Annotated in this window: 53 protein-coding genes, 1 tRNA gene and 3 pseudogenes (1 of these 57 running past the window's edge); 24 read left to right on the forward strand and 33 right to left on the reverse strand. The window is 72.4% G+C overall.

All coding sequences use genetic code 11. The features are described from left to right. The 3 genes from ACFWWU_RS33915 to ACFWWU_RS33925 all read left to right on the forward strand — a co-directional run. Positions 1-124, forward strand: the final stretch of a protein-coding gene (locus ACFWWU_RS33915) for a cysteine hydrolase family protein (RefSeq protein ID WP_384151869.1). The gene continues 431 nt to the left of window position 1, outside the view; 124 of the gene's 555 nt are visible here — the last part of the coding sequence; its start codon lies off the left edge, out of view; the stop codon is at positions 122-124. Positions 125-371: 247 nt separating this feature from the next. Continuing rightward, positions 372-1,550, forward strand: a complete 1,179-nt coding sequence (locus tag ACFWWU_RS33920; protein ID WP_384151872.1) for a PP2C family protein-serine/threonine phosphatase — start codon at positions 372-374, stop codon at positions 1,548-1,550. 219 nt (positions 1,551-1,769) lie between these two features. After that, complete coding sequence (locus ACFWWU_RS33925; protein ID WP_384151875.1) at positions 1,770-2,243, forward strand: hemerythrin domain-containing protein; 474 nt, start codon at positions 1,770-1,772, stop codon at positions 2,241-2,243. A gap of 312 nt (positions 2,244-2,555) precedes the next feature. Here ACFWWU_RS33925 and ACFWWU_RS33930 read toward each other — a convergent pair whose 3' ends face one another. Next, a complete protein-coding gene (locus ACFWWU_RS33930; RefSeq protein ID WP_384151878.1) occupies positions 2,556-4,100 on the reverse strand; it encodes an FAD-dependent oxidoreductase in 1,545 nt (514 codons plus the stop codon). A 294-nt stretch (positions 4,101-4,394) separates the two neighbouring features. Between ACFWWU_RS33930 and ACFWWU_RS33935 the strand changes: the two genes are divergently transcribed. Further along, positions 4,395-6,638: a catalase gene (locus ACFWWU_RS33935; RefSeq protein ID WP_384151881.1), complete on the forward strand. Its 2,244-nt coding sequence runs from the start codon at positions 4,395-4,397 to the stop codon at positions 6,636-6,638. 144 nt (positions 6,639-6,782) lie between these two features. Here ACFWWU_RS33935 and ACFWWU_RS33940 read toward each other — a convergent pair whose 3' ends face one another. The 9 genes and pseudogenes from ACFWWU_RS33940 to ACFWWU_RS33980 all read right to left on the reverse strand — a co-directional run bounded on the left by ACFWWU_RS33940 (position 6,783) and on the right by ACFWWU_RS33980 (position 15,051). Beyond that, positions 6,783-7,586 carry an ATP-binding cassette domain-containing protein gene (locus ACFWWU_RS33940; RefSeq protein ID WP_384151884.1) on the reverse strand — a complete coding sequence of 268 codons (804 nt, stop codon included), beginning with the start codon at positions 7,584-7,586 and terminating at the stop codon, positions 6,783-6,785. Continuing rightward, positions 7,583-8,608, reverse strand: coding sequence for an ABC transporter ATP-binding protein (locus ACFWWU_RS33945; protein WP_384151887.1), 1,026 nt, complete (start codon positions 8,606-8,608; stop codon positions 7,583-7,585). Before ACFWWU_RS33945 ends, ACFWWU_RS33940 begins: the two co-directional genes overlap by 4 nt. Next, complete coding sequence (locus ACFWWU_RS33950) at positions 8,605-10,335, reverse strand: ABC transporter permease subunit (RefSeq protein ID WP_384151890.1); 1,731 nt, start codon at positions 10,333-10,335, stop codon at positions 8,605-8,607. The genes ACFWWU_RS33945 and ACFWWU_RS33950 overlap by 4 nt, the downstream gene beginning before the upstream one ends. A 10-nt stretch (positions 10,336-10,345) precedes the next feature. Continuing rightward, positions 10,346-11,797, reverse strand: coding sequence for an ABC transporter substrate-binding protein (locus tag ACFWWU_RS33955; protein WP_384152028.1), 1,452 nt, complete (start codon positions 11,795-11,797; stop codon positions 10,346-10,348). A 204-nt stretch (positions 11,798-12,001) separates the two neighbouring features. Next, positions 12,002-12,673: an HAD family hydrolase gene (locus ACFWWU_RS33960; RefSeq protein WP_384151893.1), complete on the reverse strand. Its 672-nt coding sequence runs from the start codon at positions 12,671-12,673 to the stop codon at positions 12,002-12,004. A gap of 211 nt (positions 12,674-12,884) precedes the next feature. Next, a pseudogene (locus ACFWWU_RS33965) lies at positions 12,885-13,079 on the reverse strand (LLM class flavin-dependent oxidoreductase); the annotation flags it as partial. A gap of 462 nt (positions 13,080-13,541) precedes the next feature. Continuing rightward, positions 13,542-14,003: pseudogene (locus tag ACFWWU_RS33970) on the reverse strand (SRPBCC family protein); the annotation flags it as partial. Between the two features lie 129 nt (positions 14,004-14,132). After that, positions 14,133-14,585 (reverse strand): hypothetical protein, encoded by a 453-nt coding sequence (locus ACFWWU_RS33975; RefSeq protein WP_384151896.1) that lies wholly within the window; start codon positions 14,583-14,585, stop codon positions 14,133-14,135. A gap of 58 nt (positions 14,586-14,643) precedes the next feature. Further along, positions 14,644-15,051, reverse strand: a complete 408-nt coding sequence (locus ACFWWU_RS33980) for an STAS domain-containing protein (protein ID WP_384151899.1) — start codon at positions 15,049-15,051, stop codon at positions 14,644-14,646. Between the two features lie 352 nt (positions 15,052-15,403). Between ACFWWU_RS33980 and ACFWWU_RS33985 the strand changes: the two genes are divergently transcribed. Both ACFWWU_RS33985 and ACFWWU_RS33990 read left to right on the forward strand, forming a co-directional pair. Then, entirely contained in the window at positions 15,404-15,559 is a 156-nt protein-coding gene (locus ACFWWU_RS33985) for a hydrophobic protein (RefSeq protein WP_073815304.1), read from the forward strand. Between the two features lie 215 nt (positions 15,560-15,774). Then, entirely contained in the window at positions 15,775-18,033 is a 2,259-nt protein-coding gene (locus ACFWWU_RS33990) for a SpoIIE family protein phosphatase (RefSeq protein ID WP_384151903.1), read from the forward strand. Positions 18,034-18,059: 26 nt separating this feature from the next. Here the strand turns inward: ACFWWU_RS33990 and ACFWWU_RS33995 are convergent, their stop codons facing one another. From ACFWWU_RS33995 to ACFWWU_RS34020, 6 genes are all read right to left on the reverse strand, one after another. Beyond that, positions 18,060-21,032, reverse strand: coding sequence for a HAMP domain-containing protein (locus ACFWWU_RS33995; RefSeq protein ID WP_384151906.1), 2,973 nt, complete (start codon positions 21,030-21,032; stop codon positions 18,060-18,062). Positions 21,033-21,138: 106 nt separating this feature from the next. Continuing rightward, a complete protein-coding gene (locus tag ACFWWU_RS34000; RefSeq protein ID WP_384151909.1) occupies positions 21,139-21,567 on the reverse strand; it encodes an ATP-binding protein in 429 nt (142 codons plus the stop codon). Positions 21,568-21,589: 22 nt separating this feature from the next. Continuing rightward, a complete protein-coding gene (locus ACFWWU_RS34005; protein WP_384151912.1) occupies positions 21,590-22,024 on the reverse strand; it encodes an STAS domain-containing protein in 435 nt (144 codons plus the stop codon). Positions 22,025-22,141: 117 nt separating this feature from the next. Next, positions 22,142-22,885 (reverse strand): nucleotidyltransferase family protein, encoded by a 744-nt coding sequence (locus tag ACFWWU_RS34010; protein ID WP_384151915.1) that lies wholly within the window; start codon positions 22,883-22,885, stop codon positions 22,142-22,144. 251 nt (positions 22,886-23,136) lie between these two features. Continuing rightward, positions 23,137-24,255: a YbdK family carboxylate-amine ligase gene (locus tag ACFWWU_RS34015; RefSeq protein ID WP_384151918.1), complete on the reverse strand. Its 1,119-nt coding sequence runs from the start codon at positions 24,253-24,255 to the stop codon at positions 23,137-23,139. A 265-nt stretch (positions 24,256-24,520) separates the two neighbouring features. Continuing rightward, positions 24,521-24,796, reverse strand: coding sequence for a MarR family transcriptional regulator (locus ACFWWU_RS34020; protein ID WP_384151921.1), 276 nt, complete (start codon positions 24,794-24,796; stop codon positions 24,521-24,523). Positions 24,797-25,043: 247 nt separating this feature from the next. On the opposite strand from ACFWWU_RS34020, the gene ACFWWU_RS34025 reads away from it, so the two are divergent. The 4 genes from ACFWWU_RS34025 (at position 25,044) to ACFWWU_RS34040 (ending at position 27,017) form a co-directional block, all read left to right on the forward strand. Beyond that, positions 25,044-25,355 carry an STAS domain-containing protein gene (locus ACFWWU_RS34025; protein WP_384151924.1) on the forward strand — a complete coding sequence of 104 codons (312 nt, stop codon included), beginning with the start codon at positions 25,044-25,046 and terminating at the stop codon, positions 25,353-25,355. Positions 25,356-25,670: 315 nt separating this feature from the next. Then, on the forward strand, positions 25,671-25,922 hold the full coding sequence (locus tag ACFWWU_RS34030; protein ID WP_384151927.1) for a hypothetical protein: 252 nt from the start codon (positions 25,671-25,673) through the stop codon (positions 25,920-25,922). Then, positions 25,919-26,704 carry a metallophosphoesterase gene (locus tag ACFWWU_RS34035; RefSeq protein WP_384151930.1) on the forward strand — a complete coding sequence of 262 codons (786 nt, stop codon included), beginning with the start codon at positions 25,919-25,921 and terminating at the stop codon, positions 26,702-26,704. Before ACFWWU_RS34030 ends, ACFWWU_RS34035 begins: the two co-directional genes overlap by 4 nt. A 112-nt stretch (positions 26,705-26,816) precedes the next feature. Further along, on the forward strand, positions 26,817-27,017 hold the full coding sequence (locus ACFWWU_RS34040; protein ID WP_384151933.1) for a DUF5988 family protein: 201 nt from the start codon (positions 26,817-26,819) through the stop codon (positions 27,015-27,017). Between the two features lie 223 nt (positions 27,018-27,240). On the opposite strand, the gene ACFWWU_RS34045 is transcribed toward ACFWWU_RS34040, so the two are convergent. From ACFWWU_RS34045 to ACFWWU_RS34060, 4 genes are all read right to left on the reverse strand, one after another. After that, positions 27,241-27,927: a 2OG-Fe(II) oxygenase gene (locus tag ACFWWU_RS34045; protein WP_384151936.1), complete on the reverse strand. Its 687-nt coding sequence runs from the start codon at positions 27,925-27,927 to the stop codon at positions 27,241-27,243. Continuing rightward, positions 27,924-28,244, reverse strand: a complete 321-nt coding sequence (locus ACFWWU_RS34050; protein WP_384151939.1) for a tail fiber domain-containing protein — start codon at positions 28,242-28,244, stop codon at positions 27,924-27,926. The genes ACFWWU_RS34045 and ACFWWU_RS34050 overlap by 4 nt, the downstream gene beginning before the upstream one ends. A 65-nt stretch (positions 28,245-28,309) precedes the next feature. Next, entirely contained in the window at positions 28,310-28,849 is a 540-nt protein-coding gene (locus tag ACFWWU_RS34055; RefSeq protein WP_384151942.1) for a hypothetical protein, read from the reverse strand. 459 nt (positions 28,850-29,308) lie between these two features. Then, complete coding sequence (locus tag ACFWWU_RS34060) at positions 29,309-30,280, reverse strand: acetylxylan esterase (protein WP_384151945.1); 972 nt, start codon at positions 30,278-30,280, stop codon at positions 29,309-29,311. A 247-nt stretch (positions 30,281-30,527) separates the two neighbouring features. Here ACFWWU_RS34060 and ACFWWU_RS34065 point away from each other — a divergent pair, with 247 nt between their 5' ends. Continuing rightward, entirely contained in the window at positions 30,528-30,941 is a 414-nt protein-coding gene (locus ACFWWU_RS34065) for a hypothetical protein (RefSeq protein WP_384151948.1), read from the forward strand. A gap of 271 nt (positions 30,942-31,212) precedes the next feature. Here ACFWWU_RS34065 and ACFWWU_RS34070 read toward each other — a convergent pair whose 3' ends face one another. Beyond that, complete coding sequence (locus ACFWWU_RS34070) at positions 31,213-32,274, reverse strand: Lrp/AsnC family transcriptional regulator (protein WP_384151951.1); 1,062 nt, start codon at positions 32,272-32,274, stop codon at positions 31,213-31,215. 104 nt (positions 32,275-32,378) lie between these two features. Here ACFWWU_RS34070 and ACFWWU_RS34075 point away from each other — a divergent pair, with 104 nt between their 5' ends. Next, positions 32,379-33,581, forward strand: coding sequence for a M20 family metallopeptidase (locus ACFWWU_RS34075; RefSeq protein ID WP_384151954.1), 1,203 nt, complete (start codon positions 32,379-32,381; stop codon positions 33,579-33,581). Beyond that, complete coding sequence (locus tag ACFWWU_RS34080; RefSeq protein ID WP_384151957.1) at positions 33,578-35,056, forward strand: MFS transporter; 1,479 nt, start codon at positions 33,578-33,580, stop codon at positions 35,054-35,056. Before ACFWWU_RS34075 ends, ACFWWU_RS34080 begins: the two co-directional genes overlap by 4 nt. Before the next feature lie 383 nt (positions 35,057-35,439). Here the strand turns inward: ACFWWU_RS34080 and ACFWWU_RS34085 are convergent, their stop codons facing one another. From ACFWWU_RS34085 to ACFWWU_RS34100, 4 genes are all read right to left on the reverse strand, one after another. After that, positions 35,440-36,519, reverse strand: a complete 1,080-nt coding sequence (locus tag ACFWWU_RS34085) for a TerC family protein (protein ID WP_384151959.1) — start codon at positions 36,517-36,519, stop codon at positions 35,440-35,442. A 289-nt stretch (positions 36,520-36,808) separates the two neighbouring features. Next, complete coding sequence (locus tag ACFWWU_RS34090) at positions 36,809-38,275, reverse strand: SulP family inorganic anion transporter (RefSeq protein ID WP_384151962.1); 1,467 nt, start codon at positions 38,273-38,275, stop codon at positions 36,809-36,811. Positions 38,276-38,283: 8 nt separating this feature from the next. Continuing rightward, a complete protein-coding gene (locus ACFWWU_RS34095; protein ID WP_384151965.1) occupies positions 38,284-38,865 on the reverse strand; it encodes a carbonic anhydrase in 582 nt (193 codons plus the stop codon). A gap of 80 nt (positions 38,866-38,945) precedes the next feature. Next, the gene (locus ACFWWU_RS34100) at positions 38,946-39,332 is read right to left on the reverse strand and encodes a hypothetical protein (protein WP_384151968.1); all 387 of its coding nucleotides are present in this window, start codon (positions 39,330-39,332) and stop codon (positions 38,946-38,948) included. 512 nt (positions 39,333-39,844) lie between these two features. Between ACFWWU_RS34100 and ACFWWU_RS34105 the strand changes: the two genes are divergently transcribed. From ACFWWU_RS34105 to ACFWWU_RS34115, 3 genes are all read left to right on the forward strand, one after another. Next, positions 39,845-40,405, forward strand: a complete 561-nt coding sequence (locus ACFWWU_RS34105) for a SixA phosphatase family protein (RefSeq protein WP_384151971.1) — start codon at positions 39,845-39,847, stop codon at positions 40,403-40,405. Positions 40,406-40,504: 99 nt separating this feature from the next. Then, complete coding sequence (locus ACFWWU_RS34110) at positions 40,505-41,518, forward strand: glutathione S-transferase family protein (protein ID WP_384151974.1); 1,014 nt, start codon at positions 40,505-40,507, stop codon at positions 41,516-41,518. Between the two features lie 358 nt (positions 41,519-41,876). After that, positions 41,877-42,137, forward strand: a complete 261-nt coding sequence (locus ACFWWU_RS34115; RefSeq protein WP_384151977.1) for a GlsB/YeaQ/YmgE family stress response membrane protein — start codon at positions 41,877-41,879, stop codon at positions 42,135-42,137. A gap of 93 nt (positions 42,138-42,230) precedes the next feature. Here ACFWWU_RS34115 and gvpJ read toward each other — a convergent pair. After that, positions 42,231-42,626, reverse strand: a pseudogene (gvpJ, locus tag ACFWWU_RS34120) (gas vesicle protein GvpJ); the annotation flags it as partial. 250 nt (positions 42,627-42,876) lie between these two features. Between gvpJ and ACFWWU_RS34125 the strand changes: the two are divergent. Next, positions 42,877-43,101: a DUF6479 family protein gene (locus ACFWWU_RS34125; protein ID WP_384151980.1), complete on the forward strand. Its 225-nt coding sequence runs from the start codon at positions 42,877-42,879 to the stop codon at positions 43,099-43,101. A gap of 41 nt (positions 43,102-43,142) precedes the next feature. After that, a complete protein-coding gene (locus tag ACFWWU_RS34130; protein WP_384151983.1) occupies positions 43,143-43,424 on the forward strand; it encodes a hypothetical protein in 282 nt (93 codons plus the stop codon). Positions 43,425-43,695: 271 nt separating this feature from the next. Here the strand turns inward: ACFWWU_RS34130 and ACFWWU_RS34135 are convergent, their stop codons facing one another. The 4 genes from ACFWWU_RS34135 to ACFWWU_RS34150 form a co-directional block, all read right to left on the reverse strand. Next, positions 43,696-43,821 (reverse strand): hypothetical protein, encoded by a 126-nt coding sequence (locus ACFWWU_RS34135; RefSeq protein ID WP_384151986.1) that lies wholly within the window; start codon positions 43,819-43,821, stop codon positions 43,696-43,698. A gap of 108 nt (positions 43,822-43,929) precedes the next feature. Further along, the gene (locus tag ACFWWU_RS34140) at positions 43,930-44,142 is read right to left on the reverse strand and encodes a hypothetical protein (protein WP_384151989.1); all 213 of its coding nucleotides are present in this window, start codon (positions 44,140-44,142) and stop codon (positions 43,930-43,932) included. Further along, entirely contained in the window at positions 44,139-44,573 is a 435-nt protein-coding gene (locus ACFWWU_RS34145) for a hypothetical protein (protein ID WP_384151992.1), read from the reverse strand. Before ACFWWU_RS34145 ends, ACFWWU_RS34140 begins: the two co-directional genes overlap by 4 nt. A 22-nt stretch (positions 44,574-44,595) precedes the next feature. Next, positions 44,596-45,060 (reverse strand): ATP-binding protein, encoded by a 465-nt coding sequence (locus ACFWWU_RS34150; RefSeq protein ID WP_384151995.1) that lies wholly within the window; start codon positions 45,058-45,060, stop codon positions 44,596-44,598. Positions 45,061-45,368: 308 nt separating this feature from the next. On the opposite strand from ACFWWU_RS34150, the gene ACFWWU_RS34155 reads away from it, so the two are divergent. Together ACFWWU_RS34155 and ACFWWU_RS34160 are read left to right on the forward strand one after the other, a co-directional pair. Next, positions 45,369-45,923 (forward strand): hypothetical protein, encoded by a 555-nt coding sequence (locus ACFWWU_RS34155; RefSeq protein WP_384151998.1) that lies wholly within the window; start codon positions 45,369-45,371, stop codon positions 45,921-45,923. A gap of 628 nt (positions 45,924-46,551) precedes the next feature. After that, on the forward strand, positions 46,552-46,983 hold the full coding sequence (locus tag ACFWWU_RS34160) for a hypothetical protein (protein ID WP_384152001.1): 432 nt from the start codon (positions 46,552-46,554) through the stop codon (positions 46,981-46,983). Between the two features lie 247 nt (positions 46,984-47,230). Here the strand turns inward: ACFWWU_RS34160 and ACFWWU_RS34165 are convergent, their stop codons facing one another. Then, positions 47,231-47,374, reverse strand: a complete 144-nt coding sequence (locus ACFWWU_RS34165) for a hypothetical protein (protein ID WP_384152004.1) — start codon at positions 47,372-47,374, stop codon at positions 47,231-47,233. A 548-nt stretch (positions 47,375-47,922) separates the two neighbouring features. Between ACFWWU_RS34165 and ACFWWU_RS34170 the strand changes: the two genes are divergently transcribed. From ACFWWU_RS34170 to ACFWWU_RS34180, 3 genes are all read left to right on the forward strand, one after another. After that, positions 47,923-48,147, forward strand: a complete 225-nt coding sequence (locus tag ACFWWU_RS34170) for a DUF6458 family protein (protein WP_384152007.1) — start codon at positions 47,923-47,925, stop codon at positions 48,145-48,147. 62 nt (positions 48,148-48,209) lie between these two features. Then, positions 48,210-48,584 (forward strand): PRC-barrel domain containing protein, encoded by a 375-nt coding sequence (locus ACFWWU_RS34175; protein ID WP_384152010.1) that lies wholly within the window; start codon positions 48,210-48,212, stop codon positions 48,582-48,584. Positions 48,585-48,670: 86 nt separating this feature from the next. Continuing rightward, positions 48,671-49,123 (forward strand): SRPBCC family protein, encoded by a 453-nt coding sequence (locus ACFWWU_RS34180; protein ID WP_384152013.1) that lies wholly within the window; start codon positions 48,671-48,673, stop codon positions 49,121-49,123. 22 nt (positions 49,124-49,145) lie between these two features. Here the strand turns inward: ACFWWU_RS34180 and ACFWWU_RS34185 are convergent. Beyond that, positions 49,146-49,222: transfer RNA gene (locus tag ACFWWU_RS34185), tRNA-Trp, on the reverse strand. Positions 49,223-49,673: 451 nt separating this feature from the next. Continuing rightward, positions 49,674-49,958 carry a cupin domain-containing protein gene (locus tag ACFWWU_RS34190; protein WP_384152016.1) on the reverse strand — a complete coding sequence of 95 codons (285 nt, stop codon included), beginning with the start codon at positions 49,956-49,958 and terminating at the stop codon, positions 49,674-49,676. Positions 49,959-51,228: 1,270 nt separating this feature from the next. Here ACFWWU_RS34190 and ACFWWU_RS34195 point away from each other — a divergent pair. Further along, positions 51,229-51,804: a DUF6328 family protein gene (locus ACFWWU_RS34195; protein ID WP_384152019.1), complete on the forward strand. Its 576-nt coding sequence runs from the start codon at positions 51,229-51,231 to the stop codon at positions 51,802-51,804. Positions 51,805-52,050: the final 246 nt, after the last annotated feature.

A 52,050-nucleotide genomic window follows, 5' to 3' on the forward strand; every position in this document is an offset into this window, starting at 1 on the left:
CGACGCCGTCGCTCACATCGACGCCGACCTGGCGGCGGCGGCCTTGCGGATGATGCGTGTCAACATGTCCGCGACCATCTGCCGGGCGGACGAGATCGCCTTCGACGCACGACGGCCGGAGTGAAGCGGGGACGGACCGTGCTTCTCCCGGTTCGTGCCGCCTGGCCGACGCACAGGGCCGACGCACAGGGCCGCCGTGCGGCCGCCGTGTCCGGCCGCCGTTCGACCGACGCGGCCGACGCCCCGACGGGGACCCGCACGGCGTGTGTACGCGACAGCGAACCACGAGTGTGTACCGTCCCAGTCGAGCGGGCCTCGTGCCGTGCCACCGCTGCCGTGGCCCTGGCGGCCCGTGTTCTCGGGAGGCTGATGTGACGGGCGAGCGGATCGGACTGGCCGAGGTCCTGGCGGCGGCGGAGGACGCCGCGCCGGTGGACTCCCTCGATGTCGTGGCACGCGATCTGCGTCACCGGTTCGGTGCCCGGTACGTGTCGTTCCTGTTCGTGGACGTCGTCGGCCGGCGTCTGCTGCGCGTCCACGACACCGCGGCCACGCATCAGGAGGATCGTGCCGCGCAGGTACCGCTATCCGGCACCGGGGTCTACGACGAGGCCCTGCGCGGTCAGCGGCTCGTGTTCGTCCCGGACAGCGGGCAGGGGCAGCGGGTGCTTGCCCCGGTGACCAACCGTGGCGACATCATCGGAGTCCTGGAACTGTTCCTCGATCATGCCCCCCTGGATGTACTGGAGCAGGTCGAGGCGGCCGCGCACGCACTGGCGTACATCATCGTCACCGACCGCCGGTTCACCGACCTCTACCACTGGGGCAACCGCACCGCCGGCGTCAGCCTGTCCGCGGAGATCCAGCGCCAGCTCCTGCCCTCGGCCTCCTGCTGCGAAGCGCTCCAGTTCACCCTCGCCGGTGCCCTGGCCCCGGCCTCCGACATCGCCGGCGACACCTACGACTACAGCCTTGACGCCCACACCCTCCACCTGTCCATCACCGACGCCATGGGCCACGACGTCGACGCCGCCCTCATGGCCACCCTGCTCGTCAACGCCTCCCGTGGCGCCCGCCGTGCAGGCGTAGACCTGGCCGAGCAGGCTCGCCGGACCCACCACGCCCTTCTCGACCACGGCCGCCACACCCTCGCCACCGGCCAGCTGCTACGCATCGCCCTGGACGGATCCAGCGCCCAACTCGTCAACGCCGGCCACCCCTGGCCACTGCGGCTGCGCGACGGAGCGGTCGAGGAACTGCGACTGTCCGTGAACCTGCCCTTCGGTGTCCCCGAGCAAGGCGCCTACCAGGTACAGGACCTGGACCTGCGCCCCGGCGACCGCCTCGTGCTCCACACCGACGGCATGCAGGAACGCGAAGCGGTAGGGGTCGACCTCCCCGGCCTCCTGCGCACGACCGCGACCCAGCATCCGCGCGAGGTCGTACGAACTCTCGTCGGGGCGGTCACCGACGCCTACGGCGGAGGGCCGCCGAAGGACGATGCGACGGTCCTGTGCCTCGACTGGCGCGGCCCCTCGGGCCGACGGTAGCCACGGCTCGGGCGGCCCGGCTGGAGAAGGCATGGGTGAGCCGCGCCGGCATGCCCGGCACCCCACCCGCGTCGGGGCCCTGCCCGACCGGCGTACGGCGCAGACGTGTCGCCATTCCGGGGGGTATCCGCATGGGCCTCGTGTCCGCGCGCGCGGAAGCGGGTACACGGCTCCGGGCGGCAGCAGCCGCCCGAAGAGGCTCCGAGGAGGGACAACCCCGTGGACGGAATCGTCCTGCTCAAAGACGACCACAAGGCCGTGGAGAAGCTGTTCAAGCGATTCGAGAAGGCGGGGGACAACGCGCACGTGGAGAAACGCGGGATCGTCGACCAGGTCATCGAAGAACTCACCACGCACACCTGGATCGAGGAGAAGATCTTCTATCCCGCCGCGCGCGAGGCCGCCCCTGACACGAAGGACCACGTCCTGGAGAGCATCGAGGAGCACCACGTCGTCCTGTGGATGCTCTCCGAGCTCAAGGAACTCGACGCGAGCGACGAACGCTTCGACGCGAAGATGTCGGTCCTCATGGAGAACGTCCGCCACCACGTCGAGGAGGAGGAGAAGGAGTGGTTCCCGGAGGTACGCAAGGCCATGGGCCGTAACCGCCTCACCGAACTCGGCGAGCGGATGACCGCGGCCAAGACCAGAGCCCCCGGTGACCCCCTCGCCGTACCCAGCGCGGAGCGGTAGGAGAAGACGCGGCGAGCCGCAGGCGGCGCGGGAGGCCTCGGAGGGCGAGCGGACGCAGCCCTCGACGTCGTCGTTCCCGCGGCCGACGACCTGATCACCCTGACCCCCGGCGCCGAGGAGAGCACCCACCACCGGTGGAACCGCACGGCGACCGTGCTGCCCCACCGAGGCCGCCTCACCCTGGCTTCAACGCCCCGCAGCGCCCCTGCCTGACCGGTCCCGGTCACCGACACCTGGCGGAGGGGGTGAGCGACGGCCTCCGCGGGCTCCCGCCGCCGTCGTTCCGCGCCCCGGCGACGAACGGACGTGACCTCACGACTCTTCGGGATCCCGTCGCTCGAGAGGACTCAGCGCCGGTCCCTGAAGGATCTCGCCGTCGACGGCGAAGCGAGAGCCGTGGCAGGGGCATTCCCATGTGCGTTCCGCGTTGTTGAAGGCGACGACGCACCCGAGATGGGTGCAGACGGCGGACACCGCGTGCAGCCCGCCCCGATCGTCGCGGTGCACGGCGCAGGGGCCGCCCTTCCCCCGGACCACGGTGCCCTCACCCGGCCGCAGGTCGGTGACGGTCCCGCCGGTGCCGTCGCCGAACGTCTCCAGGCGGTCCTTGACGAAGTGCTTGCCCGTCTCCCATTGGGCCTTGAGAATCGTCGGCGCGGAACGGAGGGCCGAACCGAGGCGGCCCGGAGCGTAGAGGTCGGTCCACGGCTCTCGTTCGCCCTGGACGAGGGCGGCGATGGCGGTCCCGGCCATGACCCCGCCCGTCATCCCCCAGCCGGCGAACCCGGTGGCGACGTAGACGTTCTCGCCGTTGGCGGGCATGCGGCCGATGAGGGGCAGGGTGTCCGTGGCGCTGTTGTCCTGCGCCGCCCAGCGATGGGTGATCGAGACGTCGGGGAAGTACTGCTCGGTCCACTCCTGGAGACGGGCGTACCCGGCCTCGGTGTCCTCCCCGGTGCCGGGCTTGAACGCCTCTCCAGTAACGATCAGGAGCCTTCCGCCGTCGGCGAGCGGCGCCGTGCGGACGGAGCGCTTGCCGCTCTCCTCCGTGATGTACATGCCGTCGGGGTCCCGGGGGGCGGGCAGGGGGCCCGCGATCACCAGGTCGCGATGCTGGGTCAGCCTCGTGGCGAGCAGCGTGTGGTCGAAGACGGGGTGGTGGGTGGCCACGACGACGTGCCGGGCGGAGACGGTGGCCCCGGTGTCGGTGCCGAGCCGGCAGGGGTCCCCGCGGTCGAGTTCCATGACGCGGGTGCCCTCGTGGATCCGGCCGCCGAGCGCCACGATGTCGTCGACGAGCCCGCGCAGGTACGCGAGCGGATGGAACTGGGCCTGGTCCTCCACCCTGACGGCGCCGGCAACGGGGAAGGGCAGGCCGGTCTCCGTGACGAACGAGGCGGTGAGGCCGGCCGCCCGTGCCGCCTCAGCCTCCGCGCGCAGGGCGTCGACGCCCTCGGGCTGCCGGCAGTAGGTGAGTGCCGGGCGCCGTTCCAGGTCGCAGCTGATGCCGAGTTCGTCGACCACCTCGACGACGTGCCGCAGCGCGGCGCTCTGGGAGGCCGCGTACCGGCGGGCCGCGTCGGCTCCGTGCTCGGCCCGGAGCGTGTCGTACACGCTGGTGTGGAGAGCGGTGAGTTTTCCCGTCGTATGGCCTGTGACGCCTCCCGCGAGCCGGCCCGCCTCCAGCACGATGACGTCGAGCCCCGCCCGGGTGAGTTCCCACGCCGTGCTGAGACCGGCGATACCGGCCCCGATCACCACCGCGTCCGCCTCCGCCGCCCCCGCGAGCGGGGGGAAGGACGGCAGGATGGCCGTCTCCATCCAGTAGGAGCTACCGCTGTCCGAAAGTCGGTTCATAGTCGGCCCCTGCCCGGTAAAGCCGCCCTGACGCGCCGAGGCGAGATCTTCCGCGCGAAAGCGGGAGGGTGCGAGGGGCTTTCCGGAGCGGCCCCGCCAGAGCGCCGGAGCGCCCCACCAGTGCGCCGCAGCGGCCCCGCCAGAGCGCGGGCAACCGCGCGCACGGCTACTCGTCGGCGGCGCGCAGATGCCCGAAACGCCACTGACGTGGGTGAGAAATCCCGGGCTTCGTTTGGGGACGGATGCTCGCCGGTCATGGCTGAAGCACCCAGCAGAGCCTTCTTGGGAGAGAAGATGACCTCGAAGCACACCCCCGGCACCTCCGAGCCGGGCGAGGACGGGCTGCCGGGCGAGCCCGGCCCGGTCTCCCCGCCCCTGGCCGAGCCGACAAGGCCCGCACAACCGCTCCCGCCGAAGCCGGACCAGCAGGGGCCGGAAACCGTCAGCCCCACTGGCCAGGCCACCGGCGCGGACCAGGCACGCATGGCGCAGAGCGGCGCGTACCTCACCACCGCGCAGGGGACGCGACTCCACGACACCGACCACTCCCTGAAGGTGGGCGCGCGGGGCCCGGTCCTGCTTCAGGACCACCATCTGCGCGAGAAGATCACGCACTTCGACCATGAGCGGATCCCGGAGCGGGTGGTACACGCCCGCGGCGCGGCCGCCCACGGCGTCTTCCAGGGCTACGGCACGGCCGTCGACGTGACGCGGGCCGCGTTCCTGGCGAAGGACGTGGAGACGCCGGTGTTCGTGCGGTTCTCCACCGTCCTCGGTTCGCGGGGCTCGGCGGACACGGTGCGCGACACGCGGGGCTTCGCGACGAAGTTCTACACGGACGAGGGCACCTTCGACCTGGTCGGGAACAACATCCCGGTCTTCTTCATCCAGGACGCGATCAAGTTCCCCGACATCATCCACGCCGGCAAGCCCCACCCCGACCGGGAGATCCCCCAAGCCCAGAGCGCGCACGACACGTTCTGGGACTTCGTCTCCCTGCATACCGAGGCCACCCACCACACGCTCTGGAACATGTCCGACCGGGGGATCCCCCGCTCCTACCGGATGATGGAGGGCTTCGGCGTCCACACCTTCCGCCTGGTCGACGCGGCCGGTGGCACCACACTCGTGAAGTTCCACTGGAAGCCGAAGCTGGGCGTGCACTCGCTGGTGTGGGAAGAAGCTCAGCTGATCAACGGGATGGATCCCGACTTCCATCGCCGAGACCTCTGTGACGCCATCGAATCCGGCGCGTTCCCCCAGTGGGAGCTGGGTATCCAGGTCTTCCCCGACACTCCTGACCAGATGTTCGAGGGGATCGACCTCCTCGACCCCACGAAGATCGTCCCGGAGGAGCTCGCACCGGTCCAGCCCATCGGGCTGATGACCCTGAACGCCAACACCAAGAACTACTTCGCCGAGACCGAGCAGGTCGCCTTCCACCCCGGCCACCTCGTCCCCGGCATCGACGTCACCGACGACCCCCTGCTCGCGGGCAGGCTCTTCTCCTACCTCGACACCCAGATCAGCCGCCTCGGGGGGCCGAACTTCGGCCAGATCCCGATCAACCGCCCGCACGCCCCCGTCAACGACATGCTCCGCGACGGCATGCACCAGACCGCCGTCCACACCGGCGTGGCCCCCTACCGCCCCCACAGCCTCGACGGGGGCTGTCCCTTCCTCGCCGGAGCCGACACGAGCGCCTTCGTCGAGTCACCCGTGACGGTCCCCGAGGCGAGCAAGGTCCGCGAGGCCCCCGCGTCCTTCGCGGACCACTTCACCCAGCCCCGGCTCTTCTGGCTGAGTCTGACCCCGCCGGAGCGCGAACACGTCATCGCCGCCTACGCCTTCGAACTCGGCAAGTGCTACGAGCAGGCGGTCAAGGAGCGCGTCCTCAAGGTGCTCGCCAACATCGACCCCGAGCTGTGCGAGCAGGTCGCCGAAGGTCTCGGCCTGCCGGTCCCCGCGGCCACCGTCCCGCTTGTCGCCGCCGAACCCAGCCCGGCCCTCTCGCAGCTGGGGCGGAGCTGGCCCGTCGACGGCCGCGTGATCGGCATCGTCGCCGACGCCTCCGCCGACCTGGACGGCGTGCGCGCCGCGCGCCAGGCCGTCCTGGACGCGGGCATGGTGCCGCTCGTCGTCGCGCCGGCCGGCGGCGTTCTGGACCCCGACGGTGACCCGATCACCGTGCGACGGACCTTCGCGACCGCTCGCTCCGTCGAATTCGACGCCCTCATCCTCGCGGGCGTGCCCGAGCCGGGCTCCGACGCCTACGGCGCCCGGGACGCGAAGGCGGGCGCGCCCACACGGCAGGGACCTGATCCCCGCGTCGTGTTGCTCCTGACCGAGGCCTACCGTCACGGAAAGGCCCTCGGCGGCTGGAACGGCGCGGGTCGGCTCCTCGCATCGCTCGGCATCGACACGGCCGGGCCGGGCATCGCCCTGGACGAGGACGGCGTGACGGTCGTGGGCGCCGTCGCGGCAGCCTTGGCGGAACACCGGGCCTGGGACCGGTTCCCGCCCGCCGGGGGTCGCTGACCGGTCGCCGAGGTCAAGGGCGCCTGACCTGTCTGGTCCGGTGGACCGCCTACCGGACGGAAGCCGCATGTGACGGAGGAAGCGGCAGGTCAGGGACGTATGTGGTGGGACACCCTCGTGGAGATTGGGGTGCGGCGGGCCGGATCATCGGGTGGCTCCTGCGGTACGAGGTCGGGGGAACGCCGACGCGAGCAGCTCCCGGGTAGGCGCTTGGACCTCGCCCTGCCCGTACAGGGCTGCGGCCGGAAGGGTCTCCACGATCCGGCCGCCGTTCATCACCGCCACTCGGTGGGCGACGTGCCGGACGACGGCCAGGTCGTGGCAGATGAACAGATAGGACAGGCCCAGCCGTTCCTGGAGGTCGGTCAGCAGGTTCAGCACGCCCGCCCGCACCGACGGGTCGAGTGCCGAGACCGGCTCGTCCAGCATGAGCAGCCGCGGCCCGCTCGCCAACGCTCGCGCGATGCCGACGCGTTGGCACTGGCCGCCGGACAGCTCGTGCGGCAGGCGGTCGCCGAGCCGGGGATCGAGCCCGACGGTCTCCAGGAGCTCGGTCACCCGGTCCGGTCCGGCCACCGGGTCCCACCGGCCCTGGACCCGCAGTGGCTCGGCCACCGAGTCGCCGATCCGCAGGCGCGGGCTGAGCGAACCGTAGGGGTCCTGGAACACCGGCTGGAACGACGGCCGAAGAGGCCGCAGCCCGGCCTCGTCGAGCGCGGTCAACTCGCGGTCGTCGAACCACACCTCACCGCCGTCCGGCCGTCGCAGCATCAGCGCGGCCGCGGCCGTGCTGGACTTCCCGGACCCGGAGGCGCCGATCAGCGCCAGCGTCTCGCCCCTGGCCACGTCGAAGGAGACCCGGTCGACGGCGGTCACGGGCGCCGAGCGCCGGGTGCGGCCCGGGTAGCGGACCGTGAGGTCGCGGACGCTCAGCAGTACGGCGGTCATGCGGCTTCCCTTCCCGTGAACAGCTCCTGCGGCATGACCGGCAGGTCCCGCCACCGGTGGCAGGACACCAGGTGTCCGGTGTCGCCGGTCACCGCCTCGGGTTCGGGCGCGAGCGTTCGGCACACCGCGGCGGCCCACGGGCAGCGCGGGGCGAACGCGCAGCCCGTCAGTCCGGCGAGCTCGTCCGGCCCCGGCGGGGCGCCGGCGATCGACGGCAGCCGTCGATCGCCGGTCGGAGTGTCCGGCGGCAGGGACGCGAGCAGGCCCGCCGTGTAAGGGGCCCGTGGCCGGGGGAGTACCTCCTCGACCGGGCCGGACTCCACGGCCCGCCCGGCGTACATGACGACGATCCGATCGGCGTGCCCGGCGACCACCCCCACGTCGTGCGTCACCAGCAGCATGGCCGCGCCGCTCGCCTCCCGTAGTGAGGCGAGCAGGTCGAGGACCTGCTCCTGGAGGGCGGGATCGAGGGCGGTGGTGGGCTCGTCGGCGACGATCAGCTCGGGCTCGTTGATCATCGCCATCGCGATGACGGCACGCTGGCGCATGCCTCCGGAGAACTCGTGCGGGTACGCCCGCGCCCACCGGGCCGCATCCGCGATTCCCACCGAGTCGAGCGACGCCACCGCGGCGGCGCGCGCCTGTCGCCGCCCGAGCCGGCGCACCGAGCGTACGGATGCGGCCAGTTGGTCGCCGACGGTGTGTACGGGGCTGAGGGCGCTCAGCGCGTCCTGCGGTACGAGCGCGAGGCGCCGGCCCCACAGTCCGGCGTACACCGCGCGCGGTGCGCCGATCAGTTCGCGGTCCCGCAGGCGCACGCTGCCGGTGATCCGTGCCGTGCGCGGCGCCATGCCGAGGACGGCCCGGGCGGTCAGCGACTTGCCCGCCCCGGTCTCGCCGACCAGAGCGAGGACTGTGCCCTCGTGGAGGTCGAACGAGACCCCGCGGACCGGGGTCAGACGTTCGTCCGGGAGCTCGATGCGCAGATCACGGACGCGGAGCAGAGGGGGACGGCCGGTCATGTTCTCTTCCGGTTCGGTCTGGTGGCGGTCACGGACGACAGCGACACGGCGAAGCCGGCCAGGAGGGCCAGCGCGAGCGCCGGGGCGAGCGCGGCCCAGGGCGCCCGCTCCACGTACGCCCGTGACTCGTCGAGCAGCAGCCCCCACTCGGGGGCGGGTGGCTGCGCGCCGAGTCCGAGGAAGCCGAGCGAGGCGAGGGCGAGCGCCATGCCGGGCAGCCGCAGCACCGCGTGCCGGGCGACCGGCCCGGCCACGGCCGGCAGGACGTGCCGGGTCAGCACCCAGCGCGGAGTGGCGCCGATCGCCCGCTGCGCGGTGAGGAATCCGGCCGCCCTCGTCTCCTGTACCAGCGCGGCGGCGTGCGAGGCCAGCGGCGGCCAGGAGATGAGCGCGACGGCGACGCTGGCGCCGACGGTGCCGGGGCCGACGGCCGCGGCGACGAGGATGCCGACGATGACCGGCGGCAGCGCGTTGGCGACGTCCGCGATCCCGGCGGACAGGGCCGGCAGGAAGCCGATCGCCACCGCGACGGCATAGCTGACCAGGCAGACGGCGAGCGCCACGCCGACGGTCGCGGCGGCGCCGTGGCCGAGCCGCGCGAGCACGTCCCGCCCGAGCCCGTCGGTGCCCAGTGGGTGTCCCCAGGAGGGGCTGGAGAGCCGGGCCGTGACCTCGACGGTGTACGGGTCGCGCAGCAGCCCCCACACGGTGACGGTGAGCAGGATCCCCGCGAGCACCACCGGCACGGCCCGCCAGGCCCGGCCCGCCGGGCGCCGCGGGGCGGCCGGCAGCGCGAGTGCGGCGGCCCGCAGACCGGGGCCGAGCAGCCGCACGCGTACGAGGTGCGCCAGGACACCGGCCGCGAGGCCGAGCACCAGCAGTGCGAGCAGGGCGCCCTGGAGCAGCGGCAGGTCCTGGGCCTTGGCGGCGCCGAGCGCGGTGCGGCCGATGCCCGGGATCGCGAAGACGCTCTCCACCGCGACCGCACCGCCGGTGAGGCCGACCGCGACCAGTGCGAACTGGGGCGCGATCGCGGGCATGGCCCGGCGCAGCGCGGCCAGGGCGATCCGGGGCGCCGAGACGCCCGAAGCCCGCCACAGGCCGGTCCAGCGCTCCGCGTACGCGCCGGGCAGCGCGTCGCCGGCCAGCCGGCCGAGCAGCCCGCCGGCCGGCACGCCCATGGCGAGCGCGGGCAGCACCATCGACCCCGGCCCCTGCCAGCCGGAGGTCGGCAGCCAGTTCAGCCGGACACCGACCGCGATCAGCAGCAGGGTCGCCAGCAGGAACTCCGGGACGGAGGCGAGCATCGCCGCCGTCGCGCCCGGGGAGCCCGAGGGCTGCGAGGTGCCGCGGGCTCCCCGTACCACCGGCCCCGTACACAGCGCGACCGCGACCAGCAGCGCGACGACCAGCGACGCGCCCATCAGGCCGAGGGACACCGCGAGCCCGGACAGCACCGAGGGCAGGACGTCGGCCCCCGATACCCAGGACTGACCGAAGTCGCCGTGCGCCAGCCCGCCGGCCCACCGGCCGAGGAGGGCCAAGGGCCCGGAGCCGAGCCCCAGGTCGTCGCGGATCGCCGCCAACGCCTCGGCGGTCGCCTCCTGTTCGGCGGACCGCGCGCGCAGCACGCTCAGGGCCGCGTCCCGGCCGGAGAGCCACGGCAGGAGCCCGATGAGCGCGAGGACGGCGGCGAGTCCTCCCGCGCGGGCGAGTGTCGCCCTCACCGCGGTGTCCTCACTTCACGTACGTGTCGGGCGTGACCAGCAGGCGCTCCCGCGGGTCCTTGGCCGAGCCGACGACCCGGGGCGAGTCGCCCTGGATCACCCGCTCGTGCAGCATCGGTACGGCCGCGTCCGTGTTGAGCACCGCGGTCTCGGCGGCGAGGATCGCGGCGCGGCGGGCCGGACCGGAGGGCGTCGCGGCGGCCTTCCGCAGCGCCTTGTCGACGGCGGGGTCGGCCAGTTGGGCGAGGTTGAAGGAGCCGTCGCTCGCGAAGTCGCTGTAGAGGTAGGCGGCGGGGTCGCCGGAGTCGAGGACGGTGGCCCGGGAGAGGACGAACGCGTCGAACGCGCCCGCGAGGGCGTCGGATTCGATGGCCGCGTACTCGCGGATCTCCAGCTTCACCGTGAACCCGGCCTTCTGGAGCTGCTGTTGGAGCGCGGCGGCGACCTCGGGCAGCTCGGCGCGGTCGGTGAAGGTGCCGATGGTGACGGTCCTGCCGTTCGGCTTGCCGGGCGTCGCGGGGGAGGTCCGGCCGACGCGGTGCTCCGCCCAGGGGATGGCGGGTCCCAGCAGCCCCTCCGCGACGTCCGCACGGCCCTCGTACACGCCCTTCACCAGGGACTCGGCGTCGACGGCGGCGCGGGCGGCGGCCCGCAGCGCGGGGTCGGTGAAGACGCCGCGCTCGGTGTTGAGATAGAGGGTGTTGGTGCGCGGCATCGGCACCTCGGCGATCTGCCCCTCGTCGAGGAGCGCCGCCTGCGAGACCGGCACGGACTCGACGATGTCGGCCTCGCCACTGCGCAGTGCGGCGGCGCGCGCGGTGCCGTCCGGGACGAACCGCACGTCGATGCCCGGCGCCTTGGGGCGACCGCCCCAGTAGCGGTCGTTGCGGTCGAGTGTGGCGGAGCTGGTCCCGTCGACCCGCGTGAGGACGAACGCGCCGGTGCCCGCCCCGACCGGGTTCACCGTCTTCCCCTGGTACGCCTTGGCGGCCAGGACGGCAAGCTGCGGCGACGAGAGGCGCTGGGGCACGAGCGGGTCCTCGACGGCGGTGGTGACCGTGACCTTGCCTCCGTCGGCGGTGACGGTGAGCTCGACTCCGTCGAGGATGCGCGGCTTGGGCGCGGCCCGGGCGGCCCTGGTGAGCGAGCGGACCACGTCCGCGGCGGTGAGCGGGGTGCCGTCGTGGAAGGTGACGTTCTCACGGAGCGTGAAGGTCCAGGCCTTGGCGCCGGCCCGTCGCCACGAGGTGGCGAGCGCCGGGCGCGGGTCCCCGTTGGCGTCGAGCGTGACCAGGGTCTCGGCGGTGCTCCAGCGCGACAGCTTGAAGGCGTCGTCGCTCAAGGGGGACAGCCCGGAGCGCGGCGGCTGCATCATCACCACCCGCAGGCGCGGGGACGCGCCCGTGGATTCCTCGGCGGCGGGCGCGAAACAGCCCGTGAGCAGCAAGGTGGAGGCGGCCATCAGGGAGAGGCCGGGCAGGGGTTTGGGTATGCGCACTGAACTTCCAGGTCCGTCGAACGGGCTGCCTATGTACGCACCAGACAGTAGCTGATGATAATCATGTTCAAGTACCGGCATCGTGTTCCCCACGTCGCCGGCGTCGAACGAGACCTGCTCGCGCGCTGCCTCGCGCACTGTCCCGCCGCTCGGTGTGGGCGGGGCGGCTCAGGCGTCCGGGACGGTGCCGAACGGGCTGGTGCCCAGCTGTGCGAGGAGGTCGGCCGGATCGTCGTAGACGGCGACGGCGCCCGCCTCGGTCAGATCGGTACGGGGAAGGCCGCCGCACAGCAGCCCGACGCCCGTGACGCCCGCACGGCGCGCGGCCGTCATGTCCCAGACCGTGTCGCCGACGAACACGGCCCGGTCGGGGGCCACGTCCACGAGGGAGAGCGCGTGCTCGATCGGATCGGGGGCGGGCTTGCCCGCTTCGACGTCGTCGGCGGTGGCGGTTGCGGCGATCGCGTCGTCCGCGTCGACGGCCTGGCGCAGGGCGGTCAGTTCCCGGTCGGTGGCCGAGGTCACCAGGACGACCTTCCAGCCGTCGCCCGCGAGGGTACGCAGCAGCTCAGCGGCTCTGTCGAAGGCCCGCAGCCGCTCGAAGAAGGTTCCGTACAAGGTGTCGTGGGCGGTGCTGAGCCGATCGTCGTTCGACCGCTCCCGGTCCTGGCCGAGCAGGTGCTCCAGGAGCCGATCCCCCGGCAGACCGATCGCGCGGTGCACGGCGTGGGCCGTCACCTGGTGCCCGCCCTGGCGCAGGGCTTCCCACCAGGCGAGGACGTGAAGGTGGTTGGAGTCGACAAGGGTTCCGTCGACGTCGAAGAGCGCGGCGCGGTCCACGGCGGTCTCCCTACAGGTCACGGAGGAGTGGCAGAAGGGTCGTCTCCGCCCGGCGGAGGCAGGGCATCTGCTGGGAGCCGCCGACCTGGACGAGGTCGAGGTCGGTGAACCCGGCCTCGGAGTAGGGGCGTGCCGCCTCGGGAACGGCGTCGACATCGTCCCCGCGGGGGATGCTCCTCGCCACGTCCTCCTTGCGGGTGTGCGCGGAAGCCTGGGAGGTGGCCTGCGCGGCCGCTCCGAGGACGCTCCACGCGTACGGAGCGTGTCCCGGCGACTCCAGCCAGCGGAGGGAATGGTCGGAGATCACGGAAAAGTCGAAGCCGGCGTGTTCCGCCGCGACCACGCGCCCGACCAGCTCACGCGGGCCCGACTGTTCGGTCGTCATCGTGTGCCCGATGCGCATCATGCCTCGCGACTTGCCGCGAACGGCGGGCTCGAAACGGGCAGATCGGCAATCGAGGCGACGGGCGAGGGGGCCGAGGCGGTGGGCGGCGCGGTGGCCCGTGACAGGGGCCCGTCGCGGTCGGTCCCCGGCAACCTCCCCGTGGTGGTGGCCACGGGTGGGCGGGCGTGGACGGGGTCCGCCCGCCCCCTCGCTACCGGGGGCGGGCGGGCTTCCTGGGGCGGTGCCGGAGAGGCGGGCCGGACACTCACGTGCCGGCCGGGGCTTCGCGACAGGGGCGACCAGTCGGTCGGAACCGGGTGGTCAGCGCCGGCCCGGGTCATGGGGGCCGGGCGGCATCGGCCACGGCTCCTGTGCTCCCGAGGGCGTGCCCGTCGGGCCGGGAGTGCCCATCGGACCGGGAGCCTCCCGGATCGGCGCGTCGGTCGGCGTCGGTGCGGCGGCCGGGGTCGTCGGCGTGTCTGCGGCGTCCGACGGACGGATACGGCCGCGCCAGGCACCGGTCTCGTGACCGTGCTCCTCGATGAAGCCCTTGAACCGCTTGAGATCGCCCTTGACCCGCCGGTCCAGGACTCCGAGCGCGTCGGCGGCCTTCTCGGCCATGCCCTCGGGCTCCATGTCCATGGCCAGACTCACGCGCGTGTGGCCCTCGTCGAGCCGCTGGAAGGTGACCACGCCCTTCTGCTGGACGTCGCCGCCGACGGTACGCCACGAGATCCGCTCGTCGGCCAGCTGGTCGACGATCTCCGTGTCGAACTCGCGCCGGACACCCGCGACCTTGGTCTGCCAGTGGCAGTGCCGGTCATCGATCTGTGTGACGTCCTCGACGCCCTCCATGAACTTCGGGAACTCCTCGAACTGCGTCCACTGGTTGTAGGCGTTCCGCAGGGGAACGTCCACGTCGATCGTTTCCTTCACCATGCTCATGGTGATGCCTCCTGCCTGTGTAGCGGACAAATCGGGGTCACTCCGCGCGTACCCGGCGACGCCGAGCCCAATCGGGGTCTCCTGATCCGCCCGTCCTCCGGTTCCCGGCTGACGTCTCCCGTCTCCGGCCTATGCCGCGTCGTCCTCGGCCGCCTCGATCGCTCCGTCGGGCATCCGGTGGACGATCGTGAAGCGGTGCTTCACCTGGGCGTGTTCGCGCCCTGCCGCGTCACTCATGCGCCCCGTCACCTCGTAGGTACCGCAGTGGGCGCGCCCCAGGGGCAGCCGTTCCGGCGGCAGCCGGAGCTCGTAGGGGCCTCCGGTGCGGAAGCTGCCGAGAGCGGTCCGTCGCGCGACGGGATCCTCACCTTCCCTGGTCCTGACGGTCTCGAAGACCAGCCCGTCGGTGTCCGCCGCCAGCCGGAAGGTGAGCGCGATGCTGACCACCGTGCCCTCCGCCAGTTCGTACGGGGCGTCGGCACCCGGACCGTCAAGCGGCACCGTGAACGTCCCCAGCTCGTCGGAGACGAGAGACAGCTCCATCAGTTCGAGGATCCGCGCGGCGGGCGGCATGGGGATCATCTCCGGGAGTGGGTGCAAGGCGCCTGCCCGGTTCGGCCGCTGACAACCATGGCCGGCGTCAGGCGAGTCCGACGCGGGCACGGTCCGGGACGACGGTGAACAGGCGAAGGGCGCCCGTCAGCAGGAACAGGTGTCGCAACTGGCGAGGCATCGGTCCGATCAGGAGCACGTCGTGGTGGGAGAAGTGCGCGGAGAGCAGTTCGTGGAGGAAGAACGAGTCCCCGAAGGAGACCCGCGCGAGGTCGAGCACGGTGTGGGCCGCTCCTTCGTGCCGTGCGTCGGTGAGGGCCTCATGCAGACAGGACACGGTGCTGACGTCGAATTCGCCGGTCAGAGCCAGGAGGGCCGTGCCGGACTTGGGTGGGGGTTCCCGGACGACGAGGGCCCTGCCGTTCCGCGCGCGGTAGGTCCGGTGTTCCGTCGAGGGACCCGGCGTCGCGGGGGCGGGGCGTCGGTTCCTGGTCATGAGGGGGGCCTTCCACCGGTGCGTCGCCGGTGGACGACGCGGGTCAGGATCGCGCGGAGACCGCGCCGACGAGATCGCCGGCCTGGGCGCCACCTCTACCTGTCCTGGGGATCGCGGTGGAGGCTTCTCACGGGCGCGTGCCCGCTTCTCGGTCCCGTAACCGTCGAAGGAGCGATCCCCTGCCCACCCCTCTCAGCAGACCCCTGCTCACCCCTCTCAGCAGGGGCGTAGGGCCGTAGGCCCCCCGACACCCGGCGCGCATGATCCCGTGGAGAAGGGGCAACCGCGGTAGGACCGGAGGTCACGCGCAGCGGATGGCCCGGCGGGCCCCGGACACATCGGAGGTGGCGTCATGGTTCCCCTGCTCCTCGTCCTGTTGGTGATTCTGATCCTCTTCGGCGCGGGTTTCGCGCTCGAGGTGCTCTGGTACATCGCCATCGCCGTGCTCGTGTTGTGGCTGCTGGGTTTCCTGATGCGGAGCGGCGGCGGTCGCTGGTACCGGTGGTGACCCCCGGCCCGCCCATGAGCCGCGCCACGGACGACATCCGTGGCGCGGCTCATAGGGGAGCCGGAGCTCAGTGGCATCCGAACCGGCATCCGAACCGGGCTCGCGAGTAGAATGCGGAGCGGACACGAGCGCGTGCCCGGACGTCCACCTGTGGTGGAACGGAGGTCGTCGTGACGGGTTCCGCGACGCCTGCTGGGCCACCGTACGGCGCCCTGGTGGATCCCGGATTCGCCGCTCTGCTCGCCGAGAACCGGTGGTTGCGCGACCGGCTCGCGCACCGCCGTCTGCTCGATCTCGCCGCCGGCGTGCTCGCCGCCCAGATGCGGCTGCCCACCTCCGACGCGGCCGAGCACCTGACCGCTCTCGCACACGCCACCGGTCTGTCGGTCGGGGACATCGCGGCGGACGTCGTGAACGCCCTCGCCGGAGGCGACGGGCCCGCTGCCGCCGTCCCCACGGAGAACGGCGGCACCGCCGCCCAGCACCTTGCCGAGGCCCGCCGCGCCCGTCGTGTCGCCGTGGAGGCGGCGGCCGCGTCCACCGGGTCCGAGGCGGCGCGCACGCTGGTGCGGGACGGGCTCTCCCCGTACGGTGCGGACAGCCTCTGGCTCTGGCAGCGGGTCGACCACGGCTGTCTGCGTCTCGCCGGGTACGCGGGGGTGGGCGCCGCCGAAGCAGCGGCATGGCAGTGGATCCCTCCGGCGGCTCCGGACCCGTTCCGGTCCGTCCTCGCGGACAGCGAACCCGTCTGGTTCGAGAAGGGGCCCGTCCGCGGAGAGATCCTGCCAGGGCCTTCGGCAACCGCGGCACGCGCTCTGCTGCCGCTGCTCCGCCGCGGCAAGCCGGTCGGCCTGGCCCTGGTCGGCTGGCCGCGCCCGACGGCCCTCGACGGAACGCTGCGGCGGGCCCTCTCAGGGCTCCTGGAAGTGGCCGGCACGGTGCTGGACACCAACGACTCGGCGCGGCCGGCCGTACCCGTACTCGTGGACGTCCTCGACTCCCTCGCCCATCCGGCGATGCTGCTCCACGTCCACGGCACGACCAGGGCGCCGACCGTGGACCATCTGAACGGCGAGGCGGCCGCCGTGCTGGGGAGAGTGCTCCGCGAGAACGACGCCCCGCTCGTCCGGCTCTTCCCGCTGGTCCACACGGAACTCGCCCGGATGGCGCGGCTGGCCGTCGGCACCAAGCGCGCCCAGCGGGCCGCGCGGCTCCCGACGCCCGCCCGGCCTGGGGAGCACGCGCCGCTGCTCGACGTACGGGCGCTGCCGGTCGGCGAGGAGCGCGCCGTCGTCATGTGGCACACCGTGACGGATCCCGGCCTCGCCGCGGCCCGCGCGACGGCTCGGCTGCAGAGCGTGGCCACCTTCCAGGACAGCCTGACCGGCGGCGAGACCTCCTGGTCCGAGCAGGCCTACGCGGTGTTCGGCCTGGACCGGGACCAACCGCCGGTGCCGCTCCTGGGCATGCGGGCGCGGGTGCACCGGGACGACGGGGAAGCCCTCACCGGCCTGCTGCGGACGCTGACCGAACACCAGACGGGCGCGCAGACCGTCCTGAGGGTCGTCCTTCCCGGCGGGACCGTACGTCACGTACGCGTGGCGGCCGAGCCGCTGATCACCGAAGGAACGGTCACCGGGATCGCCGGGGTCTACCAGGACGTGTCGGACAGCCGCCGTGCCGAGGCCGCGTTGACGGCGACCCTCGACCACCTCACCGCGCTGCACCAGCAGGCGGAGACGCGCCATCAGCTGGCGCTCCAGCTCCAGCGGGCGATCGTGCCCGAAGTCCCCGCGTCCATGGAGCTGCCCGGCGACCTGACGGTGGCCGTCCGGTACCGGCCGGCCACCGAGGAGTTCCGGGTCGGCGGCGACTGGTACGACGTGCTGGCGCTGCCGAGCGGCAAGATCCTGGTCGCGGTCGGTGACATCGCGGGGCACGGGATCGACTCCGTCACCGGGATGGTGGCGCTCCGCAACGCCCAACGCGCGCTCGCCTTCACCGGTGACTCGCCCCGGCGGCTGATGGGGTGGCTCAACGAAGTGACCCTGCGGACCGGGGGCGGCACGACGGCGACGGCGGTGTGTGCCCTGTACGACCCCGAGGACCGCGGCCTGCTCTGGTCGAGCGCCGGACACCTGCCCTTGATGCTGGTGCGGGACGGCCGGGCACGGCTGCTCGACCCGCCGAAGGACGTGCTGCTCGGCGCGGTGCCCTCGTTCCCCTATCGGGAGCAACGGATCGGCTTGCGCCCCGGCGACACGCTGCTGCTGTACACCGACGGGCTGATCGAGCGCCGCCACGACGGGATCGACGAGGGCCTCGCACGGCTCGCCGCGGAGGCGGCGCGGCTCGCGCCGCGCGGGCCCGCCCGGCTGGTGGACGAACTGCTCAGCACGGCGACCGGGGACACCGACGACGACACGAGCCTCGTCGCCGTGCGGGTGGGGGGCGGTCCGCCGGCCCCGCGGTGAACCTTCGCGTTTCGTCGGGGGAGCGGTCAGCCCTTGAGCCAGAAGCGGATCTTGGCGGTCAGTTCGTCTTCGTCGACGGGCTTGGACACGTAGTCGTCAGCGCCGGCTTCCAGGGCGTCGGCCCGGTCGTTCGGCATGGCCTTCGCGGTGACCGCGATGACGGGGAGTCGCGCGCGCTCCCGTAGCTTCCTGATCGCCTTGATGGCGGTGTAGCCGTCCATTCCGGCCATCATGACGTCCATCAGGACGAGTCGGACCTCGGCGTGCGCGGCGAGCACGTCGAGACCGGCACGACCGCCGTCGGCCGTCAGCACGGACAGACCGTGTCCTTCGAGGACTTCGGCGAGGGCGAAGACGTTACGGGAGTCGTCGTCGATGACCAGCACGGTCGCGCCTTCCGTTCCCTCCCCGGCGCCGGCCTCGGCCTCGTCGGACCGGACGGTGGGAGAGGCGGAGCCGGCGGCCTGCGGCGTACCGCCGTCGGAGGTCGTTCCCGGTGCCGCGTCGTGCGTCGACCCGGGTACGGGCAGGTAGAAGGTGAAGCTGCTGCCGTGGTCGGGAGTGCTCTCCGCCTTGATGGTGCCGCCGAGGAGCCCGGCCACCTCCCGGCTGATGGACAGCCCCAGGCCGGTGCCGCCATGACGTCGGGCGGCGGTGCCGTCGCCCTGCTGGAACGCCTCGAAGACGAGTCTCAGCTGCTCGTCGGGGATGCCGACGCCGGTGTCGGTCACCCGGAAGGCGAGTACGAGCCGGCTGTCGCGCAGGCCGGCCGGCGTCTCGTCGGTGGTCGCCCGTTCGACGGTGAGCGCCACCCGGCCCTCGTCGGTGAACTTCAGGGCGTTGGAGAGCAGGTTGCGCAGGATCTGGCGCAGCCGTGCCTCGTCGCTGTTCAGTTCGTCGGGTACGTCGTCCGCCAGTGTGACGGTGAACTCCAACCGCCGCTCGTCGGCCACCGGTCCGAACGTGGCCTCCAGGTACTCCGTGAGTACGCGGAGGCGGAACGGTTCGCGCCTGATGTCCATCTTGCCCGCCTCGACCTTCGACAGGTCGAGGACGTCGTTGATCAGCTGGAGCAGGTCGGAGCCGGCGGAGTGGATGACCTCGGCGTAGTCGATCTGCTTCTCCGTCAGATTCCCCTGGGTGTTCTGGGCGAGCAGTCTGGCCAGGATGAGCAGGCTGTTGAGCGGGGTGCGCAGCTCGTGGCTCATGTTGGCGAGGAACTCGGACTTGTACATGGAGTTACGGGACAGCTGCTGGGCCCGGGCCTCCAACTCCTGACGTGCCTGCTCGATGACGAGGTTCTTCGACTCGATGTCCTTGTTCCGCTCGGCCAGGAGAGCCGCCTTGTCCTCCAACTCCGCGTTGGAGCGCTGGAGTTCCTGCTGGCGCGTCTGCAATTCCTTCGACCGGGAGCGCAGCTCGTCCGCGAGCTGACGGTACTGTCCGAGGAGTTCGTCGGTGCGGAGATTGGCGACCAGGGAGCTGAGGACCGCTCCGGCGCTGTCCACGAACCGGTCGAGGAACTCCCGTCGCAGGCTGGTGAAACGGCGGAGCGAGGCGAACTCGACGGCCCCGAGCACCTGTTCCTCGACGACGATCGGCAGGACGATCAGCGTGCTCGGCTCTCCGGAGCCCGATCCGGAGACGACGGTGGCGTATCCGGCGGGCACGTGGTCGACGACGAGGGCGCGCCGGTCGCGTGCGGCCTGCCCGACCAGTGACTGGCCGAGGTGGAAGCGGCGCGGCGCGGTGTCCGGGGCGTCGGGGGACCCGTAGGCGGCGGTCATGACGAGTTCGACGCCGTGTTCCCCGTCCTCGGCGAGGAAGAAGGCGCCGTACTGGGCGGCGACCAGCGGCGGTACCTCGGACATGATCAGTTCGGCGATCTCGGGCAGGCTCCGGGTGCCCTGGAGGAGGCCGGTGATCCTGGCGAGGTTGGTCTGGAGCCAGTGCTGCTCCTCGTTGGCCCGGATCGTGGCGCGCAAGGACCCGACCATCGCGTTGATGTTGTCGCGGAGTTCCCCGACCTCGCCGGGTGCGTCGGCCGTGATCGAACGGGTGAGGTCTCCCTCGGCGACGGCGCTGGTGACCTCGGCGATGGCACGGACCTGGCGGGTCAGGTTCCCAGCCAGTTCGTTGACGTTCTCCGTGAGCCGCTTCCACGTGCCGGAGACACCCTCGACCTCCGCCTGCCCGCCGAGTTTGCCCTCCGTGCCCACCTCCCGGGCGACCCGGGTCACCTCGGCGGCGAACGACGACAGCTGGTCCACCATGGTGTTGATGGTGGTCTTGAGCTCCAGGATCTCGCCGCGGGCCGACACGTCGATCCGGCTCGTCAGGTCGCCCTGGGCGACGGCCGTGGTCACCTGGGCGATGTTGCGCACCTGGTTGGTGAGGTTGTCGGCCATGGAGTTGACGTTGTCGGTGAGGTCCTTCCAGGTGCCGGAGACGCCGTGGACGGTGGCCTGGCCGCCGAGTTTGCCCTCGGTGCCCACCTCCCGGGCCACCCGGGTGACCTCCTCGGCGAAGGAGGAGAGCCGGTCCACCATGGTGTTGATGGTCTCCTTCAGCTCCAGGATCTCGCCGCGCGCGTCCACCCGGATCTTCCGGGTGAGGTCGCCAGAGGCGACGGCCGTGGCCACCTGGGCGATGGACCGCACCTGGGAGGTGAGGTTGTCGGCCATCGTGTTGACGCCGGAGGTCAGTTCCCGCCACACCCCGCGTGCCCCGGGCTCGCGGATCCGGCCGCCCAGCAGCCCCTGCCCGCCGACCTCGCCGGCCACGCGGGTGACCTCGGACGTGACGAGCGAGAGCCGGCCCACCATGTCGTTGTAGACCGAGGCGATCTCGGCGAGGATGCCGCCCCCGGTGTCGGGCAGCCGGACGGAGAGGTCGCCGTCCCGTACGGCGGTGAGTCCCGCGAGCAGCTGCCGCAGGCCGTCCTGGCCCAGCTCCGCGTGAGCGGGCACCGGGTCGGAGGGTGGTCTGCGCTCTGCCATGAAGGACCTCGCACACGGCGACGATCGTGGTGCGGGCCCGGGTGCGGGGTACACCGTGGAGGTCCCATGCCACCTTTCCACTGTAGGGCGATCACGGACTCCGGGCTCAGCGCGGTAGCACCGTCACCTCGAACCAGACCGCCTTGCCCCCGCCCCGTGGGGCCCAGCCCCACGCCGCCGAGAGCCGTTCCACCAGATAGAGCCCGTGCCCTGAAGCGCGGCCCGCACGGTGCGGCCCGTGAGGCCGGGGCGGTGCCGGGCTCGTGTCGCTGACCTGTACCCACAGGCGGCCGTCGGTGCGGGCGAGCCGCAGTTCGCTCGGGGCGCCGCCGTGGGTGAAGGCGTTGGTGGCGACCTCGGAGACCAGCAGCAGGGCGTCTTCGACGGCCACCCGCCCAGGTCTGCCCGCCGCTCCGAACCACTCGGTCAGGGCCCGCTGCGTGAGGTCACGGCACTCCCGCGCCGCCCCCGCGCCCTCCGCCAGCTCGTAGCGGCGGGTGCGGGTGGTCGCACGTTGCGCGTTCCAGGCGGTCATGCTCGGCCGGTACCCGGCCCCGTCACGCCGAACCACGGGTTGCCGAGTCTTTGTCCGCCGGGGCGCCCGATCCCTCCGCGCCGTCGCTCGGCGGGTCCTCCCCTCGCCGGTCGGCGAGCGCGGCGCCGGGGTCCTCGTACACCTGGAAGAGCTTCAGCGCACCGGTGATCTCGAACATGCGGTCCACCGGAGGGCGCAGTCCCGAGAGCTCCACGCGTCCTCCTCCGGCCGCCATCCGCAGCCGTGCTCGCAGGAGTACGTTCAGTCCCGTCGAGTCGCAGAACCGCAGTCCTGAGCAGTCGACGACGAGCCGAGCGACCGCGTGATGCTCCTTGAGCGCGTTCCGCAGGGGACCCACCGTTTCGTGGTCGAGCTCACCGCTCAGCAGGAGGACGACCGTGTCCGGACGCCCCCCAGGCCGGGTCTCCACGAGGAAACGGGAGCTTCCGGCTTCCATGGGGTTCACCTACCTCATCGCGCCTGCCCCTTGTTCCGCTGCTGCCCCGGCCGCCGCCCACCCATGCGCGCGGAGGCACTCGGCGCGAGCGAAGGGGTCCGTCGGGGCGACGGACGGTCAGGCGCTGTCGTCGGCGCCGTGCGGCAACACGTCCAGGAGCTCCAGCAGGTACAGGAAGGCCATGGCCATCGGAGCGTCGCCCGTGTCCTCGCGCACCCGTGACCAGTCGACCCGCTCCCGCAGTCCCCGCGCCATCGGCAGCAGGGTTCCGAAGTCGCAGTAGTGCTCGGAGAGCGCCAGCAGACGGGAGATCATCAGGTCGCTCGGGGCGAGCACCGGCATGTGCACGGAATCCACGGGAAGGGTCTGGGCACGGGCGAGCAGCTCGGACGTGACCGGCCGCCCGGCGAGGGCGAAGATCAGGTCGATCTCCTCCCCGCCCGAGCGGGCCTTGACGAGCCAGTCCTCGGGCGGGTCGACGATCCGTATGCCATGTTCCCGCAGGGACCGCGTGACCACGTCCGCGTCCTCCCGCCGTACCGCGAAGTCGGTGTCGTGCTGGAGGCGTACGGGGATGCCGTGCGCGTAGGCGGCGACGCTGCCGACCAGGGCGAACGGGCGACCCGAGGCCTTCAGTACGGACGCGACCTCCTTCGTCGTCTCCAGGATCGCCTGCGTGTGGTCCGCGGGCAGGTCCGGCGCGCGGCTGTCGCCCGCTCCTCGCGGCGCGCTCTCCGCGCCCTGCGGAGTCTCCCCGGTCGCGGGCGGACCGGGATCGGGGGACCCGGCTTCCGGCTGGGCGGGTGAGGAGTGCGCCGCTCCGGCCGACCGGTACGCGGTCGGCCCTTCCGTGAGGTTCATGGCCTGCTCCCGTCTCTTCACGGCCGGTGGCGATCGCCCCTCGGGGCGGAACCTGCGTCTACCCCGCACCGCGACCGTCATCCGTGCGTGCGCGTGCCGATGGCCCTGACGGATGCGCCGACAGGAGGCCGGCGCCGGCCTGCGGTGCGTACACCCCGGGGGTCTGCGCACCCGCCTGGCTCGCGAGCGGCGGCCTCAGGTCCTCTGGCCACCGTCGGTGGGACGGCCGGCAACGTGGGCACCCACCGGGATCAGCCCCGCACCGTGGCGGCGGCCAGCATGTCGACCACCGGGGTGAACCGGCCGTGACGGCGGAACACGGCACGTTGGCGGGCAGCGCCCCCGCCGTCCGCTCGGACCCGCGCCCACTGCGCGCGCGCCCAGTCCGTGTCGCCCGTCGCGTCCAGGGCGGGCCGGGCGAAGTCGATCAACCCGTCCAAGAGGTCCACGGCAGGGCGCTCCCGGCCGTCCACCGGGTCCAGGCCGATCCCCGTGATGCCCTGCGCGGCCGCGAGCCGATGGGCTCGGACCAGGCGCCGACCGGGAATGCGCGGTGGAGGGACCGAGGCCTCCACCCGGGGCAGCAAGCGGCCGGCGAGCCCCCGGACCAGGATCGCGAGCAGCACGACCGTGTCGAGTTCCGCGTTGACGTCGGCCACCCGCACCTCAAGGGTGGGAACGTGCTCCGATGGCCGGGCGTGCCAATACACCATGCGGGCGTCGAGGAGCGTGCCGTCCCTGACCAGCCGCTCGACATGGGCGACGTACTGGGCCTCGTCGAGGACGGGGGTGGGGCCGACGGTCGGCCAGCGGGCGTGCTCGACGGCACGCCAGCTCTGGTAACCGGTGTCCTGGCGGTGGGCGTAGGGGGAGTTGCCTGCCAGTGCTTGGACGACGGGCAGCCACGGCCGCATGTGGAGCGCGAGGGCGAGGGCCCGCTCACGGTCCAGAGTCCCGATGTGGACATGGCATCCGCAGACGAGCCCGTCGTCGCGCGGGAGACCGTCCTCGCGCGTGATGAGGTGAGCGAAGTGTCGAGCCATCAGACGGTACCGATCGGTGTCCGTCACCGTGAGCGGCTCCTCGGGAGGCAGGACGGGAGTGCCGCACGCGACGGGCGCGCAGCGCGCGTCCCGCGCGACCGCTCCCACGACCCCACGCAGCCAGGACAGCTCCTCACGCAGGTCCTCACGGCACGCGGCCGGCCGCGTACACGTCTCGACCTGGGAGTTGAAGAACTCGGTCTGCACCTGCGCACCGAGCTCGCGAGCCGCACCCCGGATCACCTCCGGAGCCCGGTTGACGGGTGCCCGCGTCACACGGTCGACCAGTACGAACTCTTCCTCGACACCCATCGTCAGGGTCTTCATGGGGGGCTCCTCGCCTCGCCACGCGATTACCCGGCGTCGGCCCCGCCATGCCGGATCTCCCGGTGGCGCAGGGTTCTCCGGCCTCGCGGACGTCCGGACCGGCGGCGTCCACCGGACGTTCTCCGCCTGGCGTGCTCCTCCGAGCCGTGCGCGACGACGACGTCCTGGTTCTTCGGGCTGCCGGCCATCGTGACCGTCCTCCTCGATCGAGTTCCCGCGATCCGACGTTTCCCAGGAGCCACGTCCTCGCCTCGGCCGCCTGCGGCTATCGGGCGCTGCCGGCCTCGGCGGTGCCCTGCGGTTCGGCGAGGAGCTCGAGAAGGCCGGCGATCTGATGTCCGGCCTCGGCGGGATGACGGAAGTGGGAGTCACGCACGATGCCGTAGCGGTTGCGGCGGCCGTCGTCAGCGCGGCTGCGGACGAGATAGCCGGCCTCTTCGAGATCGGTGACGATGGCCTGCACCGTCCGCTCGGTCACGCCGCAGCTCGACGCGATGTCGCGGAGCCGTGCGCCTGGGTCACGCGAGATCGCCAGCAGCACCCGGGCGTGACTGGTGAGGAATGTCCAGTCTGAGCGAGTAGCTCTCGTTTCACCCATGTGAATATCGTGCACCCGGAGACGGCACCCTCGCAATCACAAGATGTGAATTTCGGGTAATTATTGACACATAACTCTACGAGACAGACAATTTCAGTCACAGGGCCGCCTCGGTCCAGGAGGGCTCATGACTCCCATCCCCGAAGTTCCCCGCCCCGCTTCCCCGTCGCACGGAGAAGACGACGGAGGCATGACGGTCTCGATGAGGCCGAAGGCGGGCGGCGCCGTCGTCAGCGTCCGCGGAGAACTCGACATCGACAGCGCCACGCACCTGCGAACAGCGCTCATGCGGGCCATGGAGGCCTGCGAGGACGGCGGCGGGCTCACGCTGGACCTGTCCGGAGTCACCTTCTGCGACTCCACCGGCCTCAACGCCCTGCTGCGCGCACGCCGGCGAGCCCTCAGTGAGCACCGCTCCCTGACCATCACCGCCACCAGTCCCCAAGTGACCCGCTTGCTGGAGATGACCGGGGCCGCACAGCTCTTCGCCGTCAAGTCGTAACGGCACCTGCCGCCTGCCCCGGACGGGCGGCCGCGGGCGCCGGCCCGGAGCTGACGTACGGCTCCGCCCGCTCTGCGCCGGGCAGGCGCGTGGGTGTCGCGGCTCCGGGTAGACGCCCTGGCGGGCCGACCGCCGAGAGGAGCCGATCATGCGCGCGACGATCATGCGCACGACGATCGTGTGCGTGACGATCGTGTGCGTGACGGAGCCCTCGTACCGGATCGAGCAAGGCCGGATCATCTCGTTCCGTTCGGGTAGTCGCAGATCCCGGCCCCACGCGGCGGCACGGTGTGCGACACCGGAAGGGAGACCGCGATGAACACCGGCGAGGACGAATACCGGATCGCCCGCTTCAGGGACCGGCTCGCTCGCGGGCACGCGGCCGAGCTCGGCGTACGCGTCGAGATGCGCGGCGCGGCCGTCCTCCTGACGGGCACCCTCCCGACCGCCGACCGCCGGGACGAGATCCTCCGGATCGCCGGCGCGGAACTGGCCGGCATCCCGGTGCGCGCCGACCTTCTGGTCGCCTGTACGGATCCCCCCGACCGACCCGAGGAGCTGCTGTGACGTCCCAGGGCGAGCAGGACGGAGCGGTCGTCCGGGTGGCAGCGGTGGGTGACATCCACCTGAGCCCGGACTGCCGAGGCCTGCTGCGCCCCTCCTTCGCGACCCTGCCACTCTGCGCGGACGTGCTCCTCCTCGCCGGCGACCTCACCCGCCACGGCACGGTCCCCGAGGCCGAGGTGGTCGCCGAAGAGGTACGGGACCTCGGCGTCCCCGTGGTCGCCGTGCTCGGCAACCACGACTACCACTCCGAGCGGGAGGCGGACGTCGCACGTGTCCTCACCGACGCGGGGGTCACTGTCCTTGAGGGCGACAGGGTCCTCCTGCCGGTGGCCGGCGGAAAGATCGGCGTCGCCGGGGTGAAGGGTTTCTGCGGAGGCTTCGCCGGTCGCAGTGCCGGAGAGTTCGGTGAGCGCGAGATGAAGGAGTTCGTCCGGACCGCGCGCCGTGGCGCCGAAGGCCTGTACCGGGCCCTGAGCAGTATGGACGGCGACGGCTGCGGGGCCAGGATCGCCCTCACCCACTTCGCGCCGGTGCCCGACACCCTCGCCGGCGAACCGGTCGAGATCTACCCCTTCCTGGGCAGCTACCTCCTCGCCGAGGCCATCGACGAGGCGGGTGCCGACCTCGCCGTACACGGCCACGCCCACCTCGGAACCGAGCACGGCATGACGGCGGGCGGGATACGCGTCCGCAACGTCGCCCAGCCGGTCATCCGCAGGGCGTTCGCCCTCTACCACCTGCCGCTCGCCCGGAAACCGGCCGACTCCCCGGTGACCCGGTGACCCGGTGACCCGCCGCGTGGAGCAGCAGGCGGCGTTCCTCTTCCGTCAGAGGGGTCAGCCCGGTGGGCCTGCCCCGGATGCGATGCGTGCCGAGGGTGGTGAGACTGACCCCATGGCACACAAGGCATTTCTGGAGGGTGGGCCGGGCGACCTCCCCGAGCGGATCGTCCCGGTCGAGACCCCCGGCGAGGACCTGAAGATCGCGCATCTCGGCGGATACGAGCACTTCAGGGAGACCGCACGCCGAGAAGACACCGCGGAGGGGACCCTTCGGGTGTACGAGTGGTGGGAGCGTACGGAGATCGCCGGGTAGCGGGGCCGGACGGGCTCGGCCGGGCCCCGCAACAAGCGGAAAAGCCTACTGGCCGATGCGCCGCCACTGCTGGCCCGTGCCGCCGTTGGACTTCTGCTGCTCGCCGGATCGCCACGGGCGCGCCGCTGAGAGGCCGCTCACTGGCGCCGGATGCCTCCAGCCCGCTCCCACGCCGGGCGCGGCCACATGCCCGCCGAGGTCGGGAACCATGTGTCAGACGCCCCTAGTGAGTCCCACCGGCATCCGCCGCCCCGTGGTGCGCGGGGTCGGGTGCGCACAGCCAGCCGTTGACCGCGAAACGGCTGTCCGCGTGCTGCCTGCCGGGGCACACGACCGGTCGTACCTCGTGCCAGGCGGTCGGCAGGAAGAACACGATGCTGTCGTGCTCGGGCTCCCAGTCCCGCCAGGAGCGTTCCTCCCAGTCTCCGGTCGGCTCCATGTGCAGCGGCAGGGCGGCGTCGAAGACGCGCAACTCGCCGCCGTCGAACGGACGGGGCGTGCGGTGCAGGTAGTACACGAAGGTGAGGAGACGCCGCGGGGCGTACGCGGCGCTGGTGTCCTGGTGCGGCCGGTAGAAGTCCCCGTCGTTGTGCACGTTGAGGCCGTAACGGGGTTCGGTGTACCGGCAGTCGACTCCCAGGGTGTGTTCGACCGCTTCCCGGACGTCCTCGATGGCCGCCAGCAACTCGGGCGCCGCGAAGTCCTGGTACGACCGGGACCGGCGCATTTCGGGGACCAACTCCCCGTCCCGGATCTTGGAGGGCTTCAGCCTGTCGCCCGTGGTGGTGATGGCGCGCTCGAGGAGGGCGTCGGCCGTCCGCTCACCCAGGAACCCCGTGATGCGACAGACCGTCGCAGGAAGCCGCCAGATCGCGTCCGTGGACACCGGCGACAGACTGTCCGCCGTCATCGCCCCACCTCGGACGGGGTCATGGCCGTGGCCTCGCGCAGACGTCCCACCTCGGCCGTCAGTTCCTCCACACGGCGGTGCAGCGCCTGGACGCACACCAGGGCGACGCCGAGGCCGTCGACGACGGGGATCCTGGTGTCGTCCTGGTTGAAGCCGAAGGCGGCGTGCCAGTCCTGGGCCATCGGTCCGAGGTGACGGACGTCCTCGGGTTCCCAGAGATAGCGCCAGGTGCTGACGGGCAGCGCGGCCACGGTCTCCAGGACCTCGAAGCCGTTCACCGCACCGGCCGGGGCGACCGCGGCACCTTCCCGCGCCACGGCCGGCCGACTGTCTGGGGCGGGGGCGTCGGCCGCCCGGGGCCGTCGACGGAAGATCCGCATTCTCATCGGCTCCAGTCGACCGGGACCACATCCCGCTTCAGCCCGCGGTCGCTGCAGAGGGAGCACGGGCCGCCCGGCACACCGGGTGCCTGGTCGGTCCCGATCGTGATCGCTCCGTGGGCACCGGCCGGGGCGTGGACGCCGTCGCCGATCATCGAGGCTTCGTAGCCGCCCAGCAGTTCCTGGACGGTTCCGGGGCCGAAGTTCTCCGGAGCCGTGATGGAAGCCACGCCGTCGTAGTCGGTGTAGGCGGCCCCGAGCGTCCGGCCGCCGACGGTCGCGAACACGATCCGCGCACCGCGAATGGGTTCCCCGGTGATCGCGTCGGACGCCATGGCCTGAATGTTCTCCAGTTGCATCTGGGTGATGTTCAGGGTGGCCTGGCTGGCCACGAGCCTCACCGGCTTGAGGCTGGGGCACTCCGCGCCGCTGCAGGGCACGGGGGACGCGGGCGTCGCGGTGGCCGTGACACCGCTCCCCGCACCCAGCGATGCCAGAGCGGCTGCCATCACCGCGACGGTCTTACGGCCAACAGAACCCATGTCCACTCCCTGTGGAGCCGCCCGGGCGCGCTCCGTACCGGCGCGTGACGGCCCCGGAACGGTCTGGGCGCGTGCGGCACTCGACCGGTGCCGCCCCCTGCGGGCGACCCGAACGACCGTAGCCACACCCGTCCGGTCCAGGCGTCCGATGAACACGAGTACGCACCATCTGATGAACCGATGGCGGCGCTGTGACGAACATGGACGATTCATACCGGCCACCTCGCGGCCGGCGCCCTGGCCGCAGAGAGCCCGAACCGGCCGTCGATCGCGGACAGGCCGATGAGCCCATGCGCGGGGGGTGCGACTGTCGTTCGGGCATGCGATCCGGGGTGCCCCCGGTAGCCATTCAGCGCCACATCCACCGTTCGCGGGGCCGACGGGAATGACGCAGCGCCGCTCGCCCCGGAGGGCGATCGGCGCTGCGTCAACGAAGGGGGACGGGGTGCGGGGCGGGCCTCAGGCGCGCAGCCTCCCCGGTATCCAGCGAAGCTGGGCCGCCTGCTGGAAGGAGCCGCCACCCTCGTGGTCGTTGAAGTCGTAGACCTCGATCTCCTTGTCCTCCTCCGCGTACGCGTTGAAGGCCGCGAACACCGTCGACGGCGGGCACGTCAGGTCCTCTAGGGCCGTCGAGAACAGGGCCGGCGCGGTCGCGCGCGCCGCGAAGTGGACCCCGTCGAAGTACGCGAGCGTGTCCCGCGCCCGCTGGACGCGGCCGCGGTGGGCCTTGAGGTAGTTGCCGATCTCGCGGTACGGCGCGCGGTCCGTGATCGTCGTCGCACGCGGGAAGTCGCAGAGGAACGGTACGTCCGGGGCCACGGCCACCAGGTCCCGCACCAGCCCCGCCACCGCCAGGGTGATGCCGCCGCCCTGGCTCCCCCCGGTCACCGCCGTGCGGCCCGCGTCCACGAGCGGGTGGGAGCGGGCCGCCTCCACGGCGCGGACCGCGTCCGTGAAGAGCCGCCGGTAGTAGTAGGTCGCCGGATCCTCGATGCCCCGGGTCATGAAACCGGGGGAGGCGGGCGCGCTGCCGACCGGGTCGGCGGTGTCGCCGGTGGCCCACCCGCTGCCCTGCCCCCGGGTGTCCATCACGAAGTGGGCGAACCCGGCGGAGGCCCAGAGCAGATGTGTGTGCGGCAGTCCGCGCCCGCCTCCGTACCCGAGGAACTCGACGACCACGGGGAGCGGTTCGGCGGTGCCCGCCGGGAGCACGAACCAGCCCTTGACCGGCTGACCGTCGAACCCGGAGAACGTCACGTCGTACGTCTCCACCGTGGCGAGCCCCGTGGCGACGTGCTCGAAACGCGCGTCGAGCGGGTGCGCGCGCGTCTCGTCGAGGGTCTTCGTCCAGAAGGCGTCGAAGTCCTCGGGCTCCACGGACGCGCTGCGGTACGTACGGAGTTGGTCGATGGGCAGGTCGAACTGGCTCATGGGCACCGCCTGGTGGGTGAGGGGTCGCGTTCGAAATCTCGACCGGTCACTCCGGTCCTCCCTACCCTAGTCGGCCTCCACCGCCGATTCATATACGTGAACCATCGGGTCGTTCGAAGCAACGGCCCACCGACACTTCACGCCGAGTGCGCCACCAGACGCCCCCGGACCTGTCCCCGTGGCATCCTCGGACGATGCCCCACCGCGTCCGGCTGCGGGCCTTCGTCGTCCTGCGCGGAGGGACACCATGCTCATCAGCCACACCGTTCGCCACGACATCCTGCACGTGATGCTCCACCGCGACCTGGACGTCACCAACCGGGCCGCTGCCGCCCTCCAGATCCAGGCCCTGGTCCAGGCCCACCGGCCGACGCGCGTGGTCATCGCGCTCCCGGCGGCCGACCCCACCCCGGCCACCCTCAGCGCCCTCGCCCGCGCCCACCGCATGTGCGGAAGCCTCGGCATCCCCCTCACCCTGACCGGCGCGAGCGCCCGCACGAGCCGCCTCCTGGACGTGAACACCCGTGGTGCCGGGGAACGCGAAGATGCCCTCGACGTACGCCCAGGTCTCGCCGCTGCCCTCCCGGCAGCCGGACTCGACGTTCTGGAAGCCGCGGAGGCTGACGGCTCCCTCGGGCCGGGAGGCGAGAGCGGTCATTGACGCCCGGCTCCTCACCCGGCCTTCGCCGCCCTCGCAGCCAGCAGGGCGGTCGGCCGGACTCCGAGCGTTCCACCCTTAGGGCCTGTCGTTTGGATCATGCCGGGCTCGCGGCGCCTGGCACCGCGCCTCGCCGCGTTGTCGTCACTCGCCGACGTCCCCCGTAGCCCTTCGGGCACGGGAGGTACCCCCACCGCGTCGACTCCCTCCTCCGCCTTGCGATGCACGCCACCAGACGCCGCTCCCTGATCCGGCCTCATCCAAACGACAGACCCTAGGCCTGGGTGCTCGCTCCGGCCGTGCGAACGTCCAGGGGGACGCCGCCGATGCGGTAGCCCTGTTCGTCGAGCAAATGGCCGCTGAGCTTCAGCGGCCACAGCGCCACGGCGCGGTCGGTGATCTCCAGGCCGGGAACGCGCTGGGCGAGTCGTACCTCGAAGCGCTGCACGTCGGTGAGGGACTTCACCCAGGCGATGATGAGGACGTTGTTCCGGCCGGTGACGCCGGCGCACAGCCGTACCTCCCGGGCGCCGGTGACTCCGCGCGAGACGCGTTCCAATTCACCCGCGGCCGCCCGCCCCCATTGGATCACCGTGACCGGCCACTCCGACAGCGGGCGTGCGACCTCGCAGCGGGTCTGGAGCATGCCGGCGGCGAAGAGCCGGCCGAGCCGTCGGCGGACCGTGTCCGGGCTCGCCCCGCAACCGTCGGCGAGCGCCCGGTAGGTGGCGCGGCCGTTCATGGAAAGGGCGGCCATGAGGGCGTGGTCCAGGTCGGTGAGCGGGAAGACAGGTGCCTCGGTGCGGGCGGTGTCGGTGTCGGCGAGGCGGGCGATCTGGGTGCGGTCGAGGGCGCGCAGCCGCCAGCGGCTGCCCTCCGTGTAGACGGCGCTCGCGAGATGGGTGCGGCTGGCGGTGACGCCTGGCATCGCGCCGATGCCGCGGGTCATCCAGTGGGTGAGTGCCGCGAGGTCCGGGGCCATCACGGTGAGCAGCAGGTCGCGGTCTCCGCTGACGTGCTCGACGGCAGAGACGTGGGGGAGCCTGGCGAGGGCCTGGGCCACGGTCAACAGGCTGCCGCCGGCGCAGTCCACCTCGACGAAGGCGAGCAGTCCCTGTCCCGCCGAGGCGAGGGCGGGCGACGGGGAGCAGCTGATCCAGGCGGCGCCGGCTTCCGTGAGCCGGTGCCAGCGGCGGGCCACGGTCACGGCGTCGAGGCCGAGTACCGCGCCGATCTCGTTCCACCCGGCCCGTGGGGCGATCTGCAGTGCGTGCACCAGCGCCTGGTCGACGTCGTCGAGCGCCCGGACCGAACCGTGCGCGGAATGCTGCGTCATTCGATGTTCCTTGCGGTTTTCCTGCGATTCGGAACCGACGGGATGGTGAGCACTTCACTCTTGCCCCACCGAAAGCCGGAACCGTACCAGGAGGTTGACGCAGCATGTCCGTACTGGAACGCGCCAGGGAACTCCAGCCCGATCTCGTGCGGCTCCGCCGCTCGCTCCACCGCGAGCCGGAGCTCGGTCTGCGGCTGCCGCGTACGCAGGAGAAGGTCCTCGCCGCGCTCGACGGTCTCCCGCTCGACATCACGCTCGGCCGGGAGCTGACCTCCGTCACGGCCGTGCTGCGGGGTGGCCGTCCCGGCGGGGCGGTCCTGCTGCGGGGTGACATGGACGCTCTGCCGGTGGGTGAACTCACCGGGGTGGAGTACGCCTCCCAGGTGCCGGGCCGGATGCACGGCTGCGGGCACGATCTGCACACCGCCGGACTCGTCGGCGCGGCGACGCTGCTCGCGGACCGCCGGGAGAGCCTCCAGGGCGACGTGGTGTTCATGTTCCAGCCGGGTGAGGAGGGACACAACGGCGCGGGCGCGATGATCGACGAGGGTGTCCTGGACGCGGCGGGCAAGCCCCTCGACGCGGCCTTCGCGCTCCATGTGTCGGCCAACCGCCTGCCGGGCGGCTGGGTCGCGTCCCGGCCCGGCACCGTCATGACGGCATCCGACGTCCTGCGGGTGACGGTGCGGGGCGAAGGCGGGCACGGTTCGGCTCCGCACCACGCCAAGGACCCGGTGCCCGCGGTCTGCGAGATGGTGACCGCGCTGCAGAACTGGGTGACGCGCACCTTCGACATCTTCGACCCGGTGGTGGTGACCGTCGGACGGCTGCACGCCGGTACGCAGCACAACGTCATCCCGGACACGGCCGAGTTCGAGGCGACCGTACGCAGCTACTCGGAAGCCAACCACGAGCGGCTGGCCCAGGGGCTGCCGCGGCTGGTGCGCGGGATCGCGGCGGCGCACGGCCTGGAGGCGGAGGTGGAGTACGAGATGCTCTACCCGGTCACGGTCAACGAGCCGGTCGCGACGGAGTTCGCCATGGAGACGGCGCGCGACCTGTTCGGCCCGGGCGAGGTGTGGCAGGCTCCCCAGCCTGCCAGCGGTTCCGAGGACTTCTCTCTGGTGCTGAACAAGGTGCCCGGCGCGATGCTGCTGGTCGGCGCGGCGCCCGAGGGCGTGGATGTGGAGAAGGCGCCGCAGAACCACTCCCCGCGGGCTCTGTTCGACGACCGGGTGCTCCACCGCCAGGCGGCGCTGCTCGCCGAGCTCGCGGAGCGGCGGCTCGCCACGGGGACGTCCGCGTGAGGGCGCCGCGCGGGACGGAGGAGGTGGCGGCGCCCCGGGTCACCGCCGTCGTCGGTCTGCTGGTCGTCTTCGAGCTGGTCAGCGGCTTCCTCCAGGGGTCGGGCCCGGCGCTGGTGCCGGCCGTGCAGGACTGGCAGTCCATCAGCGCGTCGCAGGCGCAGTGGTACATGGCGGTCCAGTTCCTGGCCGCCGCGGTGGGGGTGCCGGTGTTCGGGCGGCTCGGTGATCTGTACGGACACCGTCGACTGGTCCGGATCGCGCTGGTGTGCGTCGCGGCGGGCACCGTCCTGGTGGCCCTCGCACCGAATCTGACGGTGCTGCTGGTGGGTCGAGCCCTCATGGGTCCGCTGGCGGCTCTGCTGCCACTGGAGATCGGTCTCGTACGGGACCGGCTCGACCTCGAGGGCGCCCGGCGGGCGGTAGCGCTCCTCGTCGGCGCGCTCACCCTCGGCTCGCTCCTCGGCCACGGCCTGGCGGGCCCCCTGCTCGAACTCACCGGTGGCGTCCAGGCGACGCTCTGCGTCCTCGCCGCGATCGCGTGCGCCTGTGTGGCCCTCTCGTACTGCGCGATCCCCGAGTCCCGGAACCGCGCGCCCGGCCGGATGGACTGGACAGGGGCACTCCTGCTCGGCCTGGCGCTGCTGCTGTTCCTCGGCACGATGGCGCGCGGCCAGGCGTGGGGCTGGACCTCGCCGCTCACCCTGGGCGGCCTCGCCATCTCCCTGTCCCTGCTCGCCTGGTGGGTCCGGCTCGAACGGGACCGGCCGCACGCCCTGGTCGACGTCCGCGCAGTGGCCCACCCCCGGTCCGCGCCGTACTACGTCTCCGGTTTCGTCTTCGGCGCCGTGATGCTGGGCGGGCAGGCAGTCGCCATCTCGTACATTGCCGCGTCGACGGCCGACGAGGGGTACGGATTCGGGCTCACGACCTGGGAGATCAGCGCGTGGGGCGCGGTGCCCCACGTCCTGGCCTTCGCCGGGGCGAGCCTCGTGGCCCGAGTGGCGGCCCGCACCGGCTACCGTCGCGTCCTGTTGCTCGCCTTCACGCTGATGGCCGCCGGCAACGTGGGGCTGATCGCCGGCCACACCACGCTGCCGCTGTTCGCCCTGGCTTCCGCCGTTTCCGGCTTCGGCATGGGCCTGGCCATGGGCGGCCTGCCCACACTGATCGTGGAACGCAGCACCACGGACCGCACGGCGAGCGCGACCGCCGTCTACAACAACCTGAAGACCCTGGGCGGCAGCGTCGCGGGCGCGGGCTCGGCCGTCGTCCTCGGCTCCCTGGTCGTCGGGGGTACGGACGTCCCCGCGCTCTCCGCCTATCTGACGATCTGGGGACTGGGCGCGCTGCTGTGCGTGGGCGCGCTGATACTCCAAATCCTGACCAACCGTCAGGCGGATGCCTCGGGTGCGGCGAAGAATCGCCGCTCGGATACTCGTACGCACAGCGACGCGGGCACGTCAGCCGGAGCGTAGCGGGCGATGCCGGAGATCCGTCCCGGCGGCTGAACCAACAGCTGCCGGCTCCATGTGATCCGGCGGGCGGCGAGGAGCCTCCCCGGACGGCGGGCGACGCCCCGGATTCGGCCGGGTCAATGGTCCTGGTGCCTCGTGTGCTCCGGGTCTTCCAGGTATTCAGTGCACTCCGGGTTGTGGCAGGGGCCAGGGCGCCACACGGGCACGAAGACTCCGAGAGTCTTGTGCCGCCTCTTCACGGTCGTGCTCACGGGCCGCTTGCAGACCGGGCAGACAAGCGCTCCTTGGGGACCGGTCTCATGCTCGGCTTTACTCATCCTTTAACGATAGGCTCTGCGGTCGCAAAAGGGACAGGGGGATGTGCGGCCATCCCCTGGCTCTGATCAGCCCCCGGTCGGGGGCGGGTCTTTCCGATCGTGGTCCTGCTGGGTATGTGCGCCGTCGTCGGAGCCGGGGTGCTCGTTGGTTGCCGCCGAGGGCAGCGATGCTGTTCCGTCGTCCGGACGAGCAGATGCGTGGCCGGGCGGGGCGGGACGGAGCAGGCTGAGGGCTACGGAACCGGCCAGGACGACGACGATGACCGCGAGGCTGATCGGTGAAGGGATCTCCGGGATGCTGGTGCTGATCGTCTTGTGGGATGCCTGGAGGATGAGCTTGAGGCCGATGAAGGCGAGGATGATCGCGAGGCCCTTGTTCAGGTAGTGGAACCGGTCCAGGAGTCCGGCGAGCATGAAGTAGAGGGCCCGCAGGCCGAGGATGGCGAAGGCGTTGCTGGTGTAGACGATGAAGGCGTCGTCGCTGACGGCGAGAACGGCGGGAACGCTGTCGACGGCGAAGATCAGGTCGGCCGCCTCGATCGCTGCCACCACCGCGAGGAGCGGGGTGGCCACGCGTTTGCCGGCTTCCTTGACGAAGAACTTCATGCCCGCGTACTCGTCACGGACCGGCATGATCTTGCGCAGGAGCCGTACGGCGAAGCTCTTGCCCGGGTCGAAGCTCTCCTCTTCGCCCTTGAGGAGTTTGTAGGTGCTGTAGAAGAGGATGGCGGCGAAGGCGAAGAGTACGGCGGTGAAGCGGCTGACCACGGCGACGCCGAGGGAGAGGAAGACGCCGCGGAAGATCAGGGCGCCCATGACGCCGAAGAACAGTACGCGGTGCTGGTAGGCGCGGGGCACCTTGAAGTAGGCGAAGATCACGGCGAAGACGAAGAGGTTGTCGACGGACAGGCTCTTCTCCAGCAGCCATGCGGTGGTGTACTCCGTGCCCGCGGTCGTACCGAGTACGAGGAAGACGACCGCGCCGAAGGTCAGGGCGAGGCCCACCCACAGCGCGCTCCACGCGGCTGCTTCCTTGAAGCCGATGACGTGCGCGGTGCGGTGGGCCAGCAGGTCTACCGCCAGCGACACCACCACCGTCGCGGCGAATGCTCCCCACAGCCAGAGCGGGACCTCAAGCACGCCCATCACTTCCCCACGGCCCGTGCGGTCACACGGGCCCCTCTATCGCATTCTGCGTCCATTCGTTCGCTTGAGCGATCCAGAGGGTTCTGGCGCGCACTCCGGCCCCCTTCGGAAGTCGTCAGACCCTCTGGGGCCCCATGAGGCGCACGAGGAGGTCGTCGAGGCTGCCGAGCCCGGTGCCCGGCCGGGGCCGTGGTGGGCCCCGGCCGGGAGTGGCCGCGGATCAGCCGGATCGGAAGGACCGGGTGGACCGAGTGGGGAGCAGGAACCGGACGGCTCAGCGATCGCCCGCTCAGGCGGCGATGGTGAGCTTGACCGGTTCGATGCCGGTCGCGCTGTGCCGTTCGGCCCAGCTCTCCAGCGCCGTGCGGCAGGCGTGGTCGAGGTGGTGTAGTCCCGACAGGTCCAGCTCGACCGGGCGGTCCTGGGGGAGTGACTCCAGGCTGTCGAGGATCTTCGGCAGGCGGAGGAAGGTCGCGTTGCCCGCCAGGTACGCCCGGATGGGGTCGGCGCCCTTGTCGATGACCTCCAGCTTGACGTGCGAGGCCTCCCAGGCGGTCTTGACGATCGCCAGGGCGAGGCCGATCAGGACGCCCTCGAACATGTTCACCACGACGATGGCCACGGCCGTGACCACGAGGATCACCGCTTCACCCTTGTGCCCCCGCCACAGCCCCGCGATCTGGCGGAACGGGATCAGCTTCCAGCCCGCGTGCACGAGGATGCCGGCGAGGGCCGGCAGCGGGATCAGCGCCAGGGCGAACGGCAGCGCGGCGGCGAACAGCAGCAGCCACACGCCGTGCAGCACCCGCGACGCCTTGGTCCTGGCGCCGGCCTCGACGTTGGCGGAGCTGCGTACGATCACCGCGGTCATCGGCAGCGCGCCGAGCAGGCCGCAGACCGCGTTGCCCGTGCCCTGGGCGAGCATTTCCTTGTCGTAGTGGGTGCGCGGGCCGTCGTGCAGCCGGTCCACGGCGGCCGCGCTGAACAGGCTCTCGGCCGAGGCGATCAGCGCGAACGCGATGATCGTTCCCCAGATGGCGGGGCTGCCCAGCTCGGCGAAGGCATCCGAGCCGGGCGGCTGGACGACGCCGAGCAGGCCCTCCACCTCGACCGTGGCGACCGGCAGGCCGAGGCCGAGCGAGGCGACCGTCGCCAGCACCACCGCGGCGAGGGCGCCGGGCACGGACCGCACCCGCTTCGGCAGCTTCTTCCACAGCACGATGACGGCGATGGTGCCCGCGCCGATCGCGAGCGAGGCCAGGGCCTCGGTGCTCCCGAGCGCGTCGGCGAACGCCCGGGGCAGGCCCACGATCTTGCCGACGCCGGTCCCCGGGGCCTTCAGCCCCGCCGCCGCGTAGATCTGGCCGGCGATGATCACCAGGCCGATGCCGCAGAGCATGCCCTCGACGACGGAGACGGAGATCGCCCGGAACCAGCGGCCGACCTTGAAGAAGCCCATGGCGAGCTGGAGCAGACCGGCGACCAGCACGATCACACCGAGCGTGCCCACCCCGAACTCGCTGACCGCCTCGAAGACGATCACGGTCAGGCCGGCGGCCGGACCCGAGACCTGAAAGCTGCTGCCGGGCATGAGCCCGGTGACGAGCCCGCCCACGATGCCGGTGACGAGCCCGAGCTCGGCCGGGACACCGGAGGCGACCGCCACGCCGACGCACAACGGCACGGCGACGAGGAAGACGACGATGGAGGCGAGGAAATCCTTGCGCAGATGGGGGAATTTGCGCGTCAGAGACATGGCGCTCCTCACAGCGCCTCGAACGAGTCGGTCTCCATGCGGTGTTCGCGCACGGCGCCGGTGCCCACCTCGTAGTACCAGCCGCGCAGGCGGAGGCGCCCCTCCGTCAGCCGCTTCTCGACGCACGGGTAGGAGCGCAGGCGCAGCATCTGGGTCAGGACGTGGTTCCGCACGGCCTCGGCGACCGTCGGGTCGGCGGGATCGGAACACTCGGGCTCGTCCGCGGCGTGCGCGAGCCAGTCCCGTACGGCCGGTACGGCGGTCAGGTCGTCGCCGCGCACTATGGCGCCCACGGCCCCGCAATGGGAGTGCCCGCAGACCACGATGTCCTTGACGCCGAGGACTTCCACGGCGTACTCGATCGTGGCCGCCTCGCCGGTGGGGGTGCCGGAGGCGTACGGGGGAACGATGTTGCCCGCGGTACGCAGCTCGAAGAGCTGTCCGGGGCGGGCGCCGGTGATCAGGGCAGGCACGACCCGGGAGTCGGAGCAGGTGATGAACAGAACCTCGGGCGACTGGCCTTCGGCCAGCTTGGCGAACTCCTCAGGGCTCTGTCCGAACATACGGGCGTTGTCGATGAGGGGCTGCATGACGTGACGATTCCTCCTGGCGCGCCGTGGGGGCGCGTCGGACGGGCAGGACGGTTTGGCGTGGGGGGCTGCTCCGCTGATCAGCAGCGGAAGGTCTGAAGTGCCGCCGGGGAGTGGGCCGTTGAGGATCTCGACGTGCGACGGGGCGCGGTACGGGGTGTGCCCGGCTCGCCGGCCTTCGAGGTCTGCCTCAGATATGGACGGTCGAGTGCCCCGGGTGCGGAGTCGGCGGCGGTGCGGTACCGGTCGCGGGCGCGTAGGGGACCGGTCGGGTCCCCGTAGTGGCCGGCGTCCCGGCAGGCGGCGATCTCTTCGCGCGGCGCCTGCCCGGAGGGCTTGATTCCGGGCTGACTCTCGGCCATGGCGTGATGCGCTGTGTGCGCGGACGCGAAGGATGGGGTGGGCGCGAAGACCTGGAGGCCGAGCAGGACGGAGGCGAGGATCGACACCAGGGTTCGGGCCGTCACACCTCGGAACATAAGCCTCCCTCCAGGCAGTCCACGTCTCTAGAGCGTGCAAATGCTTGGTCAACGATCAGTCAAGAAACACAATAACCCTGCAAAATCGTTTGCAGGGTTAACTCAAGGTTCCGCCCTGAAGAGAGCCTCAAAGACGCGCTTTGGGTGGCGTGAACTGGCCTCTGACGGGAAGTCGGCTGCCCAGGGGTCCGGACACAAGCTCGACGAGCCGCCAGGTGTCCGGGGCGGCGCCTTCAGCCGGCACGAGCCGAGGTCCGGCGTCCCGGTCGCCGTGTTCGGGTTTCCGACCTGGGCTTCTGGCGTGATCAGACCGACTCATTGGGCCACTGAGCCCTTTCGAACCTGACGTCGCGCCCTGCGGCGCGAACCAGGCCCATGCCGACACGGACTGCGGCTGCGCCAAGCGCGGCGCCGCCGCGCCGGTGCGTGGGGCCACCGAGACGGGGTAGGCGCACCTTCCGGAACGACCCGGAGCCGTACGCGCGCGGAAAGGAGACGCCATGCCCCTGGAGTCCGGATCCCGGCGGGCGTCACCGGGCGGCGACGGTGCGGCCGGGTTCCGGCTGCTGCTGGTGCGCCACGCGAAGGCCGTGCGCAAGGACCGGCGGATCGACGACTTCGACCGCGAGCTGAGCAAGCGGGGCAGGGGCGACGCGCCTCGGACCGGCCACTGGCTCGCGGACTCCGGTCCCAGGCCCGACGTCGTGCTCTGCTCTCCGTCGCGCCGGACCCGCCAGACCTGGCGGCTCGCGGCCCCCGCGCTGGGGGACCCGCCGCCCGTCGTCTACGACGAGCGCCTCTACAACGCGCCGCCGAGCAAGCTGGTCTCCGTACTGGCGGAGCGGGGCCCGGGCCTTCGTGCCGTGGTCCTCGTCGGCCACAACCCGGGGATCCACGAGCTGGCCGCCGGCCTGTGCGGGAGCGGCCCTCCGGACCTGCTGCGGCGGGTGAGGGCGGGCTTCCCGACCTCGGGAGTGGTGGTGATCGAGCTGCCCGGCGGCTGGGAGCGGCTGACCCCCGGCAGCGGAAGGGTGATCACCTGCTGGTCACCGGCCGACTGACCCCGCCGGCCCGGACGGAGGGTCCGGCCGGTTCCGCCGGCGGCTGGGCGGTGCCGTGGCGGGCAGGAGCCCCGCACACGAGGAGGAGGGTGCGGAACGATGACCGGTGACGGCTCGTACGAGCGCGACCGCACGTACATCACGACCCGGATCACGGCCGACGGACGGGACGGTTATCCGGTGGAGCCCGGGCGTTACCGCCTGATCATCGCCCGCGCCTGCCCGTGGGCGAACCGGAGCGCGATCGTGCGGCGTCTGATGGGACTGGAAGGCGTGCTCCCGATGGGGATCGCCGGACCCCTGCACGACGAGCGGAGCTGGTGCTTCCACCTCGACCCCGGAGGCCGGGATCCGGTCCTCGGGATCGAGTGGCTGAGGGAGGCGTACGTGGCGCGCGAACCCGGCTACGCGAAGGGCATCACCGTGCCCGCGATCGTCGACGTCCCGACCGGCCGGGTGGTGACCAACGATTTCGAGCGGATCACGCTCGACCTGGGCGGCGAGTGGACGGCCCATCAGCGGGACGGGGCGCCGGAGCTGTATCCGGAGAGGTGGCGCGACGAGATCGACGACGTGGCCGGCCAGGTGTACCGGGACGTCAACAACGGCGTCTACCAGTGCGGCTTCGCCGGTGACCAGGCGGCGTACGACCGGGCGTACCGAAGGCTGTGGGAACGGCTGGACTGGCTGGAGGAGCGGCTCGGACGCCGGCGCTATCTGGTCGGCGACACCCTCACCGAGGCCGACGTCCGCCTGTTCCCGACCCTCGTGCGCTTCGACGCCGTCTACCACGGCCACTTCAAGTGCAACCGGCACCAGCTGAGCGAACTGCCGGCCCTCTGGGCCTACGCGCGGGACCTGTTCCAGACGCCCGGCTTCGGGGACACGATCGACTTCGCGCAGATCAAGGCGCATTACTACGTCGTCCATCACGACATCAATCCGACCGGGATCGTCCCCCGGGGCCCGGACGTCCGCGGCTGGCTCGCGCCGCACTACCGGGAGGAACTCGGCGGCCGGCCGTTCGGCGACGGCACCCCGCCCGGGCCGCCGCCCCCGGCCGAGCGCGTGCCGCCGATCGGCCCGGAATTCGATACGGATCGCCATGTTTGAATGCGCGCCGATGGCGTAGAAGCACTTGCGGAAGACGCAAGCAATCGAAATCGACTTTTCGCTACCACCGCCCGCCGTTCGGTGACCGGGAGGAGAGGGCCGTGACATTCGGATCGCGCCGCCACGGTCGCTGGAGAAGGCGTCGTGCGTGGGCCCGACGGACTCCGGGGCCCTCGTTCGCCGAGGTGTCGTGCGCGGGGCGAAACGGGAGCTCCGCCTGATGGCCTGGAGCGTCCGGGACGTCGTTCCGGGCGGTATTCCACGCCGCGCTGCCGACGGCGGTCCGGCGCAGGCTGCAGGGTTCCGGAGCGGGCCGGTACGAATACAGCAGGATTCACGACACGGGACGGAATGAATCATGGGAATCATCGCCTGGATAATCCTCGGGCTTCTCGCGGGCATCATCGCCAAGATGTTGATGCCCGGAAGGGACCCGGGCGGCTTCATCATCACCACGATCATCGGCATCGTCGGCGCCGTGCTCGGCGGTTGGCTGGGCAAGGTCATCTTCGGGGTGGACTCCGTCGACGGGTTCTTCGAGCTGTCCACCTGGATCGCCGCCATCGTCGGATCGCTCATCCTCCTGGGGCTCTACCGGCTCTTCGCCCGGCGCAGGTGACGCCGTCCGCGGGCCCGGCACCCCTCCGCTCCTTGTCGGCCGCCCCGCTGCTGCCCCCGACCGCTCCTCAGCGGTCGGGGGCAGCAGTGTGCCGAGCGGGCCGAGGTCCAGGTTGAGCTCTTCGAGGGTGTAGCCGTGCTCCTCGCACAGTTCGGTCATGCGCGCGTGCGGGGCGAGGAGGGTGGCGCCGAGTTCCTCCTCCTGTTCCTCGGTCAGGTCCCCCGCGCCGACGCGGGGGAGGGCCTGGCGCTTCGATGGGGTGCCGCAGGAGTTCGACGACCGTGAGCACGTGAGCACGTGCTTGAGGAGATCGTCGCCGACGGCCTCGGGATCGGTGCGTACGCGGTGGGCCGGGGCCCCCGCCGCGGACTCCTCGTGAGGAGCCTGGAGGAGCCGGAAGGCCCGGGCCAGGGGACTGTCGGCGATGGACAGGACAAGGTCGCCGGTGATGACGACGCCACCGGCCAGGAGCCGGTCGAGGAGGTCCACGAGGGCGACCTGCCGGCCGGGGAGCGACTCGGGGACTCGTTACCGCGCCGCTGTTCCTGCCGACGCCGCTTCCACTCCGCGGCACCACGGTCATGGCCGCTTCGCCTCGTCGCCGACCCGGTCAGGAACGGGGGAGCGCGGGCGGACTCTCCTCCGGCACGGTGCGCGCCGTGATTGCTTCGCCGATGCCGGGGTAGCAGCGCCAGCATCACGGTTTGCCCTGTTTTCGTCCCGTCAGGAAGGTAGATTCATGTCACTCTCCCTAGTTACCGCCTCCGGACTCGCCGCGTCCGGATCGTCCTCGCTGCTCCTGATCCTGGTGGGAGTGGTGGTGGTGGTCGTGCTGCTCGCCGCGTTCTGGTGGGGTTCCCGGCGTGTCGCCCGCAGACGGCGGAACGCCCCTGTCGCCCAGCCGCCGGCCGCGGAGGCGAGGCGGGATTCCTGGTCCGCCCCGGAGGATGGGCCGGAGCGATGAGGAGGGACGCGTACGTTCCGCGATTGAGCTGAGGAGACGCCATGGGTGAGAAGAAGCAGCGCAGGACGGACGAGGGCCGCGGTAGTCGGCCGCGCACCACGCCTGCCGACGCGGTGGGGGAGAGCGGCGACGAGGAGGCCCGGAGGGAGGCCGACGAGGCCGTGTCCTCCGGGGGGCCCTCCGGAGGCGGGCGCGACGCCGGCGAGCGCCGCGGAACCGCCGGCCGCGAGGCCACCGACCGGAAGGGCGCCGGCGGTCACGCCGCCAAGAGCCAGCGCCCCGGGATAGGCCGCGAGGAGCAGACGCGGAGGCACGACGGCTGACGGATGTGCTGGATCAGGCGCCCGCAGCGCCTCGGGCCGGGGAAGACCCTCGGGCAGGGCGCGGACGAGATGTCGGCCAGGCGCCGCTCGCCGAACAGCTCGCCGGTGGCGGGGCGCGCTTCGGTGACGCCGTCGGTGAAGAGCCGCAGCCGGCGCCGGGCTGCAGTTGGGCCGTATGGACGGGTGGGGGACCGACGCCGTAGCCGGTCAGTCCGAGGGGCGGATGGGGGGGGGCTGTTGAGTGCGCCGGTCACGATGCGCCGGTCGCGGATCAGCAGCGGGGCGGGGTGGCCGCGTTGATCCACCCCCGTCGGCCGGTGGCGGTGTCGAGGTCGCCGATCACGCAGGTCAGCAACCGTTCCGGGATCCAGTGGTCCAGGATGTGGTCGATCCCCACCGCGATGTCGTCGAGGCCGCCGTCGGCGCGCCGGGTGGAGCGATAGGCGCCAGCGCCGCGGCGCTGCAGCCGCCGGACGCGAGGTCGTGGCCCTGGCGTCGGGCAGCATCAGATGCCGTACGTCTCCCGCCAGGCCGTGGTCGTACGCGTCCCCGCCGACGTCGTACGCGGATTCCAGGACGGCGCTGGAGTCACCGCCGCCGTGCCGATGGTGCGCGGCGGCATGAAGGCCCACAGCAGCTCCGCCCGCAAGCCCATCGACCGGGTGCGCACGGTCCGCGCCAGGACGTCGCCGAACGGCTGCTGGGTGGCCAGGATCATGGCGGCCAGCCCGGCGAGGGCCTCGCACCGGTGCAGGAGTGACGCGTCGATTTCCGGGGTGGTGACCCGCAGGACGCCATCCGGCCGATGCCGTCCACGACCGGGATCCACCCCGTACGCTCCCCGCCGCCGGAGTCCGGCCGGCTCAGCCGCACCGACTCGGTACGGTACGCGTGTCCCGCGAGCGAGTTGTCGACCGGCAGCGTCTCCAGGTCCGCAGTTCCGTCGTCGGCCGTGAGTCGGGACGCCTGCTCAGGGGTCGGGAGCGCCACCAGACCCTGCTGCGGTAGGTCGGCCCCGTAGACCCGGGCCCCGGTCAGCCCCAGCCGCCGCCCGGCGTCCGCCACGAGCAGGGGGATCGCGCGGGGCGCGAGCCGTTGGGACGCGGCCGGCACGTCCGCCAGGACCGCGCCCAGGGTGTCACCGTCCACAGGCACCGCCCTTCGCCGCCGGTCACCGGCGGACCTCGCTGACCCTCCCCTCATGCGCCGGTGCGCGCTCGGGGGTCGTCTCGCCGTCCAGGGCGATGCGAGCGGTCACCCGCTTGCCGACGGACTCCCGCCGCACCTCGAAGTGCCTGGCGACGGACGTCACGACCTCCAGGCCGTGCCGACCGACGCGGGCCGGGTCGGCGTCCCCGACCACCGGTAGGGCCGGCTCGCTGTCCCACACGGTGATGGCGATCAGCCCGCCCTCCAGCCGCAGCTCCAGCAGAACGGGTCCGGGGGCGTGCTTGAAGGCGTTGGTGACCAGCTCGCTGGTGACGAGCCGGGCGGCCTCCACCGCGCAGGGCGGCACGGGCCGGCCGCGCCGCGCGAGACCTTGCAGGAAGGCCACGGTGAGGCGACGGGCTCGGGAGGGCGAGAGGTCGCCCCGGGTGAAGGCATCGGTGATATGCGCGTCGTCGGTCTTCCGCATCGTTCGCTCTCCGTCTCGCACGGCCGGGTCTTCCGGAGCTCTGGGCGCGTCCTGCCCGTGGGCTGTCCTTATGCCCCGATATCTCCACTTACTGCCCTGCGGGGTGATCGGATCCGACCCCCGCCCTCACCTCCGCCCTCGCCCCCGCTCTCATGTCCGCTCGCCTCCGCATGCCGGCCCGGCCCGTCCTGGGTGCCCGGTTTGCCTTCCTGGGTGAGGGGCACGCGGACCTCCATGAGTCCCGGGCCCCCGAAGGGCCGGGACGGAAGAGCGCGACTCCGAGAGTGAACGCGAAAGGGTGAGAACCGATGTCGATCGGAATCGTCCTGGTCGTCGTCGCGGCCGTCGTCGTGGTCGGGTTCGCCGCCGCTGTGGCGGTGGACCGCCGGCGGCGATCGCGACTGCGCGACCGCTTCGGGCCCGAGTACGAACGGGCCGTCGAGGCGACCGGCAGCAGACGGGCGGCGGAGCAGGAACTGGACGCCCGCGAACGCCGCTTCGCCGACCTGGAGATCAAGCCGGTGCCCGGTGAGGCGCGGGAGCAGTACGCGCGGCGGTGGATGCGCGTCCAGGAGGAGTTCGTGGACCGGCCCGAGGCCGCCGTCCACGACGCCGGCGAACTGGTGGCGGCCCTGATGCGCGACCGGGGTTACCCCGACGAGGGCTACGAGCAGCGGCTGCGTGACCTGTCGGTGCGGCACGGCCGCGCCCTTGAGTACTACCGGGCGGCCCTGGAGGTCCACGCGTTGAGCACCCACAACGCCGCCACCACCGAACAGCTGAGGGGCGCGATGATGCACTACCGCACCCTCTTCGACGACCTGCTCGCCGACGGCGAGCCGACCGGCACCCGCCGGTCCTGACGCGGAGGCAGGAGAAATGCGACACCACGAGACGTCCGAGCGCACGACCCGGGCGCCGGGTCGACGACACCACGCGGACCCGACGGGCGAGTACCCCGAGCGGTCGGAGGGCCGCCCCGAGCCGGCTGACCGCCCCGAGCCGCGGACCGAACAGGGCCGGTCCGGTCCCGGCCGCCCCGGGCCCGCGACGACCGGAGGCGACGCGGTGCGCCCGCCGGAGCCCAGCCCGACGGTCGCACCGACCTCGCCGCGGCCGCCCGGTGTGGAGGAGGCGGACGGGCGCCGGCAGGTCGCGCCCCAGGCCCCGTCCTCCGTCCCGCCCACGCCGTCGGGCCCCGCGACCGGTTCGGCGGCCCCGGGCAGCCCGACCGTCGAACCGACCCCGCCCCGGCCCGACCAGCCTCAGCAGGGCGCGGCGCAGCAGGGTGGGCCCCGGCACGACCAGCCCCGGTATGACCGGCCCCGGTACGACCAGCTCCCACAGGGCGGGCCGCAGCATGATCAGCCGCAGCCCGGCCGGCCCCGGCACGATCAGTCCCGGTCCGGCGGCCCCGGCGGCCCGCCGCCCCCGCCCGCGGCGTCCCCGCAGGTACCGGCTCAGAGGACGCCTCTCGCGTACCCGCCGACCATGTCCCAGACCCCGCCCCTGCCCTCCGCGCTCCCGGGCCCGGCGCCCGCGGCCCACGGCGGTCACGCCCGGCACGCCGCCCCCGCCCCGCAGGAGCGGTCGCAGGGTCCGGACAACGGACGCGCCGCGCGAACCGGCGCCGCCGGAGCGGACGCGGAGGGGATCCCCGATCTGCTCGGCCCGGCCGAGGAAGGGGAGTTCCGCCGCCGCTGGCACGAGGTCCAGGGCCGGTTCGTCGACGACCCCCGCCAGGCGGTCCACGCGGCGGACGTCCTCGTCGGGGACGTGATGAGGACCCTGGCGGACACCTTCGCCCGGCACCGGCACACCCTGGAGGGGCAGTGGAGCCAGGGGCTGGAGGCCGACACCGAGAGCCTGCGCCTCGCGCTCTGCCAGTACCGCGCCCTGTTCCAGCGCCTGTTGTCCACCTGACGCCCGGGGGTGCCCCCCCGTTCCCGTGCCCGGCGGTGCGATCGGCCTCGCGGCCCGCACCGCCGGGCCGGCGGCATGTCCGGCACCGCTTCCCCGCAGGCGCTCCTCTCCGGCGATCCTGGCCGTACGGCGCCTTCGCGCGGCGGTGGTGCGCGCGCCGCGCACGCGCCGTACGCACACCGACGCCCCGCGCGGTACCTCGCGCGGGGCGTCGGCGGTCCGGCTGTGAGGGCCGGGCGGGCAGGCGTCAGCGGTGGCGCAGCCTGCCGAACAGGGAGCGTGCCTGGGCGCGCCTGCGCGGGTCGGCTGCGGCGCGGCGAAGGGACGCCGCCGCGCCACGGCCCCGGGGGCTGCGGGCGAATCGCTTGATGCGGTCCAGCAGTGCGGTCATGGGATTCTCCTCCTGTGTCGAACGCGCGGGACGATTCCCGAGAGGGCGCCACCTACCGGAGGAACGCGGGGAGGAGGCCGGCGAACCGCCTCCGGTCCCGGCCTCCGGCAATGCCCCCGCCTTCCTTCCGTGTCCTGGCACTCCGTGTTGCCCCAAGCGGCCGTCTCACACCCCAAGGATTCTGATGAGTCGTCAAGTAACGGTTCTCAGACGGTCGTTCGCGTGTGGGGTGGCGACGCCGGTGCGCTCGTCCGGGTCCCGTCCGCCGCCCCGTCCCGGGCGGGGGCGCCGCCTCACCGGCGGGCGTCCGCGGGCCGGAACACCTTCACCGCCACGGGGCGCCGTAGCCGCAGGTCCAGCGCCCATGTGGCGTCCGGATGTACGGGCCTCGCTCGGACCCGTATCGGGGGCTCCCTGGGGGTGTGGCCGGCCCTCTGCCGACGGGCCGGGAGGGACCCGGTCCGAAACGTCTCCGAGGACGGCGGAATGATCCCCGGAGACCCGGGTACTCGGACGCTGTCCAACCCGCAGGGGAGGAGCAACCAACCATGGGTCTGGGACTGTTCATCATCATGATCGCCGTCGGCGCCATCCTCACGTTCGCGACCGACTGGGAGCTCGCAGCGGTCGACCTCGATCTGGTCGGCCTGATCCTGATGGGCGTCGGCCTGCTCGGGACCGCCGTCTACACCAGCGTTCTGCGCCGCCGCCGGGTGGTGGTCCCGCCGGTGGCGCCCACGGTCACCGACGACGACCGTCGTGGCCTGCTCTGAGGCGGCTCCGCACGTCCGGCGCCGCGCCCTGTACGAACACAGCGAACAAAGGAGTGACAGCGATGACCGACCATCTGTGGTCCTTCGGCACCGAGTCCGGCCACCTGGCGGGTACCGACCTCACCGGGTGGCGCGTCGAGGCCTCCGACGGGCACATCGGCAAGGTGGACAAGCACTCCGACGAGGTGGACGACTCCTACCTGGTCGTCGATACGGGCGTCTGGATCTTCGGCAAGGAGGTGCTCATCCCGGCGCGGGCGGTGACCCGCGTCGACCTGGAGGAGCAGACCCTCCACCTCGCCCTCTCGAAGGAACAGGTGAAGGACTCGCCCGAGTTCGTCTCCGACAAGCACCTCGCGGACCGCCAGTACCGCGAGGAGATCGGCCAGTACTACCGCACGTCCTGGCCCTTCCCGGGAGGCACGGGCGGCCTCTGACGGGCCGCCGGTCCATCCCGGTACGCACAGCGCAGCAGTACGTCCCCGACGGGGAGTCGCTCCCCGTCCGAGAGAAAGGTGTCGCCATGTCCAAGGTGGAGGAGTCGGTCGAGGTCGAGGTCCCGGTGCGCGCCGCCTACGACCAGTGGACCCAGTTCGAGACGTTCCCGCGCTTCATGGACGGTGTGGAACGGATCGAGCAGCGTACGGACACGCTCACCCACTGGGTCACAGAGATCGGCGGGGTGCGGCGCGAGTTCGACGCCGTCATCACCGAGCAGATCCCGGACGAACGCGTCGCGTGGACGACGGTCGAGGGCGAGGCCCACCAGGCGGGCGTCGTCACGTTCCACCGTCTCGACGCCACCCGGACGAAGGTCATGCTCCAGATGGACTTCGCCCCCGAGGGGCTGACGGAACAGGCGGGCGACAAGCTCGGGTTCGTCAAGCGCAAGGCGGCCGACGACCTCAAGCGGTTCAAGTCGTTCATCGAGGAGCGCGGCGGCCTGCAGACAGGCGGCTGGCGCGGATCGGTCTGAGGACCCGGCGCCCGCGCGCCCTTGGCAGGGGTGACAGGAGTCGAACCTGCGGCATCCGGTTTTGGAGACCGGCGCTCTGGCCGGCTGAGCTACACCCCTTCGGCGTGCGGGAAGCGTGCCACGCCGACGGGAGGCGTCGCCACCGGATATCGCGGCGGGGAACGGACGACACCGCGCGCCCGGTACCTGCCGGTTGACCGTGGATCGGACGACCGCCCGCCCGGGGCGTAGCCGGTCTCCCGGTCGGCGGACGACCGCCGGCCGAGAACGTACCCGCCCTCGTTCCGTCCGTCCGGCCGCGCCGACGCGCGGCAGGCACGCGTCTCGGCGCGGCCGGACGCGTGCCTGCCGCGCGTCGGGCGAAGCAGGGTGGCGTGGCCGCCCGAGGGGCGAGTAGGCGGGGCCACGGCACCGCCGCAGGACCACCCCCTTTCCCTGCCGTCGGCCCGCGGCCACCCTCCACGCCATGCGCCGACGGCCTCGCGACCGCCCCGCTCGGGCCCCCTCCCGATGCGGGGCGGTCGCATGCCCGGGGCCGTCCTTCGGCGGGCTACTTCAGCTCGATCTCGACGAACGCCAGCGGGGCGGAGCCCGCGTTGACGACCTCGTGTTCGCCGCCGGCCGGGCGGGCGTAGGACTCGCCCGCCCGGAGCTCGGAGACGGTGACCGTGCCGCCGGCGCCGATCACCCGGGTCCGCCCGTCGGTGACGGGGACGACGACGTAGTCGTACGCGTGGACGTGGCGGCCGGTGGACTGACCGGGTTCGAAGTCCCAGCGGGTCACGCGGGTCCGGTCGTCCTCGTGCTGGATGCTCGCGCGGGCCGTGGTGGTCACGGGGCGCTCCTTTCGGCGTCGTCGTCTCCGGGCGCCGGGGGAGCGGAGCCGCCGGCGCCCCCGGGCGGCAGGGTAGCCGCCCGGGCCCGCCCCGGGCGAAACCGGACCGGGTGGCATGGATCCCGGTCGGCGGGCATGCGGGTGTCGAGCGATGGGACACGCTCATGCCGGACGATCCACGGTTCCCCCCTTCCCGTGGGTCGGCGGCACCCGCGAGCGGCCCGCACCCCGTGAAGGTGCGGGCCGCTCGCATGCCGCCCCGAGCCGGCGCCCCGAGCCCGCGCCCCGGTGGGCCGGACCGCCGAGCGGTCTCCCCGCATCCTCGGGGTTTGACCCCGGGAAGAGCGGTAAGCCGAACTAGTAGGCACCGGAAGCAGGGTGACGGACAGTCGGCCCATGGAACCCACCCAGGAGGCGCTCATGTCGAACCCGACCCGAGTCCTCGTCCGTGTGGCGCCGTGCGCCGCGCCGGTGGGACCGACCCGGCCTCGCCGCCTCGCCCACCCCTCCGGTGGCCCGTCGGGACCGGGGACGGCCCCCGGGCCCCACGGGCATCGGCGCGAGCCGCCGCACCCCGGGATCCCCACGCCGGGCATTCCGATGCTGGGTATCCCCCTGCACGGCATCCCCGTGCGGGGGCTCCCCGCGGGGACGGTTCCCACGCCCGCGCACTCCGGCCGGACCGCCGCGGCGGAGCCCTCCGCACCGGTCCGCCCGCCCCGTCGCCCGCCCCGCCCTCCGGTGACGTCGCCGTCGCGGCCGCCGGAGGCCGCAGTCCCGTCCGAGGACCCCAGTGCCTCGGGCCGGAGCGGGGAGAACCGCACGAACGCTCCCGCCATGACCCCCGACGCGCCGCGCGGACGGGACGGACGGGACGGGCAGAAGGGGCTGAACGGGCGGGCCGACGGTCCCGCCGCCGGTGACCGCGGGCGGCCGCCCGGCGACGGCGGGAACGCCCGTCGCGGATGGTGGCGGCACCACGCGCCCCCGCGAACGGCCGGTACGCCGCGGGCCTGACTCCGCGCCGTGCCGCGCCGGACGGAAGCCCCCACGCTCGACGGGGGCTTCCGCCGTGCCGGCCCCGCTCCAGGGTGCCGCGCGTCCGCGCCGTGCCCCCGAGACCCGGCGCGCGCCCCGCACCGCCCCGCGACTCGCCGAGCCGCCCGCGGTGCGAGGCGTCCGCGCCGTCCACAACCGGGCATACGGCGGAGCGCCACCGGACCGGGTGGTGCGCGTCCGCTGCTGCCCCCTGCTTCAGAGGAGGATCTTCATGAACGAACGAAACGGCGGTACGCCGGAGGACGAGCCGAGGGAGGCGCGGCACGGCGGGAAGGCACAAGAGCCGGACAGCGGCACCGGTGCCGGCACCGGCAGGCACGACGGGCGCGGCGAGACGGAGGAGGAGCGCGCGGACCGGCGCTGGCAGGAGCTCCTCCAGGAGATACGGGTCGCCCAGACCGGCGTCCAGATCCTTCTCGGCTTTCTCCTCACGGTGGTGTTCACCCCGCTCTTCCACGATCTGGAGCAGACCGACAAGACGATCTACCTGATCACGGTCGTCCTCGGGGCGCTGGCGACGGGCGCGCTGATCGGCCCCGTCTCCTTCCACCGGATCGTGTCGGGGCGGCGGGTCAAGACCCAGGCCGTCGTCTGGGCCTCCCGGCTCACCTTCACCGGCATCCTGCTGCTGCTCGCGACGCTGACGGCCGCCCTGTTCCTCATCCTGCGGGTGGCGACGCACGACCCGTACGTGCCCTGGCTGGTCTCCGGCGTCCTCGCCTGGTACCTGATCTGCTGGTTCGCCCTGCCCCTGTGGGTCCGCACCCGCTACGCCGACAGAAGCTGACCGGAGCCGACCGGAGCCGACCGGAGCCGACCGGAGCCGACCGGAGCACGACCCGGGAAGACCCTCCGACCCGAGGCGCGTACCGGCCCGGGAACCGCCGTCGGCGGGGGAGGACGACGACGGAGAGGGGCGGGGCCCCCCCGGGGGGGGCCCCCCCCCCCCGGGCCGCCGCGGGGCCGCGGGGGGGGGCGGAGGTGGTGTATGGGGGCCGAGACCTAACCAAAACCACCCCCCCGGCCCCCCGGG

It is taken from the genome of Streptomyces sp. NPDC058650 (assembly GCF_042717315.1).
Lineage (GTDB): Bacteria > Actinomycetota > Actinomycetes > Streptomycetales > Streptomycetaceae > Streptomyces.

Bases quoted from the DNA above. Each gene is read 5' to 3' on its own strand.
- ACFWWU_RS33930 (WP_384151878.1), bottom strand. From the start codon at position 4,100: ATGAACCGACTTTCGGACAGCGGTAGCTCCTACTGGATGGAGACGGCC.
- ACFWWU_RS33935 (WP_384151881.1), top strand. From the start codon at position 4,395: ATGACCTCGAAGCACACCCCCGGCACCTCCGAGCCGGGCGAGGACGGG.
- ACFWWU_RS33940 (WP_384151884.1), bottom strand. From the start codon at position 7,586: ATGACCGCCGTACTGCTGAGCGTCCGCGACCTCACGGTCCGCTACCCG.
- ACFWWU_RS33945 (WP_384151887.1), bottom strand. From the start codon at position 8,608: ATGACCGGCCGTCCCCCTCTGCTCCGCGTCCGTGATCTGCGCATCGAG.
- ACFWWU_RS33955 (WP_384152028.1), bottom strand. From the start codon at position 11,797: ATGGCCGCCTCCACCTTGCTGCTCACGGGCTGTTTCGCGCCCGCCGCC.
- ACFWWU_RS33975 (WP_384151896.1), bottom strand. From the start codon at position 14,585: ATGATCCCCATGCCGCCCGCCGCGCGGATCCTCGAACTGATGGAGCTG.
- ACFWWU_RS33980 (WP_384151899.1), bottom strand. From the start codon at position 15,051: ATGACCAGGAACCGACGCCCCGCCCCCGCGACGCCGGGTCCCTCGACG.
- ACFWWU_RS33985 (WP_073815304.1), top strand. From the start codon at position 15,404: ATGGTTCCCCTGCTCCTCGTCCTGTTGGTGATTCTGATCCTCTTCGGC.
- ACFWWU_RS33995 (WP_384151906.1), bottom strand. From the start codon at position 21,032: ATGGCAGAGCGCAGACCACCCTCCGACCCGGTGCCCGCTCACGCGGAG.
- ACFWWU_RS34000 (WP_384151909.1), bottom strand. From the start codon at position 21,567: ATGACCGCCTGGAACGCGCAACGTGCGACCACCCGCACCCGCCGCTAC.
- ACFWWU_RS34005 (WP_384151912.1), bottom strand. From the start codon at position 22,024: ATGGAAGCCGGAAGCTCCCGTTTCCTCGTGGAGACCCGGCCTGGGGGG.
- ACFWWU_RS34010 (WP_384151915.1), bottom strand. From the start codon at position 22,885: ATGAACCTCACGGAAGGGCCGACCGCGTACCGGTCGGCCGGAGCGGCG.
- ACFWWU_RS34015 (WP_384151918.1), bottom strand. From the start codon at position 24,255: ATGAAGACCCTGACGATGGGTGTCGAGGAAGAGTTCGTACTGGTCGAC.
- ACFWWU_RS34025 (WP_384151924.1), top strand. From the start codon at position 25,044: ATGACGGTCTCGATGAGGCCGAAGGCGGGCGGCGCCGTCGTCAGCGTC.
- ACFWWU_RS34030 (WP_384151927.1), top strand. From the start codon at position 25,671: ATGAACACCGGCGAGGACGAATACCGGATCGCCCGCTTCAGGGACCGG.
- ACFWWU_RS34040 (WP_384151933.1), top strand. From the start codon at position 26,817: ATGGCACACAAGGCATTTCTGGAGGGTGGGCCGGGCGACCTCCCCGAG.
- ACFWWU_RS34045 (WP_384151936.1), bottom strand. From the start codon at position 27,927: ATGACGGCGGACAGTCTGTCGCCGGTGTCCACGGACGCGATCTGGCGG.
- ACFWWU_RS34055 (WP_384151942.1), bottom strand. From the start codon at position 28,849: ATGGGTTCTGTTGGCCGTAAGACCGTCGCGGTGATGGCAGCCGCTCTG.
- ACFWWU_RS34060 (WP_384151945.1), bottom strand. From the start codon at position 30,280: ATGAGCCAGTTCGACCTGCCCATCGACCAACTCCGTACGTACCGCAGC.
- ACFWWU_RS34065 (WP_384151948.1), top strand. From the start codon at position 30,528: ATGCTCATCAGCCACACCGTTCGCCACGACATCCTGCACGTGATGCTC.
- ACFWWU_RS34070 (WP_384151951.1), bottom strand. From the start codon at position 32,274: ATGACGCAGCATTCCGCGCACGGTTCGGTCCGGGCGCTCGACGACGTC.
- ACFWWU_RS34075 (WP_384151954.1), top strand. From the start codon at position 32,379: ATGTCCGTACTGGAACGCGCCAGGGAACTCCAGCCCGATCTCGTGCGG.
- ACFWWU_RS34085 (WP_384151959.1), bottom strand. From the start codon at position 36,519: ATGGGCGTGCTTGAGGTCCCGCTCTGGCTGTGGGGAGCATTCGCCGCG.
- ACFWWU_RS34090 (WP_384151962.1), bottom strand. From the start codon at position 38,275: ATGTCTCTGACGCGCAAATTCCCCCATCTGCGCAAGGATTTCCTCGCC.
- ACFWWU_RS34095 (WP_384151965.1), bottom strand. From the start codon at position 38,865: ATGCAGCCCCTCATCGACAACGCCCGTATGTTCGGACAGAGCCCTGAG.
- ACFWWU_RS34105 (WP_384151971.1), top strand. From the start codon at position 39,845: ATGCCCCTGGAGTCCGGATCCCGGCGGGCGTCACCGGGCGGCGACGGT.
- ACFWWU_RS34110 (WP_384151974.1), top strand. From the start codon at position 40,505: ATGACCGGTGACGGCTCGTACGAGCGCGACCGCACGTACATCACGACC.
- ACFWWU_RS34115 (WP_384151977.1), top strand. From the start codon at position 41,877: ATGGGAATCATCGCCTGGATAATCCTCGGGCTTCTCGCGGGCATCATC.
- ACFWWU_RS34125 (WP_384151980.1), top strand. From the start codon at position 42,877: ATGTCACTCTCCCTAGTTACCGCCTCCGGACTCGCCGCGTCCGGATCG.
- ACFWWU_RS34130 (WP_384151983.1), top strand. From the start codon at position 43,143: ATGGGTGAGAAGAAGCAGCGCAGGACGGACGAGGGCCGCGGTAGTCGG.
- ACFWWU_RS34140 (WP_384151989.1), bottom strand. From the start codon at position 44,142: ATGATCCTGGCCACCCAGCAGCCGTTCGGCGACGTCCTGGCGCGGACC.
- ACFWWU_RS34150 (WP_384151995.1), bottom strand. From the start codon at position 45,060: ATGCGGAAGACCGACGACGCGCATATCACCGATGCCTTCACCCGGGGC.
- ACFWWU_RS34155 (WP_384151998.1), top strand. From the start codon at position 45,369: ATGTCGATCGGAATCGTCCTGGTCGTCGTCGCGGCCGTCGTCGTGGTC.
- ACFWWU_RS34160 (WP_384152001.1), top strand. From the start codon at position 46,552: ATGTCCCAGACCCCGCCCCTGCCCTCCGCGCTCCCGGGCCCGGCGCCC.
- ACFWWU_RS34165 (WP_384152004.1), bottom strand. From the start codon at position 47,374: ATGACCGCACTGCTGGACCGCATCAAGCGATTCGCCCGCAGCCCCCGG.
- ACFWWU_RS34170 (WP_384152007.1), top strand. From the start codon at position 47,923: ATGGGTCTGGGACTGTTCATCATCATGATCGCCGTCGGCGCCATCCTC.
- ACFWWU_RS34175 (WP_384152010.1), top strand. From the start codon at position 48,210: ATGACCGACCATCTGTGGTCCTTCGGCACCGAGTCCGGCCACCTGGCG.
- ACFWWU_RS34180 (WP_384152013.1), top strand. From the start codon at position 48,671: ATGTCCAAGGTGGAGGAGTCGGTCGAGGTCGAGGTCCCGGTGCGCGCC.
- ACFWWU_RS34195 (WP_384152019.1), top strand. From the start codon at position 51,229: ATGAACGAACGAAACGGCGGTACGCCGGAGGACGAGCCGAGGGAGGCG.